Source organism: Heyndrickxia coagulans DSM 1 = ATCC 7050 (assembly GCF_000290615.1).
GTDB lineage: Bacteria > Bacillota > Bacilli > Bacillales > Bacillaceae_C > Weizmannia > Weizmannia coagulans.
On record NZ_ALAS01000057.1, the window covers coordinates 57,672 to 107,654 of the forward strand.

Annotated in this window: 51 protein-coding genes and 1 riboswitch (1 of these 52 cut by a window edge); of the genes, 16 read left to right on the forward strand and 35 right to left on the reverse strand. The window is 47.1% G+C overall.

Annotated features, from left to right (window positions below):
• From lpdA to pdhA, 4 genes are all read right to left on the reverse strand, one after another.
• Positions 1-287: the 5' portion of a dihydrolipoyl dehydrogenase gene (gene lpdA / locus IC21_RS02110; RefSeq protein WP_029141721.1), read on the reverse strand. Its footprint begins 1,126 nt before the window's first position; only the first 287 of its 1,413 coding nucleotides appear in the window; its start codon is at positions 285-287; its stop codon lies beyond the left edge, outside the window.
• Positions 288-291: 4 nt separating this feature from the next.
• Positions 292-1,590 (reverse strand): dihydrolipoamide acetyltransferase family protein, encoded by a 1,299-nt coding sequence (locus IC21_RS02115; protein ID WP_029141720.1) that lies wholly within the window; start codon positions 1,588-1,590, stop codon positions 292-294.
• Between the two features lie 117 nt (positions 1,591-1,707).
• Positions 1,708-2,685 carry an alpha-ketoacid dehydrogenase subunit beta gene (locus tag IC21_RS02120; RefSeq protein WP_029141719.1) on the reverse strand — a complete coding sequence of 326 codons (978 nt, stop codon included), beginning with the start codon at positions 2,683-2,685 and terminating at the stop codon, positions 1,708-1,710.
• A gap of 3 nt (positions 2,686-2,688) precedes the next feature.
• Complete coding sequence (gene pdhA / locus IC21_RS02125) at positions 2,689-3,795, reverse strand: pyruvate dehydrogenase (acetyl-transferring) E1 component subunit alpha (protein ID WP_029141718.1); 1,107 nt, start codon at positions 3,793-3,795, stop codon at positions 2,689-2,691.
• 750 nt (positions 3,796-4,545) lie between these two features.
• On the opposite strand from pdhA, the gene IC21_RS02135 reads away from it, so the two are divergent.
• The 3 genes from IC21_RS02135 to yhfH all read left to right on the forward strand — a co-directional run bounded on the left by IC21_RS02135 (position 4,546) and on the right by yhfH (position 6,974).
• A complete protein-coding gene (locus tag IC21_RS02135) occupies positions 4,546-4,752 on the forward strand; it encodes a DNA-dependent RNA polymerase subunit epsilon (protein ID WP_019721914.1) in 207 nt (68 codons plus the stop codon).
• Positions 4,753-4,756: 4 nt separating this feature from the next.
• Positions 4,757-6,424, forward strand: a complete 1,668-nt coding sequence (gene rnjA / locus IC21_RS02140) for a ribonuclease J1 (protein ID WP_019721913.1) — start codon at positions 4,757-4,759, stop codon at positions 6,422-6,424.
• A 415-nt stretch (positions 6,425-6,839) separates the two neighbouring features.
• Positions 6,840-6,974 carry a protein YhfH gene (yhfH, locus tag IC21_RS16035; protein WP_013858915.1) on the forward strand — a complete coding sequence of 45 codons (135 nt, stop codon included), beginning with the start codon at positions 6,840-6,842 and terminating at the stop codon, positions 6,972-6,974.
• 36 nt (positions 6,975-7,010) lie between these two features.
• On the opposite strand, the gene IC21_RS02145 is transcribed toward yhfH, so the two are convergent.
• The 11 genes from IC21_RS02145 to IC21_RS02195 form a co-directional block, all read right to left on the reverse strand.
• Complete coding sequence (locus IC21_RS02145; protein ID WP_013858914.1) at positions 7,011-8,129, reverse strand: N-acetyldiaminopimelate deacetylase; 1,119 nt, start codon at positions 8,127-8,129, stop codon at positions 7,011-7,013.
• Between the two features lie 68 nt (positions 8,130-8,197).
• A complete protein-coding gene (gene dapD, locus IC21_RS02150; RefSeq protein ID WP_013858913.1) occupies positions 8,198-8,908 on the reverse strand; it encodes a 2,3,4,5-tetrahydropyridine-2,6-dicarboxylate N-acetyltransferase in 711 nt (236 codons plus the stop codon).
• 60 nt (positions 8,909-8,968) lie between these two features.
• Positions 8,969-9,859: a transcriptional regulator CcpC gene (gene ccpC / locus IC21_RS02155; protein ID WP_073193829.1), complete on the reverse strand. Its 891-nt coding sequence runs from the start codon at positions 9,857-9,859 to the stop codon at positions 8,969-8,971.
• Between the two features lie 69 nt (positions 9,860-9,928).
• Positions 9,929-10,375, reverse strand: coding sequence for a cyclic-di-AMP-binding protein CbpB (gene cbpB / locus IC21_RS02160; RefSeq protein WP_013858911.1), 447 nt, complete (start codon positions 10,373-10,375; stop codon positions 9,929-9,931).
• Between the two features lie 166 nt (positions 10,376-10,541).
• Positions 10,542-10,793 carry a YkuJ family protein gene (locus IC21_RS02165; RefSeq protein WP_013858910.1) on the reverse strand — a complete coding sequence of 84 codons (252 nt, stop codon included), beginning with the start codon at positions 10,791-10,793 and terminating at the stop codon, positions 10,542-10,544.
• Between the two features lie 332 nt (positions 10,794-11,125).
• Positions 11,126-12,034 carry an acetamidase/formamidase family protein gene (locus IC21_RS02175; protein ID WP_029141714.1) on the reverse strand — a complete coding sequence of 303 codons (909 nt, stop codon included), beginning with the start codon at positions 12,032-12,034 and terminating at the stop codon, positions 11,126-11,128.
• Positions 12,035-12,056: 22 nt separating this feature from the next.
• Complete coding sequence (gene fadH / locus IC21_RS02180; RefSeq protein WP_029141713.1) at positions 12,057-12,821, reverse strand: 2,4-dienoyl-CoA reductase; 765 nt, start codon at positions 12,819-12,821, stop codon at positions 12,057-12,059.
• A 132-nt stretch (positions 12,822-12,953) separates the two neighbouring features.
• Complete coding sequence (locus tag IC21_RS02185; RefSeq protein ID WP_017554758.1) at positions 12,954-13,169, reverse strand: hypothetical protein; 216 nt, start codon at positions 13,167-13,169, stop codon at positions 12,954-12,956.
• Between the two features lie 165 nt (positions 13,170-13,334).
• Positions 13,335-13,580, reverse strand: coding sequence for an EAL domain-containing protein (locus IC21_RS02190; RefSeq protein ID WP_029141712.1), 246 nt, complete (start codon positions 13,578-13,580; stop codon positions 13,335-13,337).
• A complete protein-coding gene (locus IC21_RS16650) occupies positions 13,558-13,701 on the reverse strand; it encodes a hypothetical protein (RefSeq protein ID WP_155116784.1) in 144 nt (47 codons plus the stop codon). Before IC21_RS16650 ends, IC21_RS02190 begins: the two co-directional genes overlap by 23 nt.
• 252 nt (positions 13,702-13,953) lie before the next feature.
• On the reverse strand, positions 13,954-17,070 hold the full coding sequence (locus tag IC21_RS02195) for an efflux RND transporter permease subunit (protein ID WP_029141711.1): 3,117 nt from the start codon (positions 17,068-17,070) through the stop codon (positions 13,954-13,956).
• A 175-nt stretch (positions 17,071-17,245) separates the two neighbouring features.
• Between IC21_RS02195 and IC21_RS02200 the strand changes: the two genes are divergently transcribed.
• A complete protein-coding gene (locus tag IC21_RS02200; RefSeq protein WP_029141710.1) occupies positions 17,246-17,713 on the forward strand; it encodes a YkyB family protein in 468 nt (155 codons plus the stop codon).
• 130 nt (positions 17,714-17,843) lie between these two features.
• On the opposite strand, the gene IC21_RS02205 is transcribed toward IC21_RS02200, so the two are convergent.
• On the reverse strand, positions 17,844-18,749 hold the full coding sequence (locus IC21_RS02205; RefSeq protein WP_118498782.1) for a chemotaxis protein: 906 nt from the start codon (positions 18,747-18,749) through the stop codon (positions 17,844-17,846).
• Between the two features lie 236 nt (positions 18,750-18,985).
• Between IC21_RS02205 and IC21_RS02210 the strand changes: the two genes are divergently transcribed.
• The gene (locus tag IC21_RS02210; RefSeq protein ID WP_014095626.1) at positions 18,986-20,140 is read left to right on the forward strand and encodes an aminotransferase A; all 1,155 of its coding nucleotides are present in this window, start codon (positions 18,986-18,988) and stop codon (positions 20,138-20,140) included.
• Between the two features lie 200 nt (positions 20,141-20,340).
• Here IC21_RS02210 and IC21_RS02215 read toward each other — a convergent pair whose 3' ends face one another.
• The 5 genes from IC21_RS02215 to ykzS form a co-directional block, all read right to left on the reverse strand.
• A complete protein-coding gene (locus IC21_RS02215; RefSeq protein WP_029141708.1) occupies positions 20,341-21,204 on the reverse strand; it encodes an NAD(P)-dependent oxidoreductase in 864 nt (287 codons plus the stop codon).
• Between the two features lie 135 nt (positions 21,205-21,339).
• Entirely contained in the window at positions 21,340-22,125 is a 786-nt protein-coding gene (locus IC21_RS02220; protein WP_019721901.1) for an SDR family oxidoreductase, read from the reverse strand.
• 333 nt (positions 22,126-22,458) lie between these two features.
• Positions 22,459-24,180 (reverse strand): phosphoenolpyruvate--protein phosphotransferase, encoded by a 1,722-nt coding sequence (gene ptsP / locus IC21_RS02225; protein WP_029141707.1) that lies wholly within the window; start codon positions 24,178-24,180, stop codon positions 22,459-22,461.
• Entirely contained in the window at positions 24,180-24,446 is a 267-nt protein-coding gene (locus IC21_RS02230; protein ID WP_013858895.1) for a phosphocarrier protein HPr, read from the reverse strand. Before IC21_RS02230 ends, ptsP begins: the two co-directional genes overlap by 1 nt.
• A 391-nt stretch (positions 24,447-24,837) precedes the next feature.
• Complete coding sequence (gene ykzS / locus IC21_RS02240; RefSeq protein WP_026104705.1) at positions 24,838-25,032, reverse strand: protein YkzS; 195 nt, start codon at positions 25,030-25,032, stop codon at positions 24,838-24,840.
• A 166-nt stretch (positions 25,033-25,198) separates the two neighbouring features.
• Between ykzS and IC21_RS02245 the strand changes: the two genes are divergently transcribed.
• Together IC21_RS02245 and IC21_RS02255 are read left to right on the forward strand one after the other, a co-directional pair.
• Positions 25,199-25,387, forward strand: a complete 189-nt coding sequence (locus IC21_RS02245; protein WP_013858893.1) for a YkvS family protein — start codon at positions 25,199-25,201, stop codon at positions 25,385-25,387.
• A gap of 247 nt (positions 25,388-25,634) precedes the next feature.
• Positions 25,635-26,252, forward strand: coding sequence for a CPBP family intramembrane glutamic endopeptidase (locus tag IC21_RS02255; protein ID WP_029141705.1), 618 nt, complete (start codon positions 25,635-25,637; stop codon positions 26,250-26,252).
• Positions 26,253-26,345: 93 nt separating this feature from the next.
• Here the strand turns inward: IC21_RS02255 and IC21_RS02260 are convergent, their stop codons facing one another.
• Entirely contained in the window at positions 26,346-27,380 is a 1,035-nt protein-coding gene (locus IC21_RS02260) for a YkvI family membrane protein (protein WP_029141704.1), read from the reverse strand.
• 527 nt (positions 27,381-27,907) lie between these two features.
• Here IC21_RS02260 and IC21_RS02265 point away from each other — a divergent pair.
• A complete protein-coding gene (locus tag IC21_RS02265) occupies positions 27,908-30,064 on the forward strand; it encodes an ATP-dependent Clp protease ATP-binding subunit (protein ID WP_029141703.1) in 2,157 nt (718 codons plus the stop codon).
• A gap of 287 nt (positions 30,065-30,351) precedes the next feature.
• On the opposite strand, the gene IC21_RS02270 is transcribed toward IC21_RS02265, so the two are convergent.
• Positions 30,352-30,642 carry an aspartyl-phosphate phosphatase Spo0E family protein gene (locus tag IC21_RS02270; protein WP_029141701.1) on the reverse strand — a complete coding sequence of 97 codons (291 nt, stop codon included), beginning with the start codon at positions 30,640-30,642 and terminating at the stop codon, positions 30,352-30,354.
• Between the two features lie 357 nt (positions 30,643-30,999).
• Here IC21_RS02270 and IC21_RS02275 point away from each other — a divergent pair, with 357 nt between their 5' ends.
• Positions 31,000-31,422 carry a YkvA family protein gene (locus IC21_RS02275; RefSeq protein ID WP_013858888.1) on the forward strand — a complete coding sequence of 141 codons (423 nt, stop codon included), beginning with the start codon at positions 31,000-31,002 and terminating at the stop codon, positions 31,420-31,422.
• 37 nt (positions 31,423-31,459) lie between these two features.
• On the opposite strand, the gene IC21_RS02280 is transcribed toward IC21_RS02275, so the two are convergent.
• The 4 genes from IC21_RS02280 to ykzP form a co-directional block, all read right to left on the reverse strand.
• Positions 31,460-31,930: a methylated-DNA--[protein]-cysteine S-methyltransferase gene (locus IC21_RS02280; protein WP_029141700.1), complete on the reverse strand. Its 471-nt coding sequence runs from the start codon at positions 31,928-31,930 to the stop codon at positions 31,460-31,462.
• Complete coding sequence (locus IC21_RS02285; protein ID WP_029141699.1) at positions 31,872-33,386, reverse strand: PAS domain-containing sensor histidine kinase; 1,515 nt, start codon at positions 33,384-33,386, stop codon at positions 31,872-31,874. The genes IC21_RS02280 and IC21_RS02285 overlap by 59 nt, the downstream gene beginning before the upstream one ends.
• Positions 33,387-33,623: 237 nt before the next feature.
• Positions 33,624-33,761 carry a protein YkzE gene (gene ykzE / locus IC21_RS17760; protein WP_257677540.1) on the reverse strand — a complete coding sequence of 46 codons (138 nt, stop codon included), beginning with the start codon at positions 33,759-33,761 and terminating at the stop codon, positions 33,624-33,626.
• Positions 33,758-33,919, reverse strand: coding sequence for a protein YkzP (ykzP, locus tag IC21_RS16945; RefSeq protein ID WP_013858884.1), 162 nt, complete (start codon positions 33,917-33,919; stop codon positions 33,758-33,760). The genes ykzE and ykzP overlap by 4 nt, the downstream gene beginning before the upstream one ends.
• Positions 33,920-34,135: 216 nt before the next feature.
• On the opposite strand from ykzP, the gene IC21_RS02295 reads away from it, so the two are divergent.
• Positions 34,136-34,336 (forward strand): alpha/beta-type small acid-soluble spore protein, encoded by a 201-nt coding sequence (locus IC21_RS02295; protein ID WP_029141698.1) that lies wholly within the window; start codon positions 34,136-34,138, stop codon positions 34,334-34,336.
• Positions 34,337-34,380: 44 nt separating this feature from the next.
• On the opposite strand, the gene IC21_RS02300 is transcribed toward IC21_RS02295, so the two are convergent.
• The 4 genes from IC21_RS02300 to IC21_RS02315 form a co-directional block, all read right to left on the reverse strand.
• On the reverse strand, positions 34,381-35,184 hold the full coding sequence (locus IC21_RS02300; RefSeq protein WP_029141697.1) for a TerC family protein: 804 nt from the start codon (positions 35,182-35,184) through the stop codon (positions 34,381-34,383).
• A gap of 107 nt (positions 35,185-35,291) precedes the next feature.
• Positions 35,292-35,461: riboswitch (yybP-ykoY riboswitch) on the reverse strand.
• A gap of 46 nt (positions 35,462-35,507) precedes the next feature.
• A complete protein-coding gene (locus IC21_RS02305; RefSeq protein ID WP_029141696.1) occupies positions 35,508-35,978 on the reverse strand; it encodes a hypothetical protein in 471 nt (156 codons plus the stop codon).
• 119 nt (positions 35,979-36,097) lie between these two features.
• Positions 36,098-37,666 carry a peptide chain release factor 3 gene (locus tag IC21_RS02310; RefSeq protein ID WP_019721887.1) on the reverse strand — a complete coding sequence of 523 codons (1,569 nt, stop codon included), beginning with the start codon at positions 37,664-37,666 and terminating at the stop codon, positions 36,098-36,100.
• A 221-nt stretch (positions 37,667-37,887) separates the two neighbouring features.
• A complete protein-coding gene (locus IC21_RS02315) occupies positions 37,888-38,964 on the reverse strand; it encodes an ATP-binding protein (RefSeq protein ID WP_029141695.1) in 1,077 nt (358 codons plus the stop codon).
• Between the two features lie 253 nt (positions 38,965-39,217).
• Between IC21_RS02315 and IC21_RS02320 the strand changes: the two genes are divergently transcribed.
• The 3 genes from IC21_RS02320 to IC21_RS02330 all read left to right on the forward strand — a co-directional run bounded on the left by IC21_RS02320 (position 39,218) and on the right by IC21_RS02330 (position 42,027).
• The gene (locus tag IC21_RS02320; protein ID WP_029141694.1) at positions 39,218-40,204 is read left to right on the forward strand and encodes a Gfo/Idh/MocA family protein; all 987 of its coding nucleotides are present in this window, start codon (positions 39,218-39,220) and stop codon (positions 40,202-40,204) included.
• 321 nt (positions 40,205-40,525) lie between these two features.
• A complete protein-coding gene (locus IC21_RS02325) occupies positions 40,526-40,972 on the forward strand; it encodes a Dps family protein (RefSeq protein WP_013858877.1) in 447 nt (148 codons plus the stop codon).
• Between the two features lie 302 nt (positions 40,973-41,274).
• Positions 41,275-42,027 (forward strand): sulfite exporter TauE/SafE family protein, encoded by a 753-nt coding sequence (locus tag IC21_RS02330; RefSeq protein ID WP_013858876.1) that lies wholly within the window; start codon positions 41,275-41,277, stop codon positions 42,025-42,027.
• Between the two features lie 296 nt (positions 42,028-42,323).
• Here IC21_RS02330 and hmpA read toward each other — a convergent pair whose 3' ends face one another.
• A complete protein-coding gene (hmpA, locus tag IC21_RS02340; protein WP_029141691.1) occupies positions 42,324-43,535 on the reverse strand; it encodes an NO-inducible flavohemoprotein in 1,212 nt (403 codons plus the stop codon).
• 175 nt (positions 43,536-43,710) lie between these two features.
• Here hmpA and IC21_RS02345 point away from each other — a divergent pair, with 175 nt between their 5' ends.
• Together IC21_RS02345 and IC21_RS02350 are read left to right on the forward strand one after the other, a co-directional pair.
• On the forward strand, positions 43,711-44,145 hold the full coding sequence (locus IC21_RS02345; protein ID WP_019721881.1) for an Rrf2 family transcriptional regulator: 435 nt from the start codon (positions 43,711-43,713) through the stop codon (positions 44,143-44,145).
• Between the two features lie 217 nt (positions 44,146-44,362).
• Positions 44,363-45,124, forward strand: a complete 762-nt coding sequence (locus IC21_RS02350; protein ID WP_029141690.1) for a 2-keto-4-pentenoate hydratase — start codon at positions 44,363-44,365, stop codon at positions 45,122-45,124.
• Between the two features lie 517 nt (positions 45,125-45,641).
• Here the strand turns inward: IC21_RS02350 and IC21_RS02360 are convergent.
• Positions 45,642-47,060: an MFS transporter gene (locus tag IC21_RS02360; RefSeq protein WP_029141688.1), complete on the reverse strand. Its 1,419-nt coding sequence runs from the start codon at positions 47,058-47,060 to the stop codon at positions 45,642-45,644.
• 151 nt (positions 47,061-47,211) lie between these two features.
• On the opposite strand from IC21_RS02360, the gene IC21_RS02365 reads away from it, so the two are divergent.
• Positions 47,212-47,415, forward strand: a complete 204-nt coding sequence (locus tag IC21_RS02365) for a hypothetical protein (protein ID WP_029141687.1) — start codon at positions 47,212-47,214, stop codon at positions 47,413-47,415.
• A gap of 310 nt (positions 47,416-47,725) precedes the next feature.
• Here IC21_RS02365 and IC21_RS02370 read toward each other — a convergent pair whose 3' ends face one another.
• Together IC21_RS02370 and IC21_RS17175 are read right to left on the reverse strand one after the other, a co-directional pair.
• On the reverse strand, positions 47,726-48,715 hold the full coding sequence (locus tag IC21_RS02370) for an NAD(P)-dependent oxidoreductase (protein ID WP_029141686.1): 990 nt from the start codon (positions 48,713-48,715) through the stop codon (positions 47,726-47,728).
• A gap of 469 nt (positions 48,716-49,184) precedes the next feature.
• Complete coding sequence (locus tag IC21_RS17175) at positions 49,185-49,367, reverse strand: LXG domain-containing protein (protein ID WP_029141685.1); 183 nt, start codon at positions 49,365-49,367, stop codon at positions 49,185-49,187.
• Positions 49,368-49,983: the final 616 nt, after the last annotated feature.

Here is a 49,983-nt window from a genome sequence, read left to right on the forward strand (position 1 = left end):
ACGACGCCGGATTTCCATTCCTGCACTTTCCCAAAATCAATTTTTGCATTTTCAACGGCAATGCCGAGCGCCTCGGATTCCGTTGCGTATTCATAGCGGTGCGCCGCCGAAATGAGCGCTTTTGAAGGAATGCATCCTACATTTAAGCAAACCCCGCCGATAAACTGCTTTTCAACGATCGTCACTTTTTGGCCGAGCTGGGCTGCCCGGATGGCCGCGACATATCCGCCAGGCCCTGCGCCGATTACAATTGTGTCGGTTTCAATTGGAAAATCTCCTACAACCATCAGATTACGCCTCCATTAATAAAAGTTCTGGATCATGCAACAAACGTTTGATATGATTTAACGCATTTTGTGCGGTGGCACCATCGATGATACGGTGGTCAAAACTGAGCGACAACGCCAGTACAGGCGCTGCAACAATTTCACCGTTTTTAACGACCGGCTTTTCTGCAATCCGGCCGATTCCTAAAATAGCCACTTCCGGACGGTTGATAACCGGTGTAAACCATTGCCCGCCGGCGGAACCGATATTGGAAATCGTAATGGAAGCGCCTTTCATTTCGTTCGGGGCAAGCTTTCCATCTCTTGCTTTTTCAGCCAGTTCATTAATTTCTTTGGAAACCGCAAATACCGGTTTGCGGTCGGCGTGTTTGACGACCGGCACAAGCAAGCCGCGCTCCGTATCAGCGGCAATCCCGATATTGTAATAATGCTTATGGATGATTTCATTCGTTTCATCATCAATCGAACTATTTAAAACCGGGTATTCCCGCAGCGTGCTGACGAGCGCTTTTACGACATATGGCAGGAAAGTCAGTTTGATGCCTTTTTCTGCCGCGATCTCTTTGAATTTTTTCCGGTGCGCGACCAGTGCCGTCACATCGACATCATCCATCAGCGTAACATGCGGCGCGGTTTGTTTCGAGTTGACCATCGCTTTTGCAATCGCTTTGCGGATGCCGCTCATCGGTTCGCGTGTTTCAGGGAATTCCCCTTCAGGCACAGCATCTTGGGAATCAGGCGCCTGTGCTTCGGTTTTGCCGGCTTCCGTTTCCGTCTGCTGTGGCCCGTTCACATACGCATCGATATCTTCGCGGAGCACGCGGCCGTTTTTTCCGGTTCCGGACACAAGCCGGATATCGACGCCTTTTTCACGGGCATATTTCCGCACGGATGGCATCGCGATCACGCGGCGATCCGCGGATTCGGATCCGTGTTCTGCTTCTTTTTCAGCAGGCTTGGCAGTTTCAGCTGTTTCCTGTTTTGCCGGTTCCGGTTTTGCACTTTCTGCTGCTTCTTCTTTCTGATCGTGCCCATGGTCCCCTTTAAATTGAAGATTTTCATATCCGGGCGCATCGAATTTTACAAGGACATCACCGACAACTGCGACGCTTCCTTCGTCAATAAGAATTTCTTCAACGGTCCCTTCCACAGGGGACGGAATTTCGACAACCGATTTGTCATTTTGCACTTCACAGAGCACGTCGTCTTCCGAAACTTTATCGCCCGGTTTAATAAACCATTTTACAATTTCGCCTTCATGGATCCCTTCGCCGATATCCGGCAGCCTGAATTCAAATGACAAGGTGTTCACGCTCCTTTTTTCAAAATGCGCCCCATTCAAGGTGCAGCAAAAACTCGATTGGAATGTATCCCGGTTCAGCGCGCCGCCATAACCCTCTTACTTACGGCAAAAACCGGTTTAGAATGTCAATGCCTCTTTTGCTTTTTCCAAAATATCTTTATAGGTCGGAATCCAAACGCCTTCCGCCTGCGAGAACGGATAAACGGTATCCGGGGCCGTTACACGCAATACCGGCGCTTCCAGGCTAAAAATCGCGCGTTCGTTGATTTCCGCAACAACGTTTGCCGCAACGCCGGCCTGGCGCTGTGCTTCCTGGACGACAATGGCGCGGTTTGTTTTTTCCACAGACGCCACAATCGTTTCCACATCAAGCGGGCTGACTGTGCGGAGATCAACCACTTCTGCGGAGTATCCTTCTTTTCCAAGTTCATCCGCTGCTTTCAATGATTCATGGACCATTGCGCCGTAAGCGATAATCGAAATATCTTTTCCTTCCCGTTTTACATCTGCTTTTCCGAGCGGAATCGTATATTCTTCTTCCGGCACTTCTTCCCGGAAAGAACGGTACAGTTTCATATGTTCGAGGAAAACGACCGGGTCATTGTCCCGGATCGCGGAGATCAGCAGCCCTTTCGCATCATAAGGCGTGGACGGAATCACAACTTTGATGCCCGGTGTTTGCGCCATGAGTCCTTCGAGGCTGTCCGCATGCATTTCCGGCGTATGCACGCCCCCGCCGAAAGGAGCGCGTATTGTAATCGGCATTTTCAAATCCCCGCCGGTGCGGAACCGGTATCTCGCCATCTGGCCGTGGATTGAATCCATGGTTTCAAAAACAAAACCGAAAAACTGGATTTCAGGAACCGGCCGGAAACCCTGGAGCGCAAGCCCGATGGCAAGCCCGTTGATGCCGGATTCGGCGAGCGGCGTATCAAAGACGCGGTCTTTGCCGAACTCTTTTTGCAGCCCTTCCGTTGCCCGGAAGACGCCGCCGTTTACGCCGACATCTTCACCGAATACCAAAACATTTTCATCATTTTTTAACTCGGTCCTGAGCGCATCCGTAATTGCCTGTATCATCGTTAATTGGGCCATGGCTTATTTCGACTCCTTTGCTTGGTAAAATTCGTATTGTTCCTTTAAGGTTTGCGGAAGTTCTTCGTACATCACGGAGATCAGATCCGTCACTTTCTGTTTCGGCGCGCTATCCGCTTTCTTAATGGCAGCTTTAATATCTTCTTTCGCCTGTTCGATTGTTCCATTTTCCTGCTCTTCGCTCCACAGGTTTTTCTGTTCCAGAAACTTGCGAAAACGGACAAGTGGATCTTTTCTCGCCCATTCATTGTCAAGGTCTTCCGTACGGTAACGTGTCGGGTCGTCCCCGCTCATTGTATGCGGGCCGAAACGGTAGCAGATCGTTTCAATCAGGGAAGGCCCTTCGCCAGCGAGAGCGCGTTCGCGTGCGCGTTTTACCGCCGCATATACACTAAGCGGGTCCATACCGTCCACCACAATTCCCGGGATGCCTGCAGCCACCGCTTTTTGCGCCAGTGTTTTGGCCGCGGTTTGCACGGAGCGCGGCGTTGAAATCGCGAACTGGTTGTTTTGGACAATAAAAACAGCCGGGGCTTTAAAGGCGCCCGCAAAGTTGATGCCTTCGTAAAAGTCCCCTTGTGAACTGCCGCCGTCCCCTGTATACGTCACTGCAACGGCCTTTTTGCCGCGTTTTTTAATGCCGAGCGCAACGCCGGCAGTCTGCACATACTGGGCGCCGATAATGATTTGCGGCGGGAGGATGTTCAATTTTTCAATGCCTTTCATCCCGTCCACATGCCCGCGCGACCATAAAAATGCCTGTTCAAGCGGAAGGCCATGCCAAATCAGCTGCGGCACATCGCGGTATCCCGGGAGAATGAAGTCCTCTTTTTCAAGTGCAAAATGGGAAGCAATCTGGGAAGCTTCCTGGCCGGCAGTCGGTGCGTAAAACCCGAGGCGGCCCTGGCGGTTCAGGGAGATGGACCGCTGATCAAGAATGCGGGTATATACCATTCTCCGCATCATTTCCTGAAGCTGTTCATCCGTTAAATCAGGCATGAGGGAATCGTTTACAATTTTCCCTTCTTCATTTAAAATTTGGACTGTTTCAAATCTTTCTTCAATGTCATGAAGCGTCTTTACTTCATCAAACTTTGTGCGTGAAGCCATCCCGTTCACCAATCCTTTCTTTATCCGCATATATGAAGATACAATTTCGCCGATTTTAAAAAATGTGTGTTTACAGCAGAAACCGACAATTCCTTCAAGTAACCGCAATCATTTTTGACCTGCCAAAAATGCGCTGTATCAATGAAAAAGCGGAAGTGACTAATACAACACTATATTCAACATATATAGAGTACATGAAAAATAAAAAAGCGTCAATTATAAACGCTTTTTCTATCCAATATTTTTCTAATATACCGAATCATTCTGTTTGGAAAAACTGTATCAATGTGTATTTAAATCTGTACTATAAAAGCGGAAACGTTGCTGGAGAAGGTTTTCAGGAAAACCGGTTCCGCCGGGCCCGGGCGTTGTTGCAAACGCTGCCATTTTTTGCGGCAATTTTTCCCGGCCTGCCGGAAATTGTCATATTTTGGCGTGACGCTTCCGCCTTTTCCCTACATATAATAAAGGACAAGAATGAGCCGCACGCCTTTACAATATCCAAATTAATATTACAATAGAAGTAGGGAGTTGATCCACAATGTTAAAAAAGCTGAGGAAGAAGCTTTTAAAACAGTGGAAAGATATGCTGCGCAAAAAGTTAATCGCCTGAACTTTTGAATCCCTCTTTTCCAGGAGGGATTATTCTTTTCTTTATGAAAAAAGGCCATGAAAAAGTTGTGATATGCGCCATGATTTATATATAATAGAAAAAGTTACAATTGAAAACGGAGCAAGGAGAGATTAATCATGATTTACAAAGTGTATTACCAGGAAAATCCTGAAGAAATTCCTGTCCGGGAAAACACGAAGACGTTCTATATTGAAGCCGGATCGGAAAGGGAAGTACGCCAAAAGTTGAAAGACCGCCGAATCAACATTGAATACATCCAGCTGCTTGAGGGAAAATATCTTGAATACGAAAAGCAGCAGGATAATTTTAAATTAACGGAGTAACTGTATGAAATTTGTTAAAAATGACCAGACAGCGGTTTTCGCTCTCGGCGGATTGGGCGAAATCGGAAAAAACACTTATGGCGTACAATTTCAAGATGAAATGATTTTAATTGATGCAGGCATCAAATTTCCCGAAGATGAACTGCTCGGAATCGACTATGTCATCCCGGATTACACCTACCTCGTGAAAAACGCGGACAAAATCAAGGGCCTGTTTATCACGCACGGGCATGAAGACCATATCGGCGGCATTCCGTATTTGCTGCGCCAGATCAATGTCCCGATTTACGGCGGTAAGCTTGCACTCGGCCTTATTCGGAACAAGCTGGAAGAGCACGGCCTTCTCCGGCAGACAAAGCTGATTGAAATCAAAGAAGACGATGTGATTAAATTCCGGAAAACATCTGTCGCATTTTTCCGGACGACACACAGCATCCCGGATTCTTACGGCATTGTCGTCAAAACGCCGCCGGGTAATATCGTGCACACTGGCGACTTCAAGTTTGACTTTACACCGGTGGGCGAGCCGGCTAACTTAACGAAAATGGCCGAAATCGGAAAAGAAGGCGTGCTTTGCCTTTTGTCCGACAGCACGAACAGCGAAGTGCCGCATTTTACGATGTCAGAACGGCGTGTTGGGGAAAGCATCCAGGATATTTTCCGAAAAGTGGACGGGCGGATTATTTTTGCCACGTTTGCCTCCAATATTCACCGCCTTCAGCAGGTGACGGAAGCGGCTGTTCTGGCAGGGCGGAAAATTGCCGTGTTCGGGCGCAGCATGGAAGCGGCGATTGAAATTGGCCATGATCTGGGCTATATTCGCGCCCCGAAAGATACGTTTATTGACACACAGCAATTGAACCGCCTGCCGGCCAACCGGGTGACCATTCTTTGCACCGGCACCCAGGGCGAACCGATGGCGGCGCTGTCCAGAATTGCAAACGGCACGCACCGGCAGATCCAGATCCAGCCCGGCGATACCGTCGTCTTTTCTTCCTCCCCGATTCCGGGCAATACGACGAGCATCAACCGGACGATTAATTTGCTGTACCGCGCCGGCGCCGACGTTATCAGCGGCTCGCTGAACAATGTGCACACATCAGGCCATGGCGGGCAGGAAGAACAGAAGCTGATGCTGCGGCTGATCAAACCGAAGTATTTTATGCCGATCCACGGGGAATACCGGATGCTCAGGACGCATGCCAAGCTTGCCATTGACTGCGACGTCCCGGAAGAAAACTGCTTTATCATGGATAATGGCGAAGTGCTGGCGCTCGGCCATGACACCGCAGAAATTGCCGGCAAAATCCCGTCCGGCTCTGTCTATATCGATGGGAGCGGCATCGGCGATATCGGCAATATCGTTTTGCGCGACCGCCGCATCCTCTCTGAAGAAGGGCTCGTCATTGTCGTTGTGGCTATCAATATGAACGAGTTTAAAATTGCATCCGGCCCTGATATTATTTCAAGGGGCTTTGTGTACATGCGTGAATCCGGCGATTTGATCAACGAAGCGCAAACAATCATCACAAAGCACTTGAATAAAGTAATGGAACGAAAAACGACGCAATGGGCAGAAATCAAAAACGAAATAACAGATACGCTGGCGCCGTTTTTATACGAAAAAACGAAACGCCGGCCGATGATTATGCCGATTATTATGGAAGTTTAAAAAAGGGGCATTCTGCTAGGAAGCCGCCAGAAAGTCCAAACGAAAACAAAAAACGGCGGGGCACCACCATTCAGCGTGTCCCGCTGTTTTTTTGCATCTTTAAAACACACTTTTTCAGCGCCTCCGTTATCGGGGTGCTTTTTTGTATGCCTGTTTGAAAGGCCCGGCATTTTGCAGGGGAAAATGCTTCCCGAATTTTTTCCTCCCGCCTGAAAAGAATTTTTTATTTTTTTGCAAAAAGGACTGTACAAAACAAATTTTAGGGTATATACTGTATTATAACAGAAAGATAAATGATTTGTTGTTATAAAACATACTTTTTTGCCGCGACAGCCCGGGCCCGGCATTGCGGCATCATCGATGGTTTTATAACAGCCGATATGATTCCAAACACGAAAAAGGAGATGGATGAAAAATGATGATGAGCCCAGTTGAATTTTTCAAAACATTGCCTGCGAAACAATGCCCTGAATGCGGCCAGCCGATTGAAGAACAAGCAGAATCGTACATGCTGGAATGCGACCATTGCCTTTCCAAAAAAGAGGAATAGCGCCGCAAAAAAAAGAAGGGGTGCCCCCCTTCTTTTTTACTGCAACGATAAAATATAGGATACCATCAAATCGGCAGCGGTCCTGAGCGCACGTTCATCCGGCGCAAATTTGGCATGATGCAGCCCGTATGGAGACCCGACCCCGAGCCAGAACATAAAGCCGGGGATTTCTTTCAGCATATAGCCGAAATCCTCCCCTGTCAAAGCTTCCCTGCATTCATGCAGGTGCGCTCCGCCGTAGCTTCGGACAAAATCCATAAAGCGGGCGGTCTCTTCCGGATGATTGAACACCTGGTAATAATTGCAGCCGTAATCAATTTCCGCCCGGCACTCAAAACCAGCCGAAAGCCCGCTTGTGATTGCTTCAATCCTGTGCTTCACTTTTTCCATGGCTTCGCTTGATAACGTGCGGATCGTCCCTTCAAGGCGCGCATGTTCCGCGATTGCATTTTGAACCGTGCCGCCAGTGATTTTCCCGATGGTCACCACTGCGCTGTCGAGCGGGTCGATATTGCGTGAGATAATGGACTGGAGCTGGGTCACCAGATGGGCCGCCGCCACCACCATATCCTTTGTATGCTGCGGATAGGCCGCATGCCCGCCCTTTCCTTCCAGGTCAATATACAGTTCGGATGTATTGGCAAACAGCAGCCCCTTTTTTACCGCTACCGTGCCGGCCGGGTATTCCGGCGCAACATGAAGCGCCATCACAAGGTCCGGCCGCCATTCATTGCGCAGCACTTCTTCTAGCATCGCTTCCGCCCCTCCAGGCCCTTCCTCTGCCGGCTGAAAAATAAAGATCAGATCATCCTTAACGGGCCGGCTTGCAAAATGCGATAAAATCCCGAGTGCGATCGCCATATGAAAATCGTGGCCACACGCATGCATGTTTCCTTCGTGTTCCGATTGAAACGGGAAGCCTGTCTCTTCTTTGATCGGCAGGCCGTCTATATCCGTCCGGTAACCGATCTTTTTTTTGGGGCGGGTCCCCTTTACTTTTACAAGCACCCCGGTTTTCCATGTTTTCACTTCAAGATGGCCTTTCGGCAAACGCGAAATAAAATCAAGGATGTACCGCTGTGTTTTATGCTCCTGATATCCGAGCTCGGGAATCCGATGCAGATCCCGCCTGATGGCAATCAAATTCGTTTCCATATCCAGCCCTTCCTTTCCGGTATGGCAAAAAAGGCCGGGCACCGTTTTTTGGCACCCGTCCTTCCGGCTTACAAATTTCTAAGATCTTTCATGATTTCGGTTTTGGATTTTGTTTTTTCGTCAATTTCTTTGATCACTTTTGCCGGAATGCCTGCAACAACGGTATGCGGTGGCACATCTTGCGTGACGACCGCACCGGCTGCCACAACCGCCCCTTTTCCGACGCGTACGCCTTCCAGGATCACAGCATTCGCTCCGATTAATACATCATCCTCAATGACAACCGGATTTGCAGAAGGCGGTTCAATGACCCCGGCAAGCACGGCGCCGGCTCCGATATGGCAGTTCTTCCCGACTGTTGCCCGGCCGCCTAAAACGGCGTTCATGTCGATCATCGTGCCTTCTCCAATAACGGCACCAATATTGATCACGGCCCCCATCATAATGACGGCATTATTGCCGATTTCAACACGGTCACGGATCGTGACGCCAGGTTCAATACGGGCGTTGATTCCTTTTAAATCGAGAAGCGGAATGGCCGAGTTGCGGCGGTCATTTTCCACGACATAATCCGCGATTTTGCCACGGTTTGCTTCCAGCACGGCCGAAATCTCTTCCCATTCGCCAAAGATGACAGCCATGCCGCCGCCTGCGAAAACGCGGGCTGACTCACCGAAATCAAGGCCATCGACATTTCCCTTCACATATACTTTTACAGGTGTTGATTTTTTGCTGTTTGCTATGAATGAAATGATCTCATTTGCATCCATCATGTCCATATGTATGCCTCCTGACAGCTGATTCGCCGATAAATGTGATAGTTTGCGCATATGTTCATTTTAAAGGATATGGGGCTGTGCCGCAATAAATTCACGCACCACTTTTACAAAAGCGCGGACCTGCTTCAATTGAAACGCGGCGTCATAACCGAGGAGCCATGTGTCGCGTTTCAGCGGCTCCCCGCCTTCCCCTTTGAGCGGAATTTTGTGCAGATGGCGGATTTCCGCCCCGTCCAGCGTGATCGCAGGCAAAATCGCATAACCGATGCCGTTAAAAACCATTTGCTTGCACGTTTCGATCTGGTCCACTACGATTGTTTGTTTCGGGGAAGTTTGAAACTCGCGGTGCCACCAGTCCATCATTTCCTGATAATAATTTGAATCGCTTTTAAACTGGATAAACGGCCGGTCGGCAGCCGGCAGCTTTTCAAGGGTGTCAATTTCCTGGTCCACGAGAAAGAGCTGGTCTTCAAACAAATGGATTTTCGTGCTTTTCCATTCATTCAAACCGCGGACAATGCCGATATGGACTTCATCTTCGTAAATGGACCGCAAAATTTCACTGCTCCAGCCCGTGACAAGCGAGATTTTTGCATCCGGATATTTTTCAACGAATGTTTTCAGCACTTTCGGCAGCCAGTTTTGGCCGACGATCGTGGCGCAGGCGATTTTTAATGTCCCGTGCACTTTTGAGTCGAGCGTGCGGATGGCTTCCCGCACATTTTCTTCCTTTTCGAGCATTTCATTGGCGAGCTGGATGACCAGTTCCCCCTCAGGCGTTATGATCAACCCTTTTTGCGTGCGGAGAAACAATTGCGCCCCCCACTGCCTTTCAACCGACTGCAGCCTTTGCGACAAGGCCGGCTGCGATACAAACAGGCGTTCAGCTGCCTTCCGCATATTTAACTCCTGTGCTAAAACAGACAGTAACTGGCACTCCGAAAAATTCATGTTAACCCCAATCCGTTTTCTTTGGTTTATGGAAAAACGGACCGCGCAGCCATTTGCGCGGTGCCGCCGCTAAAAATGATTCAATTTATGAATATGATGGTTCAATTCTTTCAGAAGCGAGCGCCTTGTAAAAATGCCAGCAAAAAATCCTTCATCGTCTTCGACACATAAAAAATTGTGGTCAACAAGCCAACGCAACGCTTTTTCAAAATTGTCATGCACATTTAGCCGCGGAATGTCCGCCTTCATGACCTGTTCCACCTTAATCTCGCCCAGTTTTTCAAATTCAATCCGTTCCAGCCCCAAAATGGAATCGGTGATCATCGCGGAACTGATCAGGCCGTGCAGCCGGTAGCTGGCGTCCAAAACCGGAACAGCGGCATACCCGCTTTTCGTCAGCACGAGCAAAGCATGTTCCAGGCTGTTTCCAACCTGCACATGGGCCACTTTTTCAGACGGGATCATAAAATCCATGATTTTCGGTTCAAGAAATTCCTGGCTCTGCAATGAAATCATCTTGCAAAAATCTCCTTTTCTTCCGTATTTTCAGGTACAAAACCTTCAAGAGGAGATGCTTATTTCGTTTGCCGTTGATGCATGATGAATCACTACTATTTTATCATAAACAGGGCTTGATTGACGAAAGAAAAACGCCCGGCTTTATGCCGAGCGAAAAAATTTTTTAACTATCAGAGCCTTCCTGGACGATATCAAAAATTTCGATGGCGGCAATATCCAGGTCGTCAAACTGGTACTTGCTGGCGTGTTTCTGCCCGTCGAATACTTCCAGTTCAAACGTTCCGGTTTGTGGAAAAAATTTCACCTGGCAGAGCGCCTTGCCGTTCACTTCAAAACGCCGTTGCTGGACTTCCCCTGTATCTTTTGCTTCCTGCATCGCCTGCAGCCTTTGGATAATACCTAATAATTGAGACATAATGGACTCCTTTCGACGAACGTGAGTGCCGGTTTTGAATAACGGCATTCACCCTTTTATTCACACAAATGATAACCTGTCCCATTCGAATTTTACAGTAAAACCTTCGCTTAGAAAAGGGAGCGGCGGCAAATTTTTTCATTTTGTGCCGTTTCTGTCCTTATTTTATCCGAAATCGGGGAAGACCTTGTACCATTTTTTCGATTTGTCCCGCAGAAAAACCCCCTGCTTTAAAAGAAGCCGCTGAAAAGGCCAAAAGAAAACATAAAAACGGCGAGACACCGCCATTTAGTGCCTTACCGTTTCTTGAATACTTTTCCAGTGCCCTGCATTTAAAGCAGCGGGCCCGGCGCGAACAAATCGGGCAAAACAGCTTTCGGCACGGCTATTCTGACCGTCACAAGCGGATTTACAATCTGGCTGATTTCAAGGGAGCATGTGGCGCTCAAAAGCCTGTAGGCATCATTAAACCCGAGCCCGAATGCAGCCCGGAACCTGTTTGCAGCCGCCCGCATCCCTTTTTTCGCCGCCGCTTCCAGGGTTTCTGCCGATGAAATCAAAAACCATGTCTGGCTGGTTTCAACGGCCGGCATGCCGATGGCGGGAGCGCCGGCCAGTTTCGTGCATTGCAGGGTGACTTTACCGCCAATTTCCACGCCTGAACCATCCAGTTCCCCGTCCCCCATTGCGGCGTGAAGATCGCCGAGCGCAAGCAGGGCGCCGTCATGGAAAACGGGGAGGTACAATTTCGACCCCGCCGTGATCCATCTCGTATCCATATTGCCGCCATGGTCTCCGGGTATTTCACAAAGCACTGCGCCTTTTTCCGGGGCAACGCCGATGACGCCGATCATCGGGGCAGCCGGAAAGTGAAGGCGGCTGTTAAACTGGATGTTACCGTCCTTTACGCGGATGATGCGCGTATCGGTTTCTTTTACCTCTTCGCCGAGTGCCCCCATCCCGGGGTAAAGCACCATGACACCGGCTTCATCCAGCTCAATATTTTGAATGTCGACACAAAGGATGTCGCCTTTTTTCACGCCTTCGATCTCAATCGGGCCGGTCGCCGGGTTTATAAATGGAATGTCCACTTCCGTCCTGAGCTGGCTTTCCGAGGTGATTTTTCCGCCGTAGCAATCAAACGTCTCCACGGCAAACGTTTCGTCCAGCCGGACTTTGTAAGCCGGCTTGTTTTCCGCTGAAAAATGGGTAATAAAATGTTCTTTTTTTAGTTGCTGCATAATCCGCTCCTTTCGCGGCCGTTTAAAAAGGATGCTGATTCAGCCACTGGCCGCCGTCCATTGTAACCACTTCTCCATTGATATATGCGGCATGGGGCGAAAACAGGAAAAAAGCAAGTTCGGCAATTTCTTCCGGCGTTCCGAGCCGCCCGAGCGGGACACTGTTTAATGTCCTTTGGGCCGCTTCTTCCGATTCCCACAGCTTGCCCGCCCCGCCTGTTCTTTCAATCGGGCCGGGCGCGATCGCATTCACGCGGATGCCGTATTTTTTTCCCCATTCCACCGCAAGCGTACGTGTTAAGGATAACACACCCGCTTTTGCCGCTGCTGAATGGGCAACGCCAGCTCCTGCCCCCCAGGCATAAGTCGCGACCATATTGAGGATGCTCCCTTTGATCTTTTTTTCTATCCAGTAGTTTCCAACTGCCCGGGAACAATAGAATGTCCCGTTTAAAACAATATTGATGACCGCATTCCAGCCGTTTACCGATAATTTTTCCGCCGGGCAGATAAAGTTTCCGGCGGCATTGTTGACAAGAAAATCAATGTGCCCGAATTTTTTGTCTGTCTCTTCCACCATTCTCTCTACATCTTCCGGCTTCCGGACGTCCATTTGCACCGTGAAGATATCGGAATGGTAACGGAGCAATTCCGCTTTTGTAGCCCTTAATTTTTCTTCATCTCTTCCTGTAATGACAACTTTTGCTTCCGACTGCGCAAATTTAGCCGCCATTGCCTTCCCCATTCCGCTTGAACCGCCTGTTACGATGACAACTTTTTCTTTCATTAACCTTCTCCCCTTTCATGAATGATCAGCCATTCATTTTATATAAAAAAATTCAACGGCTTCGGCAAACTGCCAGATACCGTCGCAAACTATCCCGGCGCCCCGGCCAAGGTGCTTCCAAGGCGTATGAACCTAAGAATCTTTTTTTAATTTTAATAAGGACTCATGCAGCTTCGTTAATGCCCGGATGATCGTTTTCTTGCGGTTATAGCCTTTTACCACAACCGTCAGGCCGTTATATTCCGCAAACACCTGCCCCCAGGCACTGTCACGCAAAAATCCGAAAACGTAAATTTTAATATATCCAGCCTCAGCCGGGATAAAAATCATGTCCATTCTTTCGCTCATTTTGAACGCTCCTTCCGTGTCCAAAAATGCGGCCCGGATTCCGGCTGGCACCGAAAACGATAGAAAGAGCCGTCTTGGTGAAGTACTTTTTTCTATACCATACCATACAATGTACCATTAGTCAGGGAAAAAGAAAATACGTTTTGACAATTTAACGGACGGATTTTACACAAACAGCTGCTTTTCCACTTCTTCGGCGAGGACAGGCCGGCTGAAGAAATATCCTTGCGCTTTCTGGCAGCGGGCCGATTGCAAAAACTTCACCTGCCCTTGTTCCTCCACCCCTTCCGCGACGACTTCAAGCCCGAGCTGGTGGGCGAGATGGATGATCGTTCTTGTAATGGCCGCGTCTTTTTGGCTGTTTTCCAGTTCCCGGACAAAAGACTGGTCAATTTTTAAACGTCGGCCCATTTTCCACTTTCAAAACACTGACCGTCTCGGAAAGCTTGGAAAGAAAATCCCGGCTGAAAAAAATATCAATTGGCAGTTCCTGGAGTTTCTTTGTTTGTTCTTCAGCTTTCGAATTGTCCATAATATCATCCTTTTTCTCATCAAGAAAATGCTTGCTGATGCTGAAAATTCAGGTAAAAAGTATATTTCTATTTTACAGGGAAATGTACGAAAAGCATAGTTGAAATACAAAAAAACGGGGCGGAAAGTGCGGGCGGGAAATCCGGGCCCGTTCCTTTCCGCCTGGCCGGCCATCCATTTGCCGGGTCCCGCAGCCGTTCGCTTGCCTTTCATGCTCTTCATTACCGGAAGTGATCCGCCCATCCGCCCCTTTTTACTCCTGATTTGCGATAAAGGGCCACCAATTTGCCTTGCCAAGCATTTTTACAAGCACCGGCACAAACAAAGGCAGCATGATCAAAGCATAAAACAGAAGACCAGTAAGTGTAAGGGTGGCAATTTGCAGCAACGATAAAACGCCGGACGGCATCATTGCCGCAAAAGTGCCGGAAAGAATGACTTCTGCGGAAAGAATAACGGTTCCCATCTTTTTCATCGCAAGCAAAATTGCTTCTTTTGCAGGCAAATGCTGGTATTCATTGAACCGTTCCATCAAAAAGATGGAGTAGTCGGTGCCAAGCGCGATTAAAATAACAAAACCGAAGAACGGCACCGCCCAGCTGATACCCGGGTAGCCAAGCAGATGGACAAAAATGGCCTCCGTCAAACCGGCGGATGCAAAATAGGTGATAAGAAGGGATGCCAGCAGATAGAGCGGCATGACGATTGACCGTAAGAAAATCATCAGCACGGCAGCCACCCCGATCAGCATAAAAGTGACAGTACGCGCGTAATCCGCTTTTGACATCTTATCCAAATCGCGATTGATGCTTGACACGCCGCCGATCCCGATATGGGCATTTTCCAATTTTGTCCCCTTTACAGCGTCTTTTAACGCCCGGTTGATATGGCCAATATCCGCCATTGCCCTGTTGGAATACGGGTTTTCAGTTAATATCAGATGAAAAGTCACCATTTTTCCGTCTTTCGAAATATAATGGCCCAGCGCTTTCTGATAATCCGCATTTGAAAGCAGGGCATCCGGAATATAAATGCCGGACTGTTCCATACTTGTTTCATCCGCCAAATCATTCAGATAAGAACCGGCATCGTACAACCCGGATTCGATTTTCCCGAGTCCTGCCGCGCTTTTATCAAGGCCGGCGGAAAGCTCATTCATATGGGTTCCGAACGTACTGAGGCCGGTTTTCAGCTGTGCCTGGCCGTCCGTGATCCCCTGAATCCCTTTTTGCAGCGCCGGGATTTTCCGGATCACTTCGTTCTGGCCTGCTGCAGTCTGGTTCAAACCGGTTTCAAGCTGATCAAGCCCGTTGATGATCGGCGTAAACCCGTCAGCAAAGCGGCCAAGCCCGGCGGAAATAGCTGAAAGTTTTGCGTCCACGCTTTCCAAAGTTGCTGTGACGGTGTCAATCTGGCGGTACAGGCTGGCAATTGTATCATTGCCATTGCCGGTGCCGAGCCCGAGCTCATTCATCGCCTGCTGCACTTTTTGGAATTGCGGGTCGTGCGCCGCTTCAGGATTGTCTTTTAAAAACGCCCGGTAAGCCGCTTGCAGGGAGCCGATCTGCTCCGGAACATCAGCTGGCAACTGGTCCGTTTGGCTGATAAACTGGCGGATGCCGGACTGGACGAGTTGGTATTTTTCATACAGCTGGTTAAAGCCGGACTGCAGTTCCCTTGCCTGCTGCTGGGCGTTTTTTACCCCGCTTTTCAGTTCGTCCGCGCCCGCGGAACCGTTCCGGATGCCTTCTTCAATCCGGCTTAGCGAGTTTGACAAATTCCCCATGCCGGCTGAGATTTTTTCGGAACCGGCCTCCAGCTCCCCGATCCCGTCGGTTGCTTCTTTAAACTTTGATTTGGCGTTTTCCAGAGAACCGGATGCCCCCGTTAATCCTGATTTGATTTTCTGAATGCCGTTATGGCTTTTTTCCAGCCCTTCGCCCAATGTTTTGGCTTGGTTTTTGACATAAATTTCTTTCATCACCGAACCGTCCGGCCTTGTCGCGCTTTGAACTTGTGCAACATGCGGGACTTTATCCAGATCCGCGCTGATTTTCTCGATTAAAGCGAGATAGTCTTTTGATTTGACAGACTCGTCATTTTCGAGGACGACTTCGACCGGCATCGCTTTCCCGGCGCCGAAACTGGCGGCAATGATGTTGAACGCTTTTACGGAATCGTAGTTGTCCCCGAGTTCATCAAGTGAATTGAAAGACAGCTTGCCGTTATAGCTGATCAATAGCGGAACCATGATCACCGCCACAATCGCAAGGGAAAGAAACGGCCTTGCCAGCGCAAAAAGGCCGGCCCGTTCCCAAATTTTGCTTTCATGTTGGGAAATGTCCCCGCGCACAGGCCAGAACAGCCCTTTCTTTAACACAGCCATAAAAAACGGCACAATTGAAAACAAGGCAAGCAGCAAAACGGCTACCCCGACCGCAACGGCGGAAGCGGATTGGTACAGTTTAGAACTGGCAAGCCCGATCGAGGCAAAACCGATCAGAACGGCAATACCGCTGAACAGCACCGTTTTCCCGGCCGAACGGTAAGTCGCAAGAATGGCCGCAACTGTTTCTTTGCCATCCGCCAGTTCTTCCTTAAAGCGGCTGAGCAGCAAAATACAATAATCCGTGCCAATCCCGAACAAAACGGCAACGAGAAAAATTTGCGTAAAATTTGAAACCGGAAAATCTAGCTTGTCGACGAGTATCGCAACGATAAACTGGCTGACAAGATAAGAAAGCCCGACCGTTAAAAGCGGAATGAGCGGCGCGACGATTGAACGGTACACCAGCACAAGGACGGCTAGGATGAATACAATCGTAATCGCTTCTGTTCTTTTCAAGCCCGCCTGCGAGCTGTCCGTGACATCCTCATTGATCAGCCTGTTGCCGGTCATCATCACCTCGACGCCCGGCGTTTTTACCGCTTTCTGCAAAGCCGCGCGCACTGTTTTAAAAGACTTTCCTCCCGGATCCACGCTGGCAATGGCCATCACCGTTTTTCCGTCTTTGGAGACAAGCTCACTTTTAAGGGCCGGCTCGTGAAAATGAGTTGTCAGCTCCATAATCGCATATTGTTTTTTATTTTTTTCCAGCCGTTCAAGCGTGCCCCGGATACGCCCCATCTCATGGCCGGATATTTTCACCCGGTCATGGAACACGATGATGACGCTTGTACCGCGGTTTTCTGTCTGCTGGTGCCGGCTTTTGATTTCAGCCGCCCGTTGCGAGGCATAGCCTTCCGGAACCTTAATCTGGCCTTTTTCCCTGAGTAATGGTTCCATTGCCGGCGCTTTCCATGCCAATAAAATGCTGATCATTGCCCATACTAAAACAACAATCCATTTCAACTGCACCAATCGCTTCATGAACTGGTTTCCTCCCAGACTTGTGATCGCATAACTCTTGAACCATTATAAAACAAACGGCTGCAGAAGTATGTAAAAAAATGGGCATTTTTATGTTGCTTTCTTTCCAAAATAAACGAAAAGTAGTATAATTGACTAAAAAGTAACATGATTAAAAACGAAAGGAGTTCTCTATTTGAATTCGCATAAACCTGCTCCATTACAACCTACAATCGAAAACCTCTCTTATGCTGTATTCACGGTCAATCGCCATGCGAAAACCGCAACCAACCCAAAATTTCTGTACCTGTTAAAGAAAAAAGCGCTCGAAAAAATGGTCCGGGAAGGGAAAGCGCTGAAAGTCGGGCTCCACTTTTCCGAGCATCCGAAGTACAGCCAGCAACAGTCTGATGTGCTTGTAAAGTGCGGTGATTATACGTTTCATATTCCGCCGTCAAAAGACGATTTTAAAAACCTCCCCCATCTCGGCTACCTGGACCATAAAACAAGGAACCCGAAATGCCGCATGCCTTTAAGCCAGGCAAAGCAACTGCTTGAACGGTATACCGGGCTCACGGAAAAACAGCAGCAACCGGGGCAGCCCCGCACCGGCAGGAAAAATTGCAAACCGGTTTTCAAAAAACTGGGCGACTCCTTTTTCTAAAGGATGGCCGCAGCAAGTGCAAGCCAAATAATGGAAAAGCCCCAAACCGGGTAAAGACCCCGCCCGGGATGAATAATGATACGCAACCATGCAGGAAAGCCCTCCGCGATTGGCCGGGGGCTTTTCTGCGTTACAGCACTTTTTCGTCCATCGCAAGGATCAGCTGGTTGATTTCAGGCTTGCTGATTTGGGCATCGGCGCCGACCATTTCCCCTTTATGCCTCAAGGCATCCGTGATCAGCGATGAGAAAATGATCACCGGCAGCACTTTTAAGGCAGGGTCTTCTTTTATTTTTTTCGTTAAATGGTGCCCGTCCATTTGCGGCATTTCAATATCCGTAATCACAAGCTGGACTTCATCCTTTATCTCTTTTCCGCTTTCTGCAATCCCGGATAAATATTCGTATGCATCTTTCCCGTTTTCAAAAAACGCAATTTGTTCATACCCGGCTTCAAGCAGCGTATCGCGGAGCAATTCCCTGAGCAGGCCGGAATCTTCCGCAATCACAATCCGTTTATTGTTCCGCTCCCGCTTTCCAAGCTTTTTGACTTCTTCCACCCGGATCGTTGCTTCCGGGTTGATTTCCGCAATCATTTTTTCAAAATCAAGCAGTAAAATCATCGTGTCTTCTTTCTTTACTACGCCGATCACCTGTGTATCGGTGCCTGCATACATCCCGGACGGTTTTTCAATTTGATCCCAGGAAAACCGGTGGATTTTTGAAACATTGTCCACATGAAAGACGATTTTTTGCTGGTTGAACTCCGTCACGATAAATTTGTCATCCTCGCCCGTTTCCGGCGGATGCCCAAGTACTTTGCGCAAATTGACAACCGGCAGTATTTCCCCGCGCAGCTGGATAATCCCTTCAATATTTGGATGGGCGTGCGGAATGGTGGTGACCGCAGCCGGCATGATAATTTCCTTCACTTTAATGACATTGATGCCGTAATGATTTTGTGCGACAGAAAATTCTACAATCTCAACTTCATTTGTGCCGCTTTCCAGTAAAATATCGTGCTCCAGACTCATCATTTTTTGCCCCCTCGTTCTAAAACGTATGAAAATCCGGCGCAGAGCATTTTTGCACTGCCCGGTTTTCAATATTTGCCCACATGAATTATATCGGCAGATGGACCGGAATTTTTCACCTGAAAAAGGGCAAACGGAAAAGATTGCTTTTTCACAAATGTTTAAGCGTGGTAAGATTAAGAAGAACAGGACATACATATTTGATGAAAAGCAATCCGTTAAAGGGGAGGAAACCGGTTTTGGAACATTTACTGAACCCGCATGTACAGGAAATTGAAATATCCGGCATCCGCAAGTTTTCAAACATGGTTGCCGGAATCGAAGACATGGTCTCATTTACAATCGGCCAGCCCGATTTTAAAACGCCGGAACATGTCAAGCAAGCTGGGATCCGTGCCATTGAAGAAAACAGGACAACCTATACCCACAATGCCGGCGACCTTGCTTTGCGCAAGGCTGCAGCACAATTTGTCAAAACGAAATACAACCTGTCTTATAAACCGGAAACGGAAGTCATAGTCACAATCGGCGCCAGCGAGGCGATCGATATTACGCTCAGAACCGTATTGACGCCCGGTTCCGAAGTTATCCTCCCCGGGCCTGTTTACCCGGGGTATGAACCAGCCATCCGCCTGTGCGGAGCCGTTCCGGTGCATGTAGACACAAGGGCAAACCGGTTTAAGCTAACCGCAGATCTCATCCGCCAGGCTATTACAGCCAACACGAAATGCATCATTTTGCCGTACCCTTCCAATCCGACTGGGGTGACGCTCGAAAAGGCGGAATTGCAGGAAATCGCAGACCTGATCCGCGGCCGTGATATTTTTATTCTTGCCGATGAAATTTACAGCGAGTTAACGTACAATCTGCAGCACGCCTCGATCGCTTCGTTTTTGCCGGAGCAGACCATTGTCATTAACGGCGTCTCAAAGTCCCACTCGATGACCGGCTGGCGGATCGGCTTCGTGTTTGCGCCGGAATGGCTCACAAAGCATGTTTTAAAAGTCCACCAGTATAATGTGTCGTGCGCGCCTTCCATTTCCCAGATGGCGGCGCTTGAAGCGCTGACAGCCGGCATCGATGACGCACACGCCATGAAAAAGGAATATGAAAAACGGAGAGACTATGTATGCAAGAGGCTGGATGAGATCGGCATCGGGTATGTGAAACCGGACGGGGCTTTTTACGTATTCGCGAAGGTGCCGGAAGCGTTGAAGCGGTCCTCTTTCGATTTTGCGGTCGATCTGGCAAAACAGCAAAAAGTCGCGGTTGTCCCAGGCAGCGCTTTTTCAAAGTACGGCGAAGGCTGGTTCCGGATGTCCTACGCATGCAGCATGGATCAGCTCGAAAAAGGGCTTGCGCGCATGGAAAAGTTTGTTGCAAACCTATCCTGAAACGATGCGCCGGCTGATTCTCATTTTTCCCGCTGGTGCCGCATTCAAGCGCAATGGGCATCATACTAAAAATGAAATATATTTTCATTCCTTTGCTGGCGCCGCGTTCGCCTAAGGAATAGAAGCCTGCGTTAAACCATACTGGCTTCCCGCCCGCATAAAACTAAAACAGCCCGCCGGCATATGCCGGCGGGCAAACTTTACTTGGACCAATATTTAATCAATGCTTGTGTGCCGCTGTTTTCTTCGCCTTTTGCGGCCAGTTCTTCATATAATTTTTTGCTGAGTGCAAGCCCCGGCAGGTCAAGCCCCATTTTTTCCGCTTCATGAAGGGCGATTTTCATATCTTTAATAAAATGCTTGATAAAAAAGCCCGGAGAATAATCGCCCGCAAGCATCCGCGGAACAAGATTGGACATTGACCAGCTTCCGGCTGCCCCGGCGCTGATGGATTTGAGCACTTTTTCCGGATCGAGCCCTGCTTTTTGCGCATACACAACCGACTCCGTCACGCCGATCATATTGGAGGCTATGGCAATCTGGTTGCACATTTTTGTATGCTGGCCGGATCCCGGGCCGCCCTGCAGCACGATATTTTCCCCGAGTACGTGAAAAACCGGTTTTACTTCTTCAAATACCGATTTGTCGCCGCCTGCCATAATCGTCAAATTGCCTTTTTGCGCCCCAATATCGCCGCCGGAAACCGGTGCATCGAGCGCCTTCACCTGTCTTGCTTTCGCCGCTTCATAAATCTTTTTGGCAAGGGTCGGCGTGGAAGTGGTCATATCGATCAGGATTGTTCCTTCTTTCGCCGCGCCAAGCAGTCCGTTTTCACCGAAATACACTTCTTCCACATCGTGCGGATAGCCGACCATCGTAATGACGATATCTGATTTTGCAGCCGTTTCCGCCGGCGTGCTGCACCATTCGGCTCCCGCTTTGAGAAGCGGCTCCGCCTTTTCTTTTGTACGGTTATAGACAAAAAGCGGATACCCTGCATTCCGCAAATTTTGCGCCATGTTCCGGCCCATTACGCCTAACCCGATAAATCCGATCTTTTTCATCCTAGCTCCCCTTTCTTCGCAAATAAACAAAAAAACCTGCATCACAGCAGGCCAAAAGCAAACATGGGGGTTCAAGGAAGAAAACAATCTTTCCTCTAATTTATACCCCGCATGCCCTGCTTTAAACCTGACAGATTAAATCGATTTGACTTTTCCGCCGTCGATCAGGAAGCTGCTTCCGGTAACGTAGGAATTGGCTTCTGAAGCCAGAAACGCAACAAACCTCCCGAATTCGTCCGGTTCGCCGTATCTGCCGAGCGGAATCGACTCCAGTTCCTTTGCCTGGACTTCTTCCATCGATTTTCCGGTTTTCTCCGCTGTCACTTTGTCAAGATGTACAATCCGGTCCGTTGCAATTCTGCCCGGGCCGACCGTATTCACAAGGATTTGGTACGGGGCAAATTCTTCCGCCAGCGTTTTCGAAAGTCCCACAATGCCCGTCCGGAACGTATTCGACAAAATCAGCCCCGGGATCGGCTCCTTAATGGATGAAGAGGCAATGTTGATAATCCGGCCGCCGTTTTTCTTTAAAAGCGGCAATGCTTCCCTGATGATGCGTATGTACGAAAGCAGATTCAGTTCGAATGATTTTTGCCAGTCTTCATCCGCCATATCTTCAAAACTTCCGGCCGGCGGTCCCCCTGCATTGTTGACCAGTATATCCAGCCTGCCGAATGTATCCCGTGCTTTTTGCACCATGGCGCGGATATCTTCCGGATGGGTAATGTCTGCCCGGATATACGCCACTTTCCCGGTGCCGCAAGCGGATAATTCTTCTTTTGCCGCCTGCAGTTTTTCTTCATTCCGGCTTGTAATGAGGACATCTGCGCCTTCCATTACAAGTTGTTTGGCCACCGCTTTCCCGAGCCCCTGGCTGGAAGCGACAACAAGGGCGGTTTTGCCTTTCAACCCTAAATCCATTCAAAATCCCTCCCTGTATCTTTATGTTCACAAAAGCCTGTCTTCATTATAAACGATTTTTCCCCGTCCATGCACGATAAAGCTTCAAACCGGGTTCCCCTTCATTTTCCCGCAAAAAAGAACATCCGGCGTTTTGATGTGCGGTCCGCCAAAGCCCAATTCAAAAAAAGCCGAATGGCAAAAGCCACTCGGCAAAAATAGGGGGAAAAATGAGAAAGAAACGATATACATCCGGTATTGTAACAATACTGGATACCAATCCTACCCTTAATACTGGGCTGGTTTATATATACCCGCTTCCTTCGCACCTAAACCTGTTTTTGAAAAAATTTTCTATGCTTTTGAAAGAACTTTTTTCACGTGTTCCTTTACTTCTTCATTCGTTGTGAAGTTCAAAACGTCTTCTGCAAGTTTTTCCATATCCACCTTATTCAGGTTCCTGATTTGAGAACGGGCCCTTAAAATCGAAGAAGCGCTCATTGAAAATTCATCAAGGCCAAGGCCGAGCAGAATCGGAATGGCGATTTCGTCTCCGGCCATTTCGCCGCACATGCCGGCCCATTTGCCTTCTTTGTGCGCCGCATCAATGACGCGTTTCACAAGGCGTAATATGGCCGGGTTATACGGCTGGTACAAATACGAAATATGTTCGTTCATACGGTCTGCAGCCATCGTGTACTGGATCAGATCGTTTGTGCCGACACTGAAGAAATCGACTTCTTTTGCAAACAAATCAGCCATTACGGCAGTGGAAGGAATTTCAACCATAATGCCGACTTCGATATGATCTGCAACCTGCACGCCTTCCTGGATAAGCTTTTCTTTTTCTTCCAAAAGAATCGCTTTTGCTTTTCGGAATTCATCCAGATTGGAAATCATTGGGAACATAATTTTCAGGTTGCCGTATGCGCTCGCGCGGAGCAACGCACGCAGCTGGGTGCGGAAAATATCCTGTCTGTCCAGGCACAAGCGGATCGCACGGAAGCCGAGGAACGGGTTCATTTCTTCCGGAAGCGGCAAGTACGGCAGTTTTTTGTCGCCGCCGATATCAAGCGTACGGACCACAACCGGCTTGCCTTTTAAGCCTTCAAGCACCGCTTTATAGGCTTCAAACTGCACTTCTTCTGACGGAAGCTCGTCCCTGCCCATATAGAGGAACTCTGTACGGTACAGGCCGACGCCTTCCCCGCCGTTCCGGATCACGCCGTCGAGATCGTTCGGGGTGCCGATATTGGCAACCAGTTCAACCGTATGGCCGTCTTTCGAAACGGATTTTTCATTGACCAGCTTCGCCCATTCGGCTTTTTGCCGTTCAAACTGTTCCTGCTTTTGTTTGTATTCATCGACAATTTCAGGTGTCGGATTGACATAGACATCGCCGCTGTTGCCGTCCACGATGACAAGGTCGCCATTTTGGATATCCTGGATCGCCGTTTTCGTCCCGACGACTGCCGGAATTTCCAAAGAACGCGCCATAATCGCAGAGTGGGACGTACGCCCACCGACATTTGTTGCAAACCCTTTTACATACTGGCGGTTCAACTGCGCCGTATCAGAAGGGGTCAAGTCTTCAGCAATGACAATGACTTCTTCCGAGATCATGCTCGGATTCGGAATTTCCACCTTCAGCAGATGGGCCAGAATCCGTTTTGTCACGTCGCGGATATCCGCCGCACGTTCGCGCATATATTCGTTATCCATTTGTTCGAACATGGTCACGAACATATCAGCAACTTCTTTCAATGCGTATTCCGCATTGACCTGGTCATCCCTGATTTTATCCTGGACTGGCATCAACAGTTCCGGATCTTCCAAAACGAGCAAATGCGCATCAAAGATCGCTGCTTTGTCCGCCCCCAGCGCCTTCATTGCATGCTCCCTGATCGCCTGCAGTTCAGACTTGGATTCAGACACAGCAGCATTAAAGCGTTTCACTTCATCTGAAACATTCTGGACAGGCCTTTTTTCAAAAGACAAATCCGGTTCTACCAGACGATATGCTTTTGCGATGGCAATCCCGTTGGATGCTGCTATACCTTTTAAAATGGTTGACATTATTCGCCCAGACCCTCTTTTTTCATTAATTCAGCCAGAGCGTTCAATGCATCTTGTGCATCGTTGCCTTCTGCAGAAATGGTAATATCGGCGCCTTTGCCGATTCCAAGGGACATAACCCCCATGATCGATTTCAGGTTCACTTTCTTATCCTTATACTGCAATTGGATATCTGAATCGAATTTGCTTGCCGTTTGTACGAGCAATGTAGCAGGACGTGCGTGGATTCCTGTATCTGCTGTTACTTTAAATTGTTTTTCAGCCATGGGTAGAACGACTCCTTTTCTATAATATAGTTCTAAAAATAATGCACTGTACATTTTTCGTCAATATTATCAACCATCTTCATACAAATGACAAATTTTACAAACGGGGTTGAAAAAACCGCAGCGATGCCGGGACTCCTGCAAACACCGTTCATCCCCGGCTATTCAGCAGGCTGCTCCCTCAAAGTCTGCGCGGCCCATCCGTGCCAAAAACATGGCTCGCCCGAAACCGGGAACACGCATGTCCCCGGCCGGAGCAAAAAATGACAAATTTTGCACAGTGCGGGAAAAACAAAATCCCCGTAATAGAATAACATGCCTTTCCAAATAAAACAATCATTAGAGTTGACTTCATTTTGCTTAAAAATGCACAAAATTATGCATACCCCGGTCAGATTTCCGGCTCATCCAAATAAATATAGCGGACATGACCGCCGCGTAGTGCAATGCCCCTAAAATGCTTAAAGTCTTCCTCGGCAACAAGCACTTTCCAGAAGTCCATAAAATCTTCACGGCTGACGAATAATTCTTCGATTTCCCTGTTGCGAAGCCGGTTGATTTCCTGTCTGAATTCTTCTTCCGACATACGACCACCCCACCCAGTATTGTACCACATTCTTCCTGCCGCCTTCTTGTTTGCTTCCGGGATTTTTTTAAACAGGCCCGTTTTGTATTTTTCCGTTCTTTTCGCCTTGAACTTTTCAGAAAAATAGTGCAAACTGGTTACAATACTTTCTTACGGGGGGACCGCAATGAAAAAAGCACAAATTGGTGACATCATTGAATTTAAAGACGGGCTTCAAGGGATTGTCGAAAAGGTGAACGAGAACTCGGTCATCGTGGATTTAACCTATATGGAAAACTATCAGGAACTGGAACTTGATGAAAAAACAGTGGTAAACCATAAAAATTATCAGGTTATCCATTCGGCTTTGCGTTAATTTAAACGCTTACCGCGCAGTAAAAAAACCGGCACATGCCGGTTTTTTTACTTCCATTTCCATGATTGTGAATTTTTTAACATTATTTTCCCGGATACCTTTTTCCCCGTTTCTCTGCTAAAATATTCAATGTATTTTTGTTTGGCCCAATGCCGCGAAGGCCGGACTGCGGGGCCGGATCTCTTTTTTGGCCCTTCCCGGCTTTTTGGCCGGCGGTTTTCGAACTTAAGAAAGGAGCGCATTGGCGGTGGCAAAAAACATGGTGGATACAAAGCTTCTCGGAAGTATCTTGATCGCCCACCTTCTGCTATATATTACGTTCCGGGATATCTCTGTTTTTTGGTATTTATATTCCGGAGCGATGCTGTTTTTGATCAGTTACACGGTTTTCCTTGGAAAATCAGAAAAACACGAAAAGCTTCCGTACCTTCAATTGCTGCTGTATGGCATCTTTTCGGGTTTTCTTCTCTATATTATTTTCAGAATTGGCAATACGGTTCTCGGTTTTTTGCCGGGCGGGCTTGACAACGAAGTCGCCCGCGCATACAGGCGCTTTTCGCCCGAAACTTTCTGGCATTACTTAGCACTTGTCCTGATCCTCATTCCCGGGGAAGAAATTTTTTGGCGTTCGTTTGTTCAGACCCGGCTCATGAAAAGGATGGAAGCAAAATATGCCATTTTGATTTCCGCCGTATTGAACGCATCCGTTTATTTTTACTGCGGATTAAAAATCATGGTCATTGCCGCTTTTGCCGGTTCGATTTTCTGGGGGCTGCTGTATGCAAAGAAACGGAGCCTGCCCGCGCAAATTTTGTCGCATCTTACCTTTGATTTGCTGCTTGTCGTCTTCCTGCCGATTTTTTAAGCAGGGGACGGCTTTTTTTCTGCATTTCTCCGCCATAAATAGTTGTTGCGCTGCACAACAACCGCGCAAAGCTGTTTTTATGGCGTTCACCTGTCACCCCCGGATCGTCTTTATCCCGAGCGCCATCATAAAAACAAGGCTGAAGTAACCGAACAACGGATATAAAACCGAGAGCAGCGGGCCGTAATGCAAGCTGCTGATCAGCAGAATGGCGGAAAAAATCAACCCGTACAGCAAACCGCTTTTCATCGGCATATATTTTTGCATTTGCCGCTCAAGCCCGTAGGCATCCCCGATAATAGAAGTGAAAATTTCCCCGAAAATCAGCAGAACATAAATAAAGTAAATGCCCGGAAAACTCGCTTTCACAATATGCGCCATCGGAATCTCCACTTTGGCAACATCTGGCAGCGTAACCAGTGACAAATGGCTGGAAATCAGGATGAGCGTTAAAAACACCCCGCCCAGTATCCCGCCTGCACGGACGACTTCCTTATCTTTCACTTCCGCCGCAACCGGGACAAGCACCGCCTGCGCGAGCGCCAAATTCAAAGCCGCATAGGAAAGGGCACGGAGAAGGGCACGGGGCATATCAACACTTTCCGGCCGGGCCATAAGCGCCTGAATAAATCCGGGTGACTGGACGGACTGCGACAAAAGGAGAAAATTAAACAAAAGCATCAAAGGCACGACAAACGTGTTGACGCCAAGCAGCCCCTTGATGCCAAAGCACATGACAAAAAAGGCGAGCAGCACCGTCAATAAAATCCCTGTCCCCCTGCCAACACGGAGCTGTTCCTCGAAAACAGCACCCGCACCGGACAGCATGACGCCACAGACCCCGAATAGCATGGCCATCATCATCACATTCACGAAACCGGCCGCTTTTTTGCCAAATAAATACCGGTTTAAGGTTTCATAGGAATCCGCATGTAAATCGATCGCTTTTTCCATCATTTTTGTGCCAAAGAAAATAAATAAAAACCCTGAAAGGCAGATGGCAAGCAATCCATACAGCCCAAACTGTGTAAAAAAAACGGTAATTTCTTTCCCTGTTGCAAACCCTGCCCCGATCACCGTTCCAATATATACGGCTGCGATTTGGACAGCAAAGCCCCACTTATTCAACGCCTGCACCCCTTTAAGAAAAAATAAGACAACCTGCCGTCTCCGTTACTATCCTATGTCCCGCTTTCTTAAAATAGCCCGGCCGGTTCATTTCCGCCGCTAAAAAATTGGTCAAAAAAAGTCAAAAAAACCCTTTACAAACAAAAAAAGTTGTCATATACTATAGGCAAAGGTCAAAGATAGTCAATTATAAGATGGTGCCATTGGCCGATAGCGCAAATGACAAATGCAGATCTTTTGATTTTCGGGCCGCGCAGTTGTATCATGATATTAGAAAGGTCAAAAATAGTCAAAAGGTGACTCGCAGATGCCGTTTCCTATTTTCAGCACAAGACAAATGACTTTGCCTTTCTACTGTAATGGCCAAAATGCATCAAAGGGGTGCATGCAAAAGATTTGCATCTTGTGAAATTTTGAGCTATACTGATTTCCAATTAAGGTCAAAGCAAATCAAAGCGCTTTGATTGTTTTTCAATCTCATTAGTCAAAGATAGTCAAAATCAAACCGATCAAAGGAGGAATGTTTGATGTTATGTGACAAATGCCATCAAAACGAAGCGACGATCGGGATGCATATAAATGTGAACGGAAACCAAAAAACATTGAATCTGTGCCAGTCCTGCTACCAAAAAGAACGGGCAAAATTCGAAAACAACTGGGGAGGCATGTTTATGAATAACGGATTTGGAAATTTCGGATTCGGAGGATTCAACGACCTCTTTAACCAAATGAATGCCAACGGGTTCCAGCCAAACGGCGTGAAACAAACCGTACAAACGCAAACACAAGGCGGCGGCAGCGGACTACTTGACCAGTTTGGCCGCAACCTGACCGCTGCTGCACGGGCCGGGCAAATTGACCCTGTCATCGGCCGTGATGAAGAAATCGCCCGCGTCATTGAAATCTTAAACCGGCGCAATAAAAACAACCCGGTGTTAATCGGCGAACCGGGCGTCGGGAAAACCGCCATTGCAGAAGGGCTCGCTTTAAAAATTGCCGAAAAACAGGTTCCGGCAAAACTGCGGCATAAAGAAGTTTACTTACTCGATGTGGCTTCGCTTGTCGCAAACACGGGAATCCGCGGCCAATTTGAAGAACGGATGAAAAAATTGATTGCCGAACTGGAACAACGGAAAAACGTGCTTCTGTTTATTGACGAAATTCACCTGCTTGTCGGCGCAGGTTCTGCAGAAGGTTCGATGGACGCAGGCAATATTTTGAAACCGGCGCTTGCCCGCGGCGAAATCCAGGTTATCGGCGCGACCACTTTGAAAGAATACCGGCAAATTGAAAAAGATGCCGCACTTGAACGGCGTTTCCAACCGGTACAGGTCAATGAACCAAGCCCCGAAGAAACCGTCATGATTTTGCGCGGCTTAAAAGACCGGTATGAAAACTACCACCACGTTTCCTATACCGATGAAGCGATTGAAGCTTGTGCGAAGTTGTCGCACCGCTACATCCAAGACCGCTTCCTGCCGGATAAGGCGATCGACCTGATGGATGAAGCCGGTTCGAAATTGAACCTGACGATTGCGGTTCCGAGCAAAGAAGATATTCAAAAACGGCTTGCTGAAATTGCGCAGGAAAAACAAGCTGCGCTTGCAACGGAAAACTATGAAAAGGCAGCCGAACTGAAAAAAGAAGAACAAAAACTGAACGAGCTGGCTGCTTCCGGACAAACCGAAGCCAAACCGGTTGTCGATGTCACGCAAATTCAGGAAATCGTCGAAAAGAAAACGGGTATTCCGGTCGGCAAACTCGAAGCGGATGAAGCGAAAAAACTGCAGCATCTGGAAGAAAACCTCGCTAAAAAAGTGATCGGCCAGGATGAAGCGGTCCGGAAAGTGGCGAAAGCAATCCGCCGTTCGCGTGCCGGCCTGAAAGCGAAAAGCCGCCCGATCGGTTCGTTCCTGTTCGTCGGCCCGACCGGCGTCGGAAAAACGGAACTGACAAAACGGCTCGCGGAAGAACTGTTCGGCACGAAAGATGCGATGATCCGGCTTGACATGAGCGAATATATGGAAAAACACAGCGTCTCGAAACTGATCGGGGCACCTGCCGGCTATGTCGGTTATGAAGATGCCGGCCAACTGACGGAAAAAGTGCGCCGCAACCCGTACAGCATTATTTTGCTCGACGAAATTGAAAAAGCGCACCCGGATGTTTTGAATATGTTTCTGCAAATTCTCGATGACGGGCGCTTAACCGATGCCCAAGGGCGGACGGTCAGCTTCAAAGATACCGTCATCATTATGACGAGCAACGCCGGCACCCAATTTAAGCATAAAACAGTCGGGTTCGCTAAAAGTGAAGCGATCAAAGAATCGAATATTCTCGATTCACTCGGCGACTTCTTCAAACCGGAGTTTCTGAACCGTTTCGACAGCATTATCGAATTTAAACCACTTGAAAAAGAACATTTGGTTAAAATTGTTGACCTGATGCTCGGCGAACTGAATGAAACGCTGAACGAACAAGCGATTACGCTTGACGTGACAGCAGAAGCGAAAGAAAAAATCGCCGAACTCGGTTATGACCCGGCATTTGGGGCCCGCCCGATCCGCCGCGTTATCCAGGAAAAAATTGAAGACCGGATTGCCGACTTTATCCTCGACCATCCGGAAAGCAAAAACTTAAAAGCGGAAGTCCGCGAAGGTGACATTGCCATCGCGGAAAAATAAAGCAAAAACCGGCATGCGGACATAGCCCATGCCGGTTTTTGCATTCCGGCAGATGGACAGCACGGGCCATCTGCCGGGTTTTTTATGTTTGTAAAAAGATCGAAAGCAGTCCAAACCCGGCTGTTGTAAATCAATCAGAAGAAAGCCGGGTTTTATTACCCGGCCAAAACCAGTCCAAACAAAAAGGCGGGCGGGAAACATATTCATCCGGAATATTGATCAGGGATTCATCCGCACTCAAAGGAGAAAAACCAAGATGCAAAGGTTGGAAGCAGTTCCCCTGTTTGTTAAACAAGCTGCATGGCTTTATACGTTTTTCTCGCTTCAGCCAGATTGAGCCGCTGCACTTTTTCATACAATATGAATGACATTTCCCGGATAATCACCATTTCGGATGACCGGGCGTTGTGCTGCTTTCGATAGGCTTCATACTCATTCATGAGCGAATCCAGCTGCTGGCTGCACCGGACCGTTTTCTCATGCGTCAGGCCCAGTTTTTTCCCAAGCTCTATCATTTCCTGACGTTTTTTCTGAATTCTGTAAAGATACTTGTTCTCATCTAACATGTGCGTGTCCACTTTCAAATTCTCCTTTAGTTCTCTTTTTCTATTGAATGATTGTTATCCCCCGATTATGCTTCAAAAAATGTGAGGTGTTACACATGGAAAATGGCGGACTATTCTGCCGGTTTTCCGCATGATGGCATCGTGGCAAAAGTTCTCTGCAAGCCGGAAAGGCGCAAAATCCCTGCCCCCACCCTGCTTATTTTACCATTACTAAAGTAGTATCGCAGGTCTTGACAGAAATGTAAATACAATCGCAATATTAGACAAAATTTTCGCCAAAAATTTTCACATCTCCCGAAAAAACCACCCGTTTTTCACCGCTCCATGTTTTTTTTGGTCACGCAGTGGAAAAATAAAAGAGAAAAAGACATGAAAGAAGTGAAGCAGATGGCAAAAAATTTTCTGTTGGCCAAAGCAGCCGGATGGTTATTTCGTTCAAAAGCAAAACAGTATTTAAACGACCGGAAAAAAACCGGCGATCTGGTTAACCGCGCGGAGAAAAAAGCACTCTCCAACAAAATCACGCTTGCCAATATGTGGAGTAAAATCCGCGTCCTTTTCCAGCTTGTCAGGGCATGGGCAAAAGGCGAATACCGCACCGTTCCGTACCGGACGATTCTCATGATTGTAATCGGCCTTATTTATTTCGTATCTCCCATTGACATCATCCCTGATTTTCTTGCCGGCGCAGGCCTTGTTGACGACACCGCCGTGCTTGCTTTTCTCCTGACGCAAGTGACCCCGGATTTGGAAAAATTTTTACAATGGAAAAACAAAAGAGATAAAAGTTGAACCTTGGTCCGCGCGGGATTTCAAAACTTTGCCCCTTTTAGATCATCGTCCCTTCAAGATGGAGCAGGAATGCCTTTTGATCGATCCGGCTCCCGGCATAGCCTGTTAACGACTTGTCTTTTCCGATCACGCGGTGGCAGGGGATCAGGATCGGAACAGGGTTTTTCCGGTTCGCCTGCCCGACGGCCCGCACGGCTTTCGGGTTCCCGACAGCCTCAGCGATGTCTTTATACGAGCACGTTTCTCCATACGGAATTTTTTTGAGCGCTTCCCAAACCACCATTTGAAAGGGAGTGCCGGAGACAGAAACCGGCACATCAAAACGGGTTCTTTTCTTTGCAAAATACGCTTCCAGTTCACTGGCTGCGCGCAAAAGCAGCGGGTGGCGGGGTTCCGGCATACCCTCTTCATCTGTTTTGCCGAAAGAAACGGCCGTAATGCCTTTTTCATCAGCCCTTACTGTTAAAGGTCCGATTGGGCTTTCCAGCCAAATAAAAGCCATTTTCATCACCTGCTTCCTGCTGCACGGGAAGAAAGATATGAAAAGTTGTGCCTTCCCGTACTTTGCTTTGGACTTGAATGAAGCCTTTATGCTCCTTTATGATTTTATAACTGATCATCAAACCAAGTCCGGTTCCTCTTTCTTTTGTCGTATAGAACGGCTCGCCCAGCTTTTCAATTTTATCGTCCGGGATGCCTTCCCCTTCATCGCGAATGCTTGTATGGACCAGCCCTCTTTCCTTTTCGTAACAAATCTTGATATCTATTTTTCCTCCGTCCGGCATGACTTCTATTGCATTTTTAATGATATTGATAAAGACCTGCTTAAGCTGGTTGCCTTCGCAATAAACATCCGGAAGCCCATCGTCAAAGCGGCAGGAAATCTGGATATTGTGCATCAGCGCTTGCGCATTCAGCAAACCAATCGTATCGCGCATGATTTTCCGGATATCATGATTTTGGAACTGGATTGCCTGCGGCTTTGCCAGCACCAGAAAGTCGGTAATAATTGTTTCAATCCGCGCCAGTTCCGATGTAATCACGTTAAAATATAATGAATGCTCTTCCTCTTTCATGCTGTTTTGCAGCAGCTGGATAAAACCTTTCAAAGCTGTCATCGGATTGCGGATTTCGTGGGCAATGCCGGCCGCGAGCTCCCCGACAATATTCAGGGTATCCGATTTGCGGAGCTGCTCCTGCATCGCCCTTCTTTCGGTAATATCCCGGATGACCGTTAAATTCATATTCGATGTCAGGTTCCCTTTTGACGTGATCTCATAATATTTCGTTTCATTGGCTTTTGAAACATTAAACAAATAATCTGCCGTCCCGTTCTCTTTCAACTGAAAAAGATGGCGGAGAAAATCTTTTTGCACTTTTTCGTCATTGGTAAGCAATAAATTTTGGATTTTCTTCCCGATCGCATCTTCCCGGCTGCAGTCGAAATAGTTCGCGGCTGCAGGGTTAATATCGACAATTTTCAAATCCCAGTTCCATAAGACCATCCCGTCGATCGATCCTTCGAACACTTTCCGGAACCGTTCCTCGCTGTCCCGCAGCGTCTGTTCCATCTTGTAACGGCTGCTGACATTGCGGAAAATGGTCACATGGTAATTTTCTGCGCTGATATACCGGGATGTAAACTCGAGATGCTTCAGCTGCCCGTTCGGCATTTTAAAGAGCAGTTCTTCGCGGGCTGCCGGGATGTGGTTCAGCCTGTTGAACTCCCGGCAATTCCCGCCGTTTTCGACATAAACAAAATCGCTCAGCTTTTTCCCGATAAACTCCTCCATCGTGCACTCGAAAATTTTTAAAGCGGCTTCGTTTGCCAACAGGATCCGGCCGTTTTGATCCCAAAATACAATCGCATCCATTGCTTCCAAAAAAAGGGTCCTGTAAAGCTGTTCATGATCTCTTAACACAAGTCCCCTTTTCTTTTGGCTCATAAACCGATCTGTTCCCAAATTTGTTCTCCCCTTCTTCATAAGAAGCATGCCCCTGGATTCATCATCATTTCAGTTTTCAGCAAATGCCCAGAAAAGGTCTGCTGCATAAAGGTTTCCGGCTGCTATTTAAGAACATATTCTTTTTGAGAAGATATGTCAAATGAAATTGCAAGATGGATGATATGGTGGTAATTCGTGATCAAACGGGGGAATTCCCCCTGCCATTTCCGCAAAAAAGGATGGCGGCCGCCATCCTCATTCTTTATTTTTTTTGCATTTTTTCTTTTTTTTTCCGGCTCCTCTTTGAGCCATGATTTCATATATCTTCCCGGCATTGATGTCCCCGAATTCCAGCCCCGCTTCTTCCCGGACATTTTGTTTTCTGCGGTTCATGAACGCCCTTTCCTGCCTTTTTTTGAATTGCGGTTTGCCCCTTTCACCGCTTCTTCCCCGCGGGCAAATTCTGCGGAGAATTCTGTTTCGGCCAGATTTTCTTTCGGGGTTTTGTTATGTTTTGCGGCTGCATCAAATTCAGCTTTTCGTTTGGCCATGCCGTCCCCTCCATTATTTCAGGTTGCCTGCTTCATTAGCATGCCCGCGCATCAACGCTTTATGGCCGCAATATCTGTCAAAACCGGCTCCGGGTGCATGCAAATACAACTGTTTCCAAACATAATTATTTTCCGGAGGATGATACTATTCATAAAGGCTGATGCCGCAATACGGGCGGCAGAAAGAGGAGCCAATTTAAAAAAAGGAGAATGATGATGGCGAGAAACAGCAATAAATTGTTGGTACCGGGCATTGAGGCATACATGGACCAAGTAAAGTATGAAATTGCCCAGGAATTTGGCGTGCAGCTCGGATCGGATACCGTATCACGGGCAAACGGATCGGTAGGCGGAGAAATGACAAAACGACTCGTGCGGGAGGCCCAATCCCACCTTTCCGGGCAAAACCCGGAATAAAAGAAAAACCGGCAAAGCGGGACTCGCCTGCTTTGCCGGTTTCTTTACATCTGTTGCTGCTTTTTACCCGATTTCCCGCCGGAATGCGCCTCCTTGTTGCTATTTTTTTTGCGGACGGAGAAAAAATAGCCGCCCGCTGCGATCGCAAGCATAACTGCCCAGAAGATCAGTTTCCACAAAGCGGACTCCGGGAAATGTTCATCAATCAGCCCGACGCCCGGATGCGAAAGCGTAAAAACGAGCAATTTTACCCCGACCCAGCCGACAATCAGAAAAGCGGCATCTTCAAGGCCCGGATATTTTTCCAGCAGGCGGACAAACCGGTTGGCAGCAAAACGGATCAGCACGAGCCCAATCACCCCGCCTAAAAACATCACGATGAACTGCCCGCCGTTAATGCCCCCGATTTGAAACGAACCGGCCGGGCGCAGCGTCACAGCCATGGCCACAGCTGCAAGCATGGAATCAATCGCAAACGCAATGTCGGCGAGTTCCACTTTAAAAACCGTCATCCAGAAAGAAACCGGCTTCGATGCGGCTTCTGCAAGTTTCGGGCCGTTTTCCTGGCGCTTTTTTACAAAATGGTGGATCATAATAAAAAACAAATAAGTGGCCCCGGCAGCCTGAATCTGCCATATGTTTGCAAGAAACGAAATGAGAAACAGGGCGGTGAGCCGGAATACAAATGCGCCCAGAAGCCCGTAAAAGAGCGCTTTTTTCTGCCGGGCGTGCGGCAGGTGCTTGACCATTACCGCCATTACGACTGCATTATCCGCGGCTAAAATCCCTTCCAGCCCGACCAGCACACATAACACCCATGCATATTCAAGCAGCATTGTAAAATCCATTCCACAAAGTCCTCCTTTGCCGGCACCCGGGACCATTGCCCTTACAGATCAAAAAGCGGCATTCCGGCCCAGGCGCGTCCGGCGTGATAAGTAAAGTGCCCCTTTTGACAATTTCCTGTAAAGACAAAAAGCAAGACCTTTACCTGTACAGGCAAAGGTCTTGCTGGACATCCGGACGGTGCCAACAAAGCCGATGACCGCCGAAACGGATCATGTAATGACGACTTTGTTTTAAGTGTGCCATGCACACTTAACGCTACTCCCCTTTGACAATTGTCAAAAGTATTCTGTTATTTTGATTATATGGGATACATCCATTTCCGTCAACTGTTTTCATGCGATTTTCGCGTTAAAATTTTTCGGAGCAGCCCGCCGGCCAAAAGTCCGGGGATGGCACAAAACATCGGGAAAAACACGGGCCCGGGCATTTTTTCCCGGACGATAACCGCAGGGGAGAGCATTAATCCGATCGTCACAAAGTAAGCAGCAAACACAAAAGGCAGATAACTATACGGCTTAAGATTGCCGCAGGCCATTTTATACGCATCCCACATGGCAAAAAAGTATAGACAAGGATAAAACATCAGCCATCCGTAATCGATGATGTTTCCGGCTTCCATTGTTTTTCCGAGAAAACTGAGCATGATCGCTTCGTTAAAACGGCTGTTCACATTAATCAGAAACTCCATAAAAATAAACGCGATGCCCTTCACATAACGGCCCGCCAAAAGCTGGGCAAAACCCGGCAAGGCAATGTTCCAAACAATCGCCTCAAGCGGTGCTAATTTTTTCATGCGCATGCCCCTTTAAAACTGAAGTTGGCAAGTCGCCATATTCTCCCGTTTTCATGTGTTCTTATCATGCCCCGGATAAAAGCAAAAAACACTGTACGGCAAAGCCGCACAGTGTTTTTTTATTCCATCGGATTATACAGTTTAATGCCGGGATGCTTGTCCGTGAACCAGCGCAATGCAAAATCATTTTCAAACAAAAACAACGGTTTCCCGAAACGGTCTTTTACAAGCAGGCTGCGCGAACTGGACAGGGATTCGTCCACCGTATCCCCCTCAATCCAGCGCGGAATTTTGGAACCGATCGATTCTATCACGACATCGGAGTTATACTCATTTTTCATGCGGTGTTCAAACACTTCAAACTGCAGCTGCCCGACCGCCCCTAAAATATAGTCTTCCGTATGCCATGTGCGGTAAAGCTGGATCGCGCCTTCCTGAACGAGCTGGTTGATCCCTTTATGGAAACTTTTTTGTTTCATGACGTTTTTCGCCGACACTTTTACAAACAGTTCCGGTGTAAATTGCGGCAGCTTTTCAAATTGGACCGGCTGCTTCCCGGAGTAGATCGTGTCGCCAATCTGGTATGTGCCGGTATCATACAGGCCGAGAATATCGCCGCTGACTGCTTCTTCAACAGTGCTCCTGTCATCCGCAAGAAACTGAGTTGACTGGGACAGTTTCATTTGTTTTCCGGTCCTCGCAAGCGTGACGGACATGCCGCGTTCAAATTTTCCCGAACATATGCGGATAAACGCAATCCGGTCGCGGTGGGCTGGATTCATATTCGCCTGGATTTTGAACACAAAACCCGAAAATTGTTCGCTTAACGGATCCACCACCCCTTCGTCCGTCTTTCTTCCTTGCGGGGGCGGCGCAAATTGAAGATACGTTTCCAGAAATGTCTGCACGCCGAAATTTGTCAGGGCACTGCCGAAAAAGACCGGCGTCAGCATACCATTTGCGATCCGGCTCTCCGAAAATTCATTGCCCGCTTCATCGAGCAGCATGATTTCTTCCAGCGCCTGGCCATACAGCGCGTTTTCCTTGATCGGGGCATCCCCTTCCACTTCGCCCGCTTCATTCAACGCCAGAAACCGGTCTCCTTCTTCCACGCGGAACTGCTCGATGCGGCGGTGATAACGGTCATAAATGCCGAGAAATTCTTTTCCCATGCCAATCGGCCAGTTCATCGGATACGATTCAATGCCGAGGATTTCCTCCAGTTCAGCCAGCAGCTCAAGCGGCGGCCTCCCTTGGCGGTCCAGTTTATTGATAAACGTAAAAATCGGAATCCCCCGCATCCGGCACACTTTAAACAGTTTAATCGTCTGTGCCTCAATCCCTTTAGCAGCATCAATGATCATGACGGCGCTGTCGACGGCCATCAGTGTCCGGTATGTGTCTTCACTGAAATCCTGGTGGCCGGGCGTATCCAAAATATTGATCCTTTTTCCCGCATATTCAAACTGCATAACGGAAGAAGTAACGGAAATGCCCCGCTGCTTCTCGATTTCCATCCAGTCGGAAGTCGCAAATTTCCCGGTTTTTTTGCCTTTGACCGTCCCGGCGGCGCGGATGGCCCCGCCAAACAGAAGCAGCTTCTCCGTCAATGTTGTTTTCCCGGCGTCCGGGTGGGAAATAATCGCAAAAGTCCTTCTTGATAACACTTCATCTTTAAATCCTGCCATATGTCAGTTCCTTTCAATCATGTAGAGTAGGCTTGTTTTTGCATCGTTTTTTTTTTTTACATCGGCCCTCACCTTCCTAATAAACAGTGCACAAATCATCCGGCCATTGGAGACTGTACATAAGCATACAACAGTTTTTCCTTATTCTCAATGAAAGAAATCTGCCGGAAAGGCCGGGTTCTTCTTGGCTTCACAGATTGCCGGATGCTTTGAGGCGCGCATCAAAAACTGCCAGATGCCTCCTGTTCCCCGTCCGGCCCCGCCCAGGGCAGAACCACGGTGAAAACAGTGCCTTCCCCGGGTTTGCTCTCTATGGAAATGTCCCCGTTATGCTCTCTTACAATCTGGTAACAAACCATTAAACCAAGCCCGTTGCCGCGCTCTTTTGTCGTATAAAAAGGCTGTCCGATTTTTTCCAATTTTTCCGGCGGGATCCCGATTCCCTCATCCCGGATCGCAACGGCTGCACGTTCCCCGGCCACTGAAAGTTCAACGGTCAGCGTTCCCCCCTCTTCCATTGCCTCCAGGCCATTTTTGATTAAATTCACAAATACCTGCTTCATTTTCGAATCATCACAGCAAATAAAAATAGGCTGCGACGGAAAAACCGTTTCAATTTGGATGTTTTTTCCGTACGATTGCGTCTCCATTAAAACAAGCACTTCATCAAGCAATGTTTGCAGGCAGCAAACTTTCATATCCGATGCTTTCGGCCTGCCGAGAAAAAGCAGCTCGCTTGAAATCATTTCAATCCGTTCAATTTCATTTTGCATAATATCAAGATAATGTCCTGTATCAATTACGCCGGCCTGCATCAGCTGCAAAAATCCTTTAATCGCGGTGAGCGGATTCCGGATTTCATGCGCAATGCCCGCGGCAAGCTGCCCGACCATGGACAACTGTTCAGATGATACAAGATAATCGTATAATTCCTTGACAACCGTCATGTCTTTCGTCAGCAAATGGATATGGGGCTTTTCGCCATATTTTAGATCTTTAAAGACCGCATAAGTGGACTCCACCCATTTGTAATCACCGTTTTTCGATTTCATCCTGTACATGAAAAGGCCCATTTCTTCTTCCTCTCCATTTAGAATGCCTGCCCATTTGTTGCAGTCATCGTGGTGCATCAAAGCAGAAAAAGGCCTTCCCACCCAATCGCCGGCATCAAAACCCGTTACAGTCTGCATATCAGAGGAAATGCTTTTTAAAATACCGTCCATTCCGACAACAGCAGAAAAAAGATGAAAGCGGAGCGGGAGATCCATAAATTCATAATGTATTTTTCCGACACCCATATTTTTGCACCTGCCTATCTTTCTATCAATCCGTTTTTCAAGCTTTTTTGAAATGAACTTTCATGCTCAATATATGTCTGAAGAAGACCGGGCATTCCTGTGATTATGTATATATATTTCAACTATATATCTTTTTCAACAAAAATATCCATTTATTTATAAAATTTTATGTCGAATCCTCACTGTTTATCAACCGTTTCGACATGTGATACAATGAACGTATCAAGATAAAATGAGAAAAGGAAGCGATGCTATGCGTTTTGCAACTGTTGGAACAAGCTGGATTACCTCTGCTTTTATTGAAGCAGCAAAATTATCCGGAAAATTAACCCTTGAAGCCGTTTACTCGCGCAGAAAAGAAAGCGCTGAACAAATGGCGGAAAAACATGGCGCACCGAATGTGTTTACGGATCTTGAAGAAATGGCAAAAGACGGGAACATTGATGCTGTTTATATCGCGTCGCCAAATGCGCTCCATTTTGAAAACGTGCTTGTTTTTCTGAAAAACAAAAAACATGTTATTTGCGAAAAACCGATTTTTTCAAATACGGAAGAATTTAAGGAAGCTTTTCGTGTTGCCGATCTAAATGGTGTATTTTTATTTGAGGCCATCCGGAATATCCATTATCCGAATACCGCCCTTTTAAAAGAAAAATTAAAAGATCTTGGCCAGATCAGAAGCGGAATTTTCCAATATGTGCAATACTCTTCCCGCTACGACAAATTTCTTGCCGGCGAAGAGCCGAACGTGTTCTCGCGGAACTTCTCCGGCGGGGCATTAATGGATCTTGGCGTCTACCCGCTTTCGCTTGCAGTCTGGTTATTTGGCACACCGAAAGACAGCCGGTACTTCCCAGTCCTTTTGCGGAACGGCATTGATGGGGCAGGCACCCTTGTCCTCGAATACGAAGGGTTCAATATTACCGTGATCTGCTCGAAAATTTCCCATTCTTATATTCCGAGCGAAATCCACGGCGAAAAAGGCAGCATTATCATTGAAGGCATCTCAGAATTGGAAAAGATGAAATTTGCCGATGTGCGGACAAAGGAGCCGGTCCTCTTCTCGCGGGAGCAGGAAGCGCAAAATATGATGTATGAAATCAATGATTTCGCCGATATCATCGCGCAAAATGACAGGAAAACGTATGAAACCTTGCGCCAGTCCAGTTATGAAGTCCTTTCGGTTATCGAAAAATCGCGGAAGCAAAACGGGATTATCTTTAAAACCGACAGAAACTAAAACCGGGCCGAAAAAAAAGATTCCGGATCGTACCGTGAGCTTAAGCGCAAAAACCGGGCAACAGGCCGCGCGAAATTTTGAAAACAGACGGCAGTGGCAAGAAGCGAATCTCCTTGTCCTTGCCTTTGCGTTTTTAAAACCGGAGAAAACCGGGACGGCCGGGGGGAATGCCGCCTGGTGCTATCGTTATTAAACCAGATAAAGCCGGGAAAGTTACCACCATTCGCAACTTGTTTATAATTATTATTGTTTAATATTGACTTTTAAATGATATATATTATACTAAAAGTATAGCAAGACCAAAACCGGGGAGGAATGAAAATGTATATTGAAACAGCGTTAAACGTGCAAGTTGCAAACTGGAGCGTCCTGTATACAAAACTGCACCACTACCACTGGTATGTAAAAGGCCCGCTGTTTTTCACGCTGCACGTAAAATTTGAAGAACTGTACAACGAAGCTGCTACGGTGGTCGATGATTTTGCAGAACGCATCCTTGCGATCGGCGGAAAACCGGCTGCTTCTTTCAAAGAATTCCTTGAACTTGCAACCATTGAAGAAGCAAAATCCGGCTTAACCGCTGAACAAATGGTGGAATCTCTTGTAAAAGACTACAAACAGATCGCCGTCGAACTGAAAAAATTGATCGCACTTGCCGAAGACAATCAGGATTATGGCACGGCTGACATGGCGACAACGCTCGTGGAAAACGTTGAAAAAACCATCTGGATGCTGAGCGCGCTGCTCGCTGTACCGGTTACGCAATAAACCCCCAAAACGGCCCTGTTCTTCAAGAATGGAGCCGTTTTTTTCATGCTGCAAAATGGGCGCCGCTTTTTGATCCGGCCCTTAAAATGCCGGCTTTTTCATTGTCCTGATTCAATACATCAAGCCCCGGCACCCATTGCATGATGGCGGCTTTACAGGCAAAAGAGTGATCATATTTTATGGCTCACCGCACATCCCGCGGACGCAAACGCTGGATCGCGCCCTCTTAAAAACCGGCAGCGTGACAAGGCCTGCAGTTCCGGATAAAATGGAAGCAGTACAACGCGAAAGAAGGCTTTTCCATGCATGTTTCCATTTTGATTACAATGTTTTTAACCGGACTTATTTTAGGATTTATCGGCGCAGGCGGTGCGGGCTTTATCATTTCCCTGCTGACAATTTTATTCGGCGTTTCGATCCATACCGCGCTTGCGACTGCTTTAACAGCCATGATCTTTTCTTCATTTTCCGGGGCGGTAAGCCATTACCGAGAAGGCAATGTCTCCATTAAAGCAGGCATTACAACCGGCATCATAGGCGCTGCCGGAGCCTGGGCCGGATCCCATGTCTCCGCGCATATTGCAAGCGGCGAACTAAAATGGCTCACCGCCGGCATGCTCATGTTCTCAGCCTTTCTGCTCTGGCTCAGAATGTTTTTGCTGCAAAAGCAATCCATCCAGGCAAAAAGCATTCCGTCCGGGCCCCGTTTTGTGGCCCGCTCGCTTTTGCTCGGCATCGTAACCGGGGCGCTCTCAGGGATGTTCGGGATCGGCTCGACGCCATTTATCCAGCTTGGCTTAATGATCCTTCTCGGCTTATCTGTCCGCCAGGCTGCCGGCACAACCATGATGGTCATTATCCCGATTGCAATAGGCGGCGGACTCGCCAGCTTCCAGCAAGGGACACTGGATCTCGGGCTGCTCGTGGAAGTCGTCATCGGCACAATGTCCGGCGCATACATCGGCGCCAAATTTACAAACCGCGCCCCCGTCCCGCTGCTCAAGTCTTCGATGATTGCCGTTCCAATTGTCGCAAGCTTGCTGCTGATTTTTTGAAAAAGGGGCTCCCAAAAACCGTTAAACGATTGATGGGAGCCCCTTCATTTTGAAAGGATGATCCAGTTTGGTGTTTATGATGGTGAAATTCAGCCACTATTCCCGCAAGCGTTTCATGAATTTCATCGATCATCAGCGCACGAGCCAAAATGGGACAGCCCCTTTTTCCCGCTTTAAAAACGCGAGGATTTATCCTCTCTTGAAAATCCGCTGTCCCGTCCAAAAAGTTGCTGGTTCTGGCCGAAAACGATGTCCCGGCATGAAAAAATGAGCCTTTCACTCTTCCCCCCGCTCGTTTAAACGGCTGCAGCCGGAGCCAGTTCGATTGCCGGCCCAAAAAATTCATAGCGGATATTTTCTTTGGCCACGCCAAGCTCAGTTAAAATTTGCACCGTATTTTTCAAAAATGGGACCGGACCGCAAATATAACAAACCGTTTGCGCAGTTACCACCTTTCCCAAAAATGCTTTGGAAAGATGGCCTGTGAAATCGCAGCCGCTGTTTTCATAAAGGGGATGCCCGTACCCGAAATAATAATGCCCGTTTTCAAGCTTTTCAATATGGTGTTTTGCTTCCGCTTTAAAAGCATGGAAATCTTCATTGCGGGCAGCATGAATAAAATGGATTTCGCGTTTAGAGCCGGCATCCGCTAAAGCTTCCAGCATGCTCATCAGCGGCGTCAGGCCGACCCCGCCGCTGATCAGGGCAACCGGTGCTGGTTCATCGGTAAGTGTGAAGACGCCGGCCGGTGCGCTGATCTCAAGCTCATCCCCCACTTTGACATGATCATGTAAATACGTTGACACCTTTCCATTTGGTTCATGATCCGCTTCCCGTTTCACCGAAATCCGGAAGTACTCATGTCCCGGCCCGCATGAAAGGCTGTACTGGCGGTTAAACAAGTATGTCTCACCCGGAATTTTTACTCTCAGCGTAAGATACTGCCCCGGAAGATAGGACGGCACCGGGCCCCCGTCCGCCGGTTTTAAATAAAAGGACGTAATGGCATTGCTTTCTTTTACTTTTTTTACAACTGTGAACGGTTTAAAGCCTTCCCATCCTCCTCTTTTGGTTTCCGCTTCCCGGTACATTTTTTTCTCGACTTCGATGAAAACGTCGGCAATGGATCCGTATGCTTCAGCCCAAGCCTGCAAAACCTCTTCCGTGGCCGCATCTCCTAATACTTCTTTAATGGCTTTCAGCAGAAATTCCCCGACAATCGGATAATGCTCCGGTTGAATGCCCAGGCCGCGGTGTTTGTGTGCAATTTGTTCCACAACCGGCAAGATCGTTTCCAAATGGTCAATATAAGAAGCAGCCGCTAATACAGCATTGGCAAGTGCTGTTTGCTGCCTTCCCTGTGACTGATTCGTTTGATTAAAAATATTCAGCAGCTCGGGGTGTGCGGCAAACATCGTTTTATAGAAGTATGTAGTAATGTCCGTCCCCTGTGTTTTTAATACGGGCACAGTTGATTTTACGATCTCAATGGTTTTCTGCGATAACATGATTTTCACTCTCCAAATAGTAGTATTTAAAATATATCTTTAAGATAGTACTTCTTCGTTTTTAAAGCAATATTTTAAATATATCTTTAATAATGTTGTCACATTTTCCGGAAAGGAAAAAAATGAACGCCATTTTCGGCGGGAACAGGTATAATGGGGTTGGCAGGTGATATCAATGCGTTTAACCCATTACTCTGATTATGCTTTGCGCGAATTAATCTATCTCGCTTCATTGGAAGAAGGAAAATTAGCCAGCATCAAAGAAATCGCGGATGCCTACAATATCTCGAAAAATCATTTAATGAAAATCACATACGAGTTAAGCCAGCTCGGGCTGGTGAAAACAGTACGCGGAAGGGGAGGCGGCATATGCCTGAACAAACATCCCCGCGAAATTAATGTTGGAAAACTGATCCGCATAACAGAAGATGATTTTAAACTAGTGGAATGTATGGAAGATGGAGCCTCTGCCTGTATCATCTCCCCTGTTTGCGGATTAAAGCATGTTTTAAACGAAGCCCTCAACGCTTATCTCCGCGTGCTCGACAAATATACACTGGAAGATTTAGTAAAAGACCCCCTGTCCTACCGGCAGCTGCTTGCACACTAACAACCAGGGCCGCACTTTTGAAATGCCCGGCCCTGGTTAAACCGGAATTTTTAACGTTTCCTTCCCCACTATGCTTAGGTCCCCCCTCTCCCTCTTTATTTCTCTTTTATTCCGAAAAATGCCCATTCCAAAAAAATTTTGTCTATCGCTCCCAAAAAGTGTTAAAATGATAGATAAATTATATAAATATAAAAATTTTGGTGAAGGTGGTTTGGCGATGTTAAAGGAAGCTTTTTTAAATACTTTGTATGATGCTTACAAAAATGGAAAAGCGCTGAACAAGGATATTTTTCCGTCAGGCATCGATTTAGATGAGGCTTACCGGATGCAGCATGCTTTTACTGCAGCAAAAAAAGAAAACCATGAAACGTTAAAAGGTTATAAGATCAGCATGACAAGCCCTGAAACACAGGCATTATTCGATGCACGCGAACCATTGTACGGCGAGTTGACAGATCAACAAGTGGCAAACCATATATCCCTGAGCAAAGATACGCTTCATCCATTGATCGAATTGGAATTGGTTTTTCTTGTAAAGGAGCGGCTTACGGCAGACGCGTCTGAAGCAGACATCATCCAAAAGACACAAGTTGCGCCGGGATTGGAAATTCCTGATTCCCGATTCAAGGACTGGTTCCCTAAAATGCCAAAAGAACAAGTTTGCGCAGACGGGGCTGTCGGCGGAAAAGTGGCTTTTGGGGAAGCCAAAGATTATACATATCGCGATATTGATGATATCCATGGCCAATTGCTCCTTAACGGTAAAGTGCTCGATGAAGGCAAATCTTCAGCTGTCATGGGGCATCCGCTTCATGCCGTAAAATGGCTGCTGAAAAAACTGGGCGAACACCAGGCAGCGCTTGAACCGGGCATGTTTGTCTCATCCGGCACATTTGTCCTGCCGAAGCCGCTGGAAGCCGGAACATACAGCGGAAAATTTGAAGGAATTGGCACGGTGAAGTTGGCGGTCACAGAATAGGAATGAAGCACCCGCACAGATAATGAACGGCAAAAAACATCTCCGGAAATGCCAACAGGAGATGTTTTTTTGCGGACATACAGGCACGTGTTTAAAATTAACCGCGTTTGCAGATTTCCCCCGGCACTTAAAATGGATGGCTTTCAAAATCGGCCGGGGTTCCCAGTCCATGCCGCACCAGACAGGCAAAATGGGTTTTCAAAAAGAGAAAGGGATCATATAACCGGCCAGTTGATCCATGGTTTTACAAAATTATATTCCTTCCGGACGGTACAATGGGCAGTGCATCCATATTAACGGCGGCATGGCAATGTCATCCTGATTGTAAAAAAAACTGCAGAAAATCTTTTCTGCAGTTTTTTAACGCTTCCAGCCAAATATTAAGGGCCTTGGCCAACAGAAAAAGCGCCAAAAGATTTGGCGCTTTTTCTGTTTAAAGGCTGAGCCGAGACCCGGAAAAAGCCGGCATGCCCTGCCATCTCCGGCAAATAAAGTAATGCAAATTCCCTACAGCCGTTTAATTGTACAGGTGCTTATTTTCCTCTTGTTTTTCCATCAGCCACCATAATGAATGTCTTGGATTTTCTACAGCTTCTTTATACTCCGTTTTCGTCGCCACTGTTGGGTACGAACCCTTTAGAGATTTTCCAGAAGTACTGGTGAACAGGAACATGATGACGAAAAAGCCGACAAGGCTGAAGATTGTCAGATAAAAAGCAGGCGCCAAGGCATTGCCGGTTTGGTGGACCAGCCATGTTGAGATGAGCGGGGTAGTGCCGCCAAATAATGATACAGAAACATTAAACGTCACAGCCAGTGTTCTGTACCGAATATCCGTGTAGAACATTGTTGGCAAAGTACCAGGCATCGTACCTTCATAAGTTGAAAGCAGGATACCCAAAATGAGAATGCCGAAAAAGATGAATATAATTGACTTCATATTGATGAAGTAAAATGCAGGGACAGATAATAATGTTAACCCGCCCAAGCCCATGATTAAAACCGTCTTGTTTCCAATTTTGTCGCTGAGCTTCCCAAACAATAAAGCGAGCGGGACCATAATCACCATAATCAGCGTAATCAATACCGTCCCTGCTGTACCGGATAAACCAATAACCTCATCTAAATACGATGGCAAGTAGGATAATAACATATAGTTTGTAACATTAAAGAATGCGACAGATACGAAACATACCAGAATGTCCTTTTTATGGTTTTTTAAAATCGAAAGGAAGCTTTCCTCCTGGATACCTTCCTCGGAAAGTTTATTTTCAAAAATGGGTGTTTCCTCTAAATGGGCTCTCAAGTAAAACCCAACCAGCCCTAAAGGCAAGCCAAGCAAAAATGGAATTCGCCAGCCCCATGTGACCATCTGCTGGTCAGTTAGCGTGATGAAGAGCGTACTGGCAAGGAGTGAAGCTAATATATAGCCGGCAAGCGTACCGATTTCCAATCCGCTTCCAAGCACATTACGCTTATTGTCCGGGGAAGATTCTGCAATATAGACCATGGCGCCGGCATATTCGCCGCCAGTTGAAAAGCCCTGAACAATTCTGGCTACTAATAAGAACACCGGGGCCCATATTCCAATTTGATCATACGTAGGTAATAAACCGATTAGGAGTGTGGAAAAGGCCATCAAAATAATCGTGATGGTTAAAACGACTTTTCTTCCATATTTATCTCCGATTCTGCCGAATATAATCCCGCCTAAAGGGCGCATTAAAAAGGCAATCGCAAATGTGGCAAATGTAAATATTAATTTCAGCTCGTCATTCTCCACAGCACTAAAAAAGTTCCGGCTGATAATGACCGCTAGATAAGAATACAAGCCAAAATCAAACCATTCCATCGCGTTTCCTACTCCCGTAGCAAACACACTTTTTTTCGTTTGTCGAATATTAACGATGTTAATTTTTTTCTTGTTAAATACCATTTTTCAAATCTACTCCTTATTATGATAGTTTTCGGCATCTGTCTTCCCTTCTATAAAGATTCGTTTTTTTGATACTTGCATTGATAAAAGATTTTTTCATCTTCCGGCATTTGTTTTGGTTTTCTTTTTCAAAAACCCGCAGACGAATGCAATGGGAATCATCATTGAAATTCAAAAACCACTCGTCGATACTTCGGCATTTCTGCTAATATTTCCAGAAAAACCACCGAATAGATGGCAGGCATATGAAGTGCAAGAAATTGATAAACAACTCGAAGATAGCGGGCAAGTGTGCAGTAAGCAAAATGAAAAAGGGCTTAAGATGGACTGTGGCGGACGGGAAACGGAGGCTTAAGGCGCCTCTAAAGATTTTTACAGGCAACTGGTTTCCCCACCTATCTTCTTTATACCTTAAATAGTGAAAGCGGGTTATAATGCCGTTAAAGACGGGACACATCACGGATGAGTAACCGGACAGCGCTCAACAGCTTTTTTGAACGATTTATTAATTAGTTTACCATAATCGAAAAATTAACGCAAAAAATCAGCTTACCCCCATTATTTCAACGGATCAGGCCAACAACAATGCTGTAAAATGGTCATTCAATATGTGCTTAAATACTTCTATTTTTGTCTCACAATTATAAAAAATCTGCTTATGTTCTTCATACTTTTATCTCCCACCTGCTCTTCCCCGTCTCCATAAAGGATACAAGCGATGTAAGCGCCATCTCCGCCATATCGCTAACCGCCTGGTTGGGGTAAAACGCAGTGTGCGGCGTGACGATCACATTGGGAAAAGATATCAGAACGGCCAGCTGGCGGTGGGCCAAAATATCCGTGCGGCGGTCATAATGAAAAATTCCTTCCTCATCCTCCAGCACATCAATCCCGGCAGCGCCGGCTTTCCCCGCCTCAATCCCTGCGATGAGCGCATCCGTATCCACTTCAGCACCATGGGAACAATTGATGATGCATACACCGTCCTTCATTTTTGCAATACGATCCTGGTTAATCATATGGTATGTACGATCAAATAAGGGTGTGTGGATGGTTATCACATCGCTTTCCTTCAGCAGTTCATCCAAAGATACATATTTCAAAATGCCGCGCAATTCATCTCTTTCAACGGTGTCGTGTGCAATGATGTTGCAGCCAAAACCGGACAAATTTTTCGCAACAATACTGCCGATTCTGCCGGTGCCAATAATCCCGATCGTTAAGTTATGCATTTCCCTGCCCTGAATCCCTTCCACAGAAAAATCTTGGGCCTCCACACGGCTTAAGATCTGTTTTGCTTTCCGCACACACATCAAAATCAGCATCGTTGCAAAATCGGCGACACAATAGGGCGAATACGCCACATTCGAAAAACGGATGTCATATGCTTTGGCGGCTTCCTGATCGATATGATTATATCCTGCAGTCCTCAAGCCAATATATTTTACACCGGCATCTCTTAAAGCCATAAAAGTTTCGGCGCCAACCGGATAATTCCCAAGGATCGTCACCGCTTCAGCCCCTTTTGCTTCCACTGCCGTTTCAGGGGTTAACACATCATCCACATACTTGATGTCCAAATCAAATTTTCTCGCGAATTTCTGAAATAAGGGGAATTCATCCGCCCTCGTCTCATAGGCAACAACTTTTCTCATACGACAGCTTCCTTTCCATTCATTTTGATCATGCTAAAAACAACGCAGGGCTTCATTAACCACGACCGCAATAAACCCATCTCCTCCCCATGTCTCCCAATTGGATTCCGGTGTCCAGAATCCTGGTTTTGCCACGCCAGCGCCAAGATACCCATGCCCAATCCAACAAGACGGATCAGCGATTCTTTCTATTTCATTTTTGCCAAAGTGAACGATCGTCCGGTCTTTTTGTACATCGTAACGGCTTCAAAAGCAAAGATTTTACGTGTTTCCTATAAAACCCCTACACTTTTTATTCGACAAAAGTGGCAGAAATCCTTGTCAAATTTGTAATTTTTGTTTATTCAGGAAGTTCTAGATAGTCGCTGTCTAAAAGCACTGCGTTGCTTGAATCTACTTCTGACTGGACCGATAAAATATGACTGGAGAATTGTACACTCAAGCTTTCAAATAAAGTTTTCCGTTGTTTTCATATGAAAATCTTTGAGATAATCTTTCGCAGCATCTGCTGTAATCCAGTAAAGGAATCCATTTCTGCAATTTGATCTGCGCTTTTCTTAATGGCATCCAGCTGGCTTTTTAACGAACTTGTCGCTGATTTTAATTCATCCGAAAAAGAATGGACTTCCGCCATGTCGACTTTGTTGCCCATGGTTTGCCTCTTTTACGCTTGCAATTTTCGATCATTATTAATTTGTTCATCGAGTTTCTTGATGGCTCCCCCGGTGTTCTTAAGGGTCTGAATATCTGCTTCCAGTATGAAAAATATTTTACCTATCTCTTAAAAACTATATAAATAGCGGATTATAGACATTAAACCAACGCTCAACGTGTTGTTTTTTAGAATCAATAAATTATCAAACATTAGACACGAGCAGTCGCTTTTTTATTATCATTTTTCTTATTATCTCCTTTACAACTTGAAGCCGGATATAAATTACCGTGTGGATCAAAATTGAAGCTTTTAAAACGGAACTTACAGTACAAAATGACTAATTGCTCAGGAAGAACAAACATCGTCATAAAATATATTAAAAAGGCTAAAAAAATCATAAGCATGTCTTCACTATCAAAAGATATTACAGTTTTTAATAAAAATTGGATAATATAGCCAAGGCCAATGCATGCAATAAGGATTACTGCAAAATGAGATTTAATTATATTTCCAATATTACTTCGGGCTTGCTGAACGAATCAAATTTGGTCAGATACAAGCCAAATTCCGATTATCAAAATATAAAATAGTGTTGTGTAAAAATTTCAAAAAA

What these genes read in the sequence shown, in the direction of transcription:
- IC21_RS02120 (WP_029141719.1), bottom strand. Translation starts at nt 2,685, where the DNA reads ATGGCCCAATTAACGATGATACAGGCAATTACGGATGCGCTCAGGACC.
- pdhA (WP_029141718.1), bottom strand. Translation starts at nt 3,795, where the DNA reads ATGGCTTCACGCACAAAGTTTGATGAAGTAAAGACGCTTCATGACATT.
- IC21_RS02135 (WP_019721914.1), top strand. Translation starts at nt 4,546, where the DNA reads ATGATTTACAAAGTGTATTACCAGGAAAATCCTGAAGAAATTCCTGTC.
- rnjA (WP_019721913.1), top strand. Translation starts at nt 4,757, where the DNA reads ATGAAATTTGTTAAAAATGACCAGACAGCGGTTTTCGCTCTCGGCGGA.
- yhfH (WP_013858915.1), top strand. Translation starts at nt 6,840, where the DNA reads ATGATGATGAGCCCAGTTGAATTTTTCAAAACATTGCCTGCGAAACAA.
- IC21_RS02145 (WP_013858914.1), bottom strand. Translation starts at nt 8,129, where the DNA reads ATGGAAACGAATTTGATTGCCATCAGGCGGGATCTGCATCGGATTCCC.
- dapD (WP_013858913.1), bottom strand. Translation starts at nt 8,908, where the DNA reads ATGGACATGATGGATGCAAATGAGATCATTTCATTCATAGCAAACAGC.
- ccpC (WP_073193829.1), bottom strand. Translation starts at nt 9,859, where the DNA reads ATGAATTTTTCGGAGTGCCAGTTACTGTCTGTTTTAGCACAGGAGTTA.
- cbpB (WP_013858911.1), bottom strand. Translation starts at nt 10,375, where the DNA reads ATGATTTCATTGCAGAGCCAGGAATTTCTTGAACCGAAAATCATGGAT.
- IC21_RS02165 (WP_013858910.1), bottom strand. Translation starts at nt 10,793, where the DNA reads ATGTCTCAATTATTAGGTATTATCCAAAGGCTGCAGGCGATGCAGGAA.
- IC21_RS02175 (WP_029141714.1), bottom strand. Translation starts at nt 12,034, where the DNA reads ATGCAGCAACTAAAAAAAGAACATTTTATTACCCATTTTTCAGCGGAA.
- fadH (WP_029141713.1), bottom strand. Translation starts at nt 12,821, where the DNA reads ATGAAAGAAAAAGTTGTCATCGTAACAGGCGGTTCAAGCGGAATGGGG.
- IC21_RS02185 (WP_017554758.1), bottom strand. Translation starts at nt 13,169, where the DNA reads ATGAGCGAAAGAATGGACATGATTTTTATCCCGGCTGAGGCTGGATAT.
- IC21_RS02190 (WP_029141712.1), bottom strand. Translation starts at nt 13,580, where the DNA reads ATGGGCCGACGTTTAAAAATTGACCAGTCTTTTGTCCGGGAACTGGAA.
- IC21_RS16650 (WP_155116784.1), bottom strand. Translation starts at nt 13,701, where the DNA reads ATGGACAATTCGAAAGCTGAAGAACAAACAAAGAAACTCCAGGAACTG.
- IC21_RS02195 (WP_029141711.1), bottom strand. Translation starts at nt 17,070, where the DNA reads ATGAAGCGATTGGTGCAGTTGAAATGGATTGTTGTTTTAGTATGGGCA.
- IC21_RS02205 (WP_118498782.1), bottom strand. Translation starts at nt 18,749, where the DNA reads ATGATGAGTCTGGAGCACGATATTTTACTGGAAAGCGGCACAAATGAA.
- IC21_RS02215 (WP_029141708.1), bottom strand. Translation starts at nt 21,204, where the DNA reads ATGAAAAAGATCGGATTTATCGGGTTAGGCGTAATGGGCCGGAACATG.
- IC21_RS02220 (WP_019721901.1), bottom strand. Translation starts at nt 22,125, where the DNA reads ATGGATTTAGGGTTGAAAGGCAAAACCGCCCTTGTTGTCGCTTCCAGC.
- ptsP (WP_029141707.1), bottom strand. Translation starts at nt 24,180, where the DNA reads ATGTCAACCATTTTAAAAGGTATAGCAGCATCCAACGGGATTGCCATC.
- IC21_RS02230 (WP_013858895.1), bottom strand. Translation starts at nt 24,446, where the DNA reads ATGGCTGAAAAACAATTTAAAGTAACAGCAGATACAGGAATCCACGCA.
- ykzS (WP_026104705.1), bottom strand. Translation starts at nt 25,032, where the DNA reads ATGTCGGAAGAAGAATTCAGACAGGAAATCAACCGGCTTCGCAACAGG.
- IC21_RS02245 (WP_013858893.1), top strand. Translation starts at nt 25,199, where the DNA reads ATGAAAAAAGCACAAATTGGTGACATCATTGAATTTAAAGACGGGCTT.
- IC21_RS02265 (WP_029141703.1), top strand. Translation starts at nt 27,908, where the DNA reads ATGTTATGTGACAAATGCCATCAAAACGAAGCGACGATCGGGATGCAT.
- IC21_RS02275 (WP_013858888.1), top strand. Translation starts at nt 31,000, where the DNA reads ATGAAAGAAGTGAAGCAGATGGCAAAAAATTTTCTGTTGGCCAAAGCA.
- IC21_RS02280 (WP_029141700.1), bottom strand. Translation starts at nt 31,930, where the DNA reads ATGAAAATGGCTTTTATTTGGCTGGAAAGCCCAATCGGACCTTTAACA.
- ykzE (WP_257677540.1), bottom strand. Translation starts at nt 33,761, where the DNA reads ATGAACCGCAGAAAACAAAATGTCCGGGAAGAAGCGGGGCTGGAATTC.
- ykzP (WP_013858884.1), bottom strand. Translation starts at nt 33,919, where the DNA reads ATGGCCAAACGAAAAGCTGAATTTGATGCAGCCGCAAAACATAACAAA.
- IC21_RS02295 (WP_029141698.1), top strand. Translation starts at nt 34,136, where the DNA reads ATGGCGAGAAACAGCAATAAATTGTTGGTACCGGGCATTGAGGCATAC.
- IC21_RS02300 (WP_029141697.1), bottom strand. Translation starts at nt 35,184, where the DNA reads ATGGATTTTACAATGCTGCTTGAATATGCATGGGTGTTATGTGTGCTG.
- IC21_RS02305 (WP_029141696.1), bottom strand. Translation starts at nt 35,978, where the DNA reads ATGAAAAAATTAGCACCGCTTGAGGCGATTGTTTGGAACATTGCCTTG.
- IC21_RS02310 (WP_019721887.1), bottom strand. Translation starts at nt 37,666, where the DNA reads ATGGCAGGATTTAAAGATGAAGTGTTATCAAGAAGGACTTTTGCGATT.
- IC21_RS02315 (WP_029141695.1), bottom strand. Translation starts at nt 38,964, where the DNA reads ATGGGTGTCGGAAAAATACATTATGAATTTATGGATCTCCCGCTCCGC.
- IC21_RS02320 (WP_029141694.1), top strand. Translation starts at nt 39,218, where the DNA reads ATGCGTTTTGCAACTGTTGGAACAAGCTGGATTACCTCTGCTTTTATT.
- IC21_RS02325 (WP_013858877.1), top strand. Translation starts at nt 40,526, where the DNA reads ATGTATATTGAAACAGCGTTAAACGTGCAAGTTGCAAACTGGAGCGTC.
- IC21_RS02330 (WP_013858876.1), top strand. Translation starts at nt 41,275, where the DNA reads ATGCATGTTTCCATTTTGATTACAATGTTTTTAACCGGACTTATTTTA.
- hmpA (WP_029141691.1), bottom strand. Translation starts at nt 43,535, where the DNA reads ATGTTATCGCAGAAAACCATTGAGATCGTAAAATCAACTGTGCCCGTA.
- IC21_RS02345 (WP_019721881.1), top strand. Translation starts at nt 43,711, where the DNA reads ATGCGTTTAACCCATTACTCTGATTATGCTTTGCGCGAATTAATCTAT.
- IC21_RS02350 (WP_029141690.1), top strand. Translation starts at nt 44,363, where the DNA reads ATGTTAAAGGAAGCTTTTTTAAATACTTTGTATGATGCTTACAAAAAT.
- IC21_RS02360 (WP_029141688.1), bottom strand. Translation starts at nt 47,060, where the DNA reads ATGGTATTTAACAAGAAAAAAATTAACATCGTTAATATTCGACAAACG.
- IC21_RS02365 (WP_029141687.1), top strand. Translation starts at nt 47,212, where the DNA reads ATGGGAATCATCATTGAAATTCAAAAACCACTCGTCGATACTTCGGCA.
- IC21_RS02370 (WP_029141686.1), bottom strand. Translation starts at nt 48,715, where the DNA reads ATGAGAAAAGTTGTTGCCTATGAGACGAGGGCGGATGAATTCCCCTTA.
- IC21_RS17175 (WP_029141685.1), bottom strand. Translation starts at nt 49,367, where the DNA reads ATGGGCAACAAAGTCGACATGGCGGAAGTCCATTCTTTTTCGGATGAA.